50 protein-coding genes are annotated in these 55,703 nt (G+C 69.7%); 27 read left to right on the forward strand and 23 right to left on the reverse strand.

The genetic code is table 11. The features are described 5' to 3' along the window. A partial coding sequence (locus tag ABD236_RS10560) for an ABC transporter substrate-binding protein (RefSeq protein WP_344072814.1) occupies positions 1-651 on the forward strand: 651 nt, incomplete at its 5' end. Positions 652-728: 77 nt separating this feature from the next. On the opposite strand, the gene ABD236_RS10565 is transcribed toward ABD236_RS10560, so the two are convergent. The 12 genes from ABD236_RS10565 to ABD236_RS10615 all read right to left on the reverse strand — a co-directional run bounded on the left by ABD236_RS10565 (position 729) and on the right by ABD236_RS10615 (position 12,096). Then, positions 729-1,865 (reverse strand): LLM class flavin-dependent oxidoreductase, encoded by a 1,137-nt coding sequence (locus tag ABD236_RS10565; protein WP_344072819.1) that lies wholly within the window; start codon positions 1,863-1,865, stop codon positions 729-731. Positions 1,866-1,917: 52 nt separating this feature from the next. Beyond that, positions 1,918-2,475, reverse strand: a complete 558-nt coding sequence (ssuE, locus tag ABD236_RS10570) for an NADPH-dependent FMN reductase (protein WP_344072821.1) — start codon at positions 2,473-2,475, stop codon at positions 1,918-1,920. 168 nt (positions 2,476-2,643) lie between these two features. Further along, complete coding sequence (locus ABD236_RS10575) at positions 2,644-3,792, reverse strand: LLM class flavin-dependent oxidoreductase (RefSeq protein WP_344072824.1); 1,149 nt, start codon at positions 3,790-3,792, stop codon at positions 2,644-2,646. Beyond that, entirely contained in the window at positions 3,785-4,876 is a 1,092-nt protein-coding gene (locus tag ABD236_RS10580; protein WP_344072826.1) for an LLM class flavin-dependent oxidoreductase, read from the reverse strand. Before ABD236_RS10580 ends, ABD236_RS10575 begins: the two co-directional genes overlap by 8 nt. Next, positions 4,873-6,246, reverse strand: a complete 1,374-nt coding sequence (locus ABD236_RS10585; RefSeq protein ID WP_344072828.1) for an NtaA/DmoA family FMN-dependent monooxygenase — start codon at positions 6,244-6,246, stop codon at positions 4,873-4,875. Before ABD236_RS10585 ends, ABD236_RS10580 begins: the two co-directional genes overlap by 4 nt. A gap of 20 nt (positions 6,247-6,266) precedes the next feature. Beyond that, positions 6,267-7,481 (reverse strand): LLM class flavin-dependent oxidoreductase, encoded by a 1,215-nt coding sequence (locus ABD236_RS10590; protein WP_344072830.1) that lies wholly within the window; start codon positions 7,479-7,481, stop codon positions 6,267-6,269. 111 nt (positions 7,482-7,592) lie between these two features. Continuing rightward, a complete protein-coding gene (locus ABD236_RS35005; RefSeq protein ID WP_425543853.1) occupies positions 7,593-7,724 on the reverse strand; it encodes a putative leader peptide in 132 nt (43 codons plus the stop codon). Positions 7,725-7,785: 61 nt separating this feature from the next. Further along, a complete protein-coding gene (locus tag ABD236_RS10595; protein ID WP_344072832.1) occupies positions 7,786-8,769 on the reverse strand; it encodes an ABC transporter substrate-binding protein in 984 nt (327 codons plus the stop codon). A gap of 35 nt (positions 8,770-8,804) precedes the next feature. After that, positions 8,805-9,569 carry an amino acid ABC transporter ATP-binding protein gene (locus ABD236_RS10600; protein ID WP_344072835.1) on the reverse strand — a complete coding sequence of 255 codons (765 nt, stop codon included), beginning with the start codon at positions 9,567-9,569 and terminating at the stop codon, positions 8,805-8,807. Then, positions 9,566-10,600, reverse strand: coding sequence for an amino acid ABC transporter permease (locus ABD236_RS10605; RefSeq protein WP_344072837.1), 1,035 nt, complete (start codon positions 10,598-10,600; stop codon positions 9,566-9,568). The genes ABD236_RS10600 and ABD236_RS10605 overlap by 4 nt, the downstream gene beginning before the upstream one ends. A gap of 21 nt (positions 10,601-10,621) precedes the next feature. Next, the gene (locus ABD236_RS10610) at positions 10,622-11,527 is read right to left on the reverse strand and encodes an ABC transporter substrate-binding protein (RefSeq protein WP_344072839.1); all 906 of its coding nucleotides are present in this window, start codon (positions 11,525-11,527) and stop codon (positions 10,622-10,624) included. A 44-nt stretch (positions 11,528-11,571) separates the two neighbouring features. Then, complete coding sequence (locus tag ABD236_RS10615; protein ID WP_344072841.1) at positions 11,572-12,096, reverse strand: GNAT family N-acetyltransferase; 525 nt, start codon at positions 12,094-12,096, stop codon at positions 11,572-11,574. Between the two features lie 740 nt (positions 12,097-12,836). On the opposite strand from ABD236_RS10615, the gene ABD236_RS10620 reads away from it, so the two are divergent. The 6 genes from ABD236_RS10620 to ABD236_RS10645 all read left to right on the forward strand — a co-directional run bounded on the left by ABD236_RS10620 (position 12,837) and on the right by ABD236_RS10645 (position 17,345). After that, complete coding sequence (locus ABD236_RS10620; protein WP_344072843.1) at positions 12,837-13,916, forward strand: amino acid ABC transporter permease; 1,080 nt, start codon at positions 12,837-12,839, stop codon at positions 13,914-13,916. A gap of 158 nt (positions 13,917-14,074) precedes the next feature. Then, positions 14,075-14,578, forward strand: coding sequence for a GNAT family N-acetyltransferase (locus tag ABD236_RS10625; protein ID WP_344072845.1), 504 nt, complete (start codon positions 14,075-14,077; stop codon positions 14,576-14,578). 84 nt (positions 14,579-14,662) lie between these two features. Further along, the gene (locus tag ABD236_RS10630) at positions 14,663-15,328 is read left to right on the forward strand and encodes a Pr6Pr family membrane protein (protein ID WP_344072847.1); all 666 of its coding nucleotides are present in this window, start codon (positions 14,663-14,665) and stop codon (positions 15,326-15,328) included. A 105-nt stretch (positions 15,329-15,433) separates the two neighbouring features. After that, positions 15,434-15,850, forward strand: coding sequence for a MerR family transcriptional regulator (locus tag ABD236_RS10635; protein WP_344072849.1), 417 nt, complete (start codon positions 15,434-15,436; stop codon positions 15,848-15,850). A 183-nt stretch (positions 15,851-16,033) separates the two neighbouring features. After that, positions 16,034-16,345 carry an EthD family reductase gene (locus ABD236_RS10640; protein ID WP_344072851.1) on the forward strand — a complete coding sequence of 104 codons (312 nt, stop codon included), beginning with the start codon at positions 16,034-16,036 and terminating at the stop codon, positions 16,343-16,345. Between the two features lie 130 nt (positions 16,346-16,475). Continuing rightward, a complete protein-coding gene (locus tag ABD236_RS10645; RefSeq protein ID WP_344072853.1) occupies positions 16,476-17,345 on the forward strand; it encodes a PhzF family phenazine biosynthesis protein in 870 nt (289 codons plus the stop codon). Between the two features lie 55 nt (positions 17,346-17,400). Here ABD236_RS10645 and ABD236_RS10650 read toward each other — a convergent pair whose 3' ends face one another. Then, positions 17,401-17,997, reverse strand: a complete 597-nt coding sequence (locus tag ABD236_RS10650; RefSeq protein WP_344072855.1) for an NADPH-dependent F420 reductase — start codon at positions 17,995-17,997, stop codon at positions 17,401-17,403. 50 nt (positions 17,998-18,047) lie between these two features. After that, a complete protein-coding gene (locus ABD236_RS10655; protein ID WP_344072857.1) occupies positions 18,048-18,866 on the reverse strand; it encodes an inositol monophosphatase family protein in 819 nt (272 codons plus the stop codon). A 148-nt stretch (positions 18,867-19,014) separates the two neighbouring features. Between ABD236_RS10655 and ABD236_RS10660 the strand changes: the two genes are divergently transcribed. Continuing rightward, positions 19,015-19,923: a LysR family transcriptional regulator gene (locus ABD236_RS10660; RefSeq protein WP_344072859.1), complete on the forward strand. Its 909-nt coding sequence runs from the start codon at positions 19,015-19,017 to the stop codon at positions 19,921-19,923. A gap of 31 nt (positions 19,924-19,954) precedes the next feature. On the opposite strand, the gene ABD236_RS10665 is transcribed toward ABD236_RS10660, so the two are convergent. Continuing rightward, positions 19,955-20,980: a helix-turn-helix transcriptional regulator gene (locus ABD236_RS10665; protein WP_344072861.1), complete on the reverse strand. Its 1,026-nt coding sequence runs from the start codon at positions 20,978-20,980 to the stop codon at positions 19,955-19,957. A 99-nt stretch (positions 20,981-21,079) separates the two neighbouring features. Here ABD236_RS10665 and ABD236_RS10670 point away from each other — a divergent pair, with 99 nt between their 5' ends. After that, the gene (locus tag ABD236_RS10670; protein ID WP_344072863.1) at positions 21,080-21,493 is read left to right on the forward strand and encodes a VOC family protein; all 414 of its coding nucleotides are present in this window, start codon (positions 21,080-21,082) and stop codon (positions 21,491-21,493) included. Positions 21,494-21,692: 199 nt separating this feature from the next. On the opposite strand, the gene ABD236_RS10675 is transcribed toward ABD236_RS10670, so the two are convergent. Both ABD236_RS10675 and ABD236_RS10680 read right to left on the reverse strand, forming a co-directional pair. Next, positions 21,693-22,103, reverse strand: a complete 411-nt coding sequence (locus ABD236_RS10675) for a RidA family protein (RefSeq protein WP_344072865.1) — start codon at positions 22,101-22,103, stop codon at positions 21,693-21,695. A 270-nt stretch (positions 22,104-22,373) separates the two neighbouring features. Beyond that, positions 22,374-23,222, reverse strand: a complete 849-nt coding sequence (locus ABD236_RS10680) for an SDR family NAD(P)-dependent oxidoreductase (RefSeq protein ID WP_344072867.1) — start codon at positions 23,220-23,222, stop codon at positions 22,374-22,376. Positions 23,223-23,325: 103 nt separating this feature from the next. Here ABD236_RS10680 and ABD236_RS10685 point away from each other — a divergent pair, with 103 nt between their 5' ends. The 6 genes from ABD236_RS10685 (at position 23,326) to ABD236_RS10710 (ending at position 30,180) form a co-directional block, all read left to right on the forward strand. Continuing rightward, positions 23,326-23,937 (forward strand): CGNR zinc finger domain-containing protein, encoded by a 612-nt coding sequence (locus tag ABD236_RS10685; protein ID WP_344072869.1) that lies wholly within the window; start codon positions 23,326-23,328, stop codon positions 23,935-23,937. Between the two features lie 371 nt (positions 23,938-24,308). Further along, positions 24,309-25,283: an ArsR/SmtB family transcription factor gene (locus ABD236_RS10690; protein ID WP_344072871.1), complete on the forward strand. Its 975-nt coding sequence runs from the start codon at positions 24,309-24,311 to the stop codon at positions 25,281-25,283. A gap of 580 nt (positions 25,284-25,863) precedes the next feature. After that, on the forward strand, positions 25,864-26,358 hold the full coding sequence (locus ABD236_RS10695) for a hypothetical protein (RefSeq protein WP_344072873.1): 495 nt from the start codon (positions 25,864-25,866) through the stop codon (positions 26,356-26,358). A 660-nt stretch (positions 26,359-27,018) separates the two neighbouring features. Next, positions 27,019-28,479, forward strand: a complete 1,461-nt coding sequence (locus ABD236_RS10700) for a phenylacetate--CoA ligase family protein (protein WP_344072875.1) — start codon at positions 27,019-27,021, stop codon at positions 28,477-28,479. Further along, positions 28,476-29,519, forward strand: a complete 1,044-nt coding sequence (locus ABD236_RS10705) for a hypothetical protein (protein ID WP_344072877.1) — start codon at positions 28,476-28,478, stop codon at positions 29,517-29,519. Before ABD236_RS10700 ends, ABD236_RS10705 begins: the two co-directional genes overlap by 4 nt. Before the next feature lie 172 nt (positions 29,520-29,691). Then, a complete protein-coding gene (locus ABD236_RS10710) occupies positions 29,692-30,180 on the forward strand; it encodes a hypothetical protein (protein WP_344072879.1) in 489 nt (162 codons plus the stop codon). A 76-nt stretch (positions 30,181-30,256) separates the two neighbouring features. On the opposite strand, the gene ABD236_RS10715 is transcribed toward ABD236_RS10710, so the two are convergent. From ABD236_RS10715 to ABD236_RS10725, 3 genes are all read right to left on the reverse strand, one after another. Beyond that, positions 30,257-31,435, reverse strand: a complete 1,179-nt coding sequence (locus tag ABD236_RS10715) for a Cmx/CmrA family chloramphenicol efflux MFS transporter (RefSeq protein WP_344072881.1) — start codon at positions 31,433-31,435, stop codon at positions 30,257-30,259. Positions 31,436-31,853: 418 nt separating this feature from the next. Then, positions 31,854-32,945 carry a pentapeptide repeat-containing protein gene (locus ABD236_RS10720; RefSeq protein ID WP_344072883.1) on the reverse strand — a complete coding sequence of 364 codons (1,092 nt, stop codon included), beginning with the start codon at positions 32,943-32,945 and terminating at the stop codon, positions 31,854-31,856. Between the two features lie 328 nt (positions 32,946-33,273). Continuing rightward, complete coding sequence (locus tag ABD236_RS10725) at positions 33,274-33,687, reverse strand: winged helix-turn-helix transcriptional regulator (RefSeq protein WP_344072885.1); 414 nt, start codon at positions 33,685-33,687, stop codon at positions 33,274-33,276. A gap of 103 nt (positions 33,688-33,790) precedes the next feature. On the opposite strand from ABD236_RS10725, the gene ABD236_RS10730 reads away from it, so the two are divergent. Both ABD236_RS10730 and ABD236_RS10735 read left to right on the forward strand, forming a co-directional pair. Then, the gene (locus ABD236_RS10730; protein ID WP_344072887.1) at positions 33,791-34,642 is read left to right on the forward strand and encodes an alpha/beta fold hydrolase; all 852 of its coding nucleotides are present in this window, start codon (positions 33,791-33,793) and stop codon (positions 34,640-34,642) included. 315 nt (positions 34,643-34,957) lie between these two features. Further along, entirely contained in the window at positions 34,958-35,314 is a 357-nt protein-coding gene (locus ABD236_RS10735) for a hypothetical protein (protein ID WP_344072889.1), read from the forward strand. A gap of 130 nt (positions 35,315-35,444) precedes the next feature. Here the strand turns inward: ABD236_RS10735 and ABD236_RS10740 are convergent, their stop codons facing one another. The 3 genes from ABD236_RS10740 to ABD236_RS10750 all read right to left on the reverse strand — a co-directional run bounded on the left by ABD236_RS10740 (position 35,445) and on the right by ABD236_RS10750 (position 42,476). Next, positions 35,445-38,072: an RICIN domain-containing protein gene (locus ABD236_RS10740; protein ID WP_344072891.1), complete on the reverse strand. Its 2,628-nt coding sequence runs from the start codon at positions 38,070-38,072 to the stop codon at positions 35,445-35,447. 41 nt (positions 38,073-38,113) lie between these two features. Beyond that, positions 38,114-40,525 (reverse strand): non-reducing end alpha-L-arabinofuranosidase family hydrolase, encoded by a 2,412-nt coding sequence (locus tag ABD236_RS10745; RefSeq protein ID WP_344072893.1) that lies wholly within the window; start codon positions 40,523-40,525, stop codon positions 38,114-38,116. 352 nt (positions 40,526-40,877) lie between these two features. Then, the gene (locus ABD236_RS10750) at positions 40,878-42,476 is read right to left on the reverse strand and encodes a sigma-70 family RNA polymerase sigma factor (RefSeq protein WP_344072895.1); all 1,599 of its coding nucleotides are present in this window, start codon (positions 42,474-42,476) and stop codon (positions 40,878-40,880) included. A 352-nt stretch (positions 42,477-42,828) separates the two neighbouring features. Here ABD236_RS10750 and ABD236_RS10755 point away from each other — a divergent pair, with 352 nt between their 5' ends. From ABD236_RS10755 to ABD236_RS10800, 10 genes are all read left to right on the forward strand, one after another. Then, entirely contained in the window at positions 42,829-43,812 is a 984-nt protein-coding gene (locus ABD236_RS10755; RefSeq protein WP_344074206.1) for an ABC transporter permease, read from the forward strand. A gap of 52 nt (positions 43,813-43,864) precedes the next feature. Next, positions 43,865-44,770 (forward strand): ABC transporter permease, encoded by a 906-nt coding sequence (locus tag ABD236_RS10760; protein WP_344072897.1) that lies wholly within the window; start codon positions 43,865-43,867, stop codon positions 44,768-44,770. Further along, positions 44,767-46,851, forward strand: coding sequence for a dipeptide ABC transporter ATP-binding protein (locus ABD236_RS10765; RefSeq protein WP_344072899.1), 2,085 nt, complete (start codon positions 44,767-44,769; stop codon positions 46,849-46,851). Before ABD236_RS10760 ends, ABD236_RS10765 begins: the two co-directional genes overlap by 4 nt. A 97-nt stretch (positions 46,852-46,948) precedes the next feature. Beyond that, complete coding sequence (locus ABD236_RS10770) at positions 46,949-48,631, forward strand: ABC transporter family substrate-binding protein (protein WP_344072901.1); 1,683 nt, start codon at positions 46,949-46,951, stop codon at positions 48,629-48,631. Between the two features lie 331 nt (positions 48,632-48,962). Next, entirely contained in the window at positions 48,963-50,249 is a 1,287-nt protein-coding gene (locus tag ABD236_RS10775) for an ROK family protein (protein ID WP_344072903.1), read from the forward strand. Positions 50,250-50,662: 413 nt separating this feature from the next. After that, entirely contained in the window at positions 50,663-51,736 is a 1,074-nt protein-coding gene (locus ABD236_RS10780) for an ABC transporter substrate-binding protein (RefSeq protein ID WP_425543854.1), read from the forward strand. A 5-nt stretch (positions 51,737-51,741) separates the two neighbouring features. Next, positions 51,742-52,590: an ABC transporter permease gene (locus tag ABD236_RS10785; RefSeq protein WP_344072907.1), complete on the forward strand. Its 849-nt coding sequence runs from the start codon at positions 51,742-51,744 to the stop codon at positions 52,588-52,590. After that, on the forward strand, positions 52,566-53,393 hold the full coding sequence (locus ABD236_RS10790; RefSeq protein ID WP_344072909.1) for an ABC transporter ATP-binding protein: 828 nt from the start codon (positions 52,566-52,568) through the stop codon (positions 53,391-53,393). Before ABD236_RS10785 ends, ABD236_RS10790 begins: the two co-directional genes overlap by 25 nt. Further along, positions 53,390-54,733 carry an LLM class flavin-dependent oxidoreductase gene (locus ABD236_RS10795; protein WP_425543855.1) on the forward strand — a complete coding sequence of 448 codons (1,344 nt, stop codon included), beginning with the start codon at positions 53,390-53,392 and terminating at the stop codon, positions 54,731-54,733. The genes ABD236_RS10790 and ABD236_RS10795 overlap by 4 nt, the downstream gene beginning before the upstream one ends. A gap of 11 nt (positions 54,734-54,744) precedes the next feature. Continuing rightward, entirely contained in the window at positions 54,745-55,650 is a 906-nt protein-coding gene (locus ABD236_RS10800; RefSeq protein WP_344072911.1) for a TauD/TfdA dioxygenase family protein, read from the forward strand. Positions 55,651-55,703 lie beyond the last annotated feature (53 nt).

The following is a 55,703-nucleotide window of genomic DNA, read 5'->3' on the forward strand; positions in this document are numbered from 1 at the left end:
AAGGGCAAGAAGATCGCCACCCCCCAGCTCGGCAACACCCAGGACGTGGCCTTCCTCAACTGGATCACCGAAAAGGGCTGGAAGGTCGACGCCCAGAGCGGCAAGGGCGACGTCTCCGTCGTCCGCACCGACAACAAGATCACCCCCGACGCCTACAAGTCCGGCTCCATCGACGGCGCCTGGGTCCCCGAACCCACCGCCTCCAAGCTGGTCTCCCAGGGCGCCAAAGTCCTCCTCGACGAAGCCGACCTGTGGGCCGACAAGGAATTCGTGATCACGAACATCATCGTGTCGCAGAAGTTCCTCAAGGCACACCCCGACGTCGTCGAAGCCGTCCTGCGCGGCTCGGTCAAGACCAACGACTGGATCAAGGCCAACCCCGACAAGGCCAAGGCCTCCGCCAACGCCGCCCTCAAGACGCTCAGCGGCAAGGCCCTGCCCGCCAACGTCCTCGACCCCGCATGGCAGTCGATCAAGACCACCAACGACCCACTCGCCGCCACCCTCGGCCTCGAAGCCGACCACGCCGTCAAGGCCGGACTCCTCAAGAAGCCCGACCTGAAGGGCATCTACGACCTGGCCCCGCTCAACAAGGTCCTCAAGGCCAACGGCAGGCCCCCGGTCGCCGACGCCGGCTTCGGCGTCGGATAGCACCGAACAGCGGCGCAGCGCGCCGACTCGATCGACGTCGCGCCGGAGGAGCTCATGAGCCTCCGGCCGCGGCACGTTCAGCGCGTCCGAGCCGAGGTGGCAGTGCCCTGCTGTCCGTACGGGTACTGCCACAGGCCCTGCCTCTCAAGCCTCGGCAGGACGCCCTCGCCGAACCAGTAGGCCTCCTCCAGATGCGGGTAGCCGGAGAGCACGAACTCCTCGATGCCCAGTCCGGCATACTCCTTGATCCGCTCGGCCACCTCGGTGTGACTGCCGACGAGCGCCGTCCCCGCGCCGCCGCGCACCAGGCCGATGCCCGCCCACAGGTTGGGGTGGATCTCCAGCCGGTCACGGCGGCCGCCGTGCAGCGCGAGCATCCGCTGCTGCCCCTCGGACTCACTGCGGGCCAGCCCTGCCTGGACGACCTCGACCGCCTTCGGGTCGACGCCGTCCAGGAGCCGGTTCGCCTCGGCCCAGGCCTGCTCGGAGGTGTCGCGGCTGATGACGTGCAACCGGATGCCGAAGCGCACCCTGCGGCCCGCCTTCTGCGCCAGCGCCCGTATCCAGGCGATCTTCTCCGCGACGGCGGCGGGCGGTTCCCCCCAGGTGAGATACACGTCCACATGTCGGGCCGCCACTTCCCCCGCGATCGCCGAGGAGCCACCGAAGTACACCTCGGGGACCGGATCGGGCACCTTGGTAAGTCTCGCGTCCTCGACATGGAGGTGCTCGCCGCGCAGGTCGACCGTCTTGCCCTGCCACAGCCCTCGTACGATCTCCAGGAACTCACCCGTGCGGCGATAGCGGGCGTCCTTGTCGAGAAAGTCGCCGTAGGCGCGCGGCTCGTGGCTCTCGCCGCCGGTGACGACGTTCAGCAGCAGCCGTCCGCCGCTCTGCCGCTGGAACGTGGAGGCCATCTGCGCGGCGAGCGTCGGCGAGACGAAGCCGGGCCGGAAGGCGACGAGGAACTTCAGGTGTTCGGTGTGCTGGCTGACCATCGCCGTGGTCAGCCACGCGTCCTCGCACCACGCCCCGGTCGGCGTGAGTACGCCGACGAAGCCCAGGCCCTCGGCGGCGCGGGCGATCTGGCTCAAGTAGGCGACTGTCGGCGGCCGCTCGCGCCCGGCCGCCGAGAAGAGGGCACCGTGGCCTCCGCCGACGATATGGCGGCTGTCCCCGTTGGTCGGCAGGAACCAGTGGAAGGTCAGGGACACGCGCAGACTCCCCTCGGGGTTGTTCGTCGGTGTCCGCCCGCAGTCGGGCGGCTCATCCGGCGGCCGCCAGCAGTGAGATACGGCCGCCCAGCGCGGCCGAGAACTGGTCGGTGACCTGGGCCAGCGCCTCAGCCGAGCCCGGCTCGACGGTGAGCGCGCCGTCCTCGCCCACCCTGATGTCCTTGTCGAGGGTGAACCAGCCCGGTGTGATGTGCGCGGGCCCCATGGAGGCGAGGACCGGGCGCAAGGCGTAGTCGATGGCCAGGACGTGGGCGACGGTGCCTCCGGTGGCCAGTGGGAGGACCGTCTTGCCCTCCAGGGCGCGCTGCGGCAACAGGTCGAGCAGTGACTTCAGCAGTCCCGAGTAGGCGGCCTTGTACACCGGGGTACCGATCACTACCCCGTCCGCCTGCTCGAACAGCGAGATCGCCCGGACGATGCCCGGGTGGCGAAAGTCAGCGCCGAGCAGCGCCTCGGCGGGCAGCGTACGGACATCCAACGGGATCACCTGGTGGCCGTGTGCGACGAGCCGTTCGTCCAGGTGACGCAGCAGTCGGGCGGTGCGGGAGGTGGCGGAGGGGCTTCCGGAGACAGACAGGACAGTGGCCATGGGGGGCCCTTTCGGATTGTCGTTACGTGCGCGGGCCGCGATCGGGTGGGTGGGGCCGGGCCGAGGCCCGGCTGGCGGCAGCCGGTCGGCGGCCCACTGTCGACGCGGTGACGGAGGCGGGTCGCAGCGCAGGGGCGCGGCCCGGCGGCCAGGGGGTACTCCCGTGCGTCAGCTCACGGGCAGGGAGTGCCCGCGGCGGCGCCATTCGCGCGCGAGCAGTTCGTAGGAGCGGACCCGGTCCGTGTGGTCGTGGGTGATCGTGGTGAGGAGCAGTTCGTCGGCGCCGGTAGCCTCCTGCAGTTGTTCCAGCCGGTCGGCCACCTGGCCCGGCGACCCGACGAACTGGGTGTCGAGGCGGTCCTGGACGAGGGCGCGATCCTCGTCGCTCCACACGTGGGCGCGCGCTTCGCGTGGCGTCGGGAAGGGGATGGCGCCCTCGGCGGTCCGGATGCTGCGCACCCACAGGCCGTAGCCGGCGGCGAGCTCACGGGCGGTGGTCTCGTCCTCGGCGACGACGACGTCCGCCGACACGCTGACGTACGGCTTGTCGAGGAAGTCGGAGGGCTGGAAGAAGGACCGGTAGCCCTCCACGGCCTCCAGCACCGTGGCCGGGCTGACGTGGTAGTTGGCCGCGAACCGCAGACCGTTGCGGCCCGCGACCGCCGCGCTCTCCCCGCCGCTGCTGCCCAGGATCCACACCTCCACGTCCGCCCCCTCCCCCGGCACGACGTGTGCCTCGACGCCCTCCGCGGAGCGGTAGGTGCCGGCCAGCAGGGCAAGGATGTCGTCGATCTGCTCGGCGTAGTCCTGCGCCTCGGCGCCCGGCAGCAGGAGCAGCTTGCGCTGTAGCGCGACGCGGGGTGAGCCGAGCAGATGCCGGAAGGAGAAGCGGGGCGGGATCACCAGGCCGTTCGGGGTGCGACCGTCGACGACGGGGGTCACGGGCTCCGATGCGGCGGTCGGCTCTGCCGGCGGGCGGCCACCCGAGCGGCCCAGACCCAGATCGAAGCGGCCCGGGTGCAGCGCGTCGAGCAGCCCGAACTCCTCCACGGTGGACAGCGCCGTGCGGTGGCCGAGCTGGAGGGCCCCGGATCCCAGCCGGATGGTGGAGGTGGCGGACGCGGTCAGCCCCAGGACGACGGCGGGCGACGTGCCGGCCACGCCGGGATTGAGGTGGTGCTCGGCGAACCAGTAGCGGGCGTACCCAAAGCGCTCGGCCTGCCGCGCGAGGTCGATGGAGTTGCGCAGGGCGTCGGCCGGCGTCGAGCCGGACGAGACCGGCACCAGGTCGAGGACGCCGAGAGCGATGTCAGACACGGGCGGGCTCCTGGGTGAGCGGTGACGGCGGAAGAACGGGCCCCCAGACGAACGGGGGGTCCGGGATCTCTTGGCGCAGAACGGGTGCGACCGCGGACTGGAACAGCTCCAGGGAGGCGCGGTGCCGGGCCTCCGGCAGCCCTGCCGCGTCGGCCTGCACATGGAGCACGCTGTGCCCGAACTGCTCGTGGTAGCGGTGGACCTTTTCGATGACCTGCTGGGGGCTGCCGATCAGGGCGGAGCTGCGTGCGACGAAGTCCTCCAGGGTCTCGAAGACCACGGGCAGGCCCGACTGCCGGAAGAAGGCCAGGTTGGCTTCGAAGACCGGCCGGTAGGTGGCCAGCGCCTGCTGGGAGGTGGGGGCCACATGGACACCGGCGGTGCCTGCGCCGACCGTGATCCGTGCCGGATCGTGGCCGTAGTGCTCCCAGCGCTCGCGGTAGTAGCGGATCAGCTCGGCGTATGGCTCGATGGGGTTGGTGACATTCGCCGAGAACAGCGGGTCGCCGTAGCGGGCGGCCAGATCGACCGACTCCTTGCTGGTGGCGCTGCCGTGCCAGACCCGGATCGGCTGCTGGTACGGCCGCGGCCACACCTCCGCGTCCGTCAGCGCGGGCCGGAAGGATGTCGCCGCGGTGACCTTGTCCTGCCGCCAGATCTGCCGGAACACCTCGTAGCTCTCGGCGTTGCGCTCCCACTGGTCCTCGGGCGTGACGTGGAACAGGTCGCGCTGAGCGGTGCCGTTGCCCTTGCCGATGATCAGATCGAGCCGGCCGTCGGAGAGGTGGTCGAGGGTGGCGTAGTCCTCGTAGGCGCGTACGGGGTCGAGGAGGCTCAGGGTGGTGACGGCGGTGAACAGCCGGATACGCCTGGTCAGGGCGGCGATGTGGCTGAGGACCACGGGCGGCGAGGAGGAGATGAACGGCCGCTCGTGCCGCTCCCCCACGCCGAAGCCGTCGAAGCCCAGCTCCTCGGCGAGCAGCGCGCTGTCGAGGACCTCGCGGAAGCGGTCGTGAGTCGGCTTGAGCACCCCGGTCACCGGGTCCGGGCGGTGTGTGATGAGGGTGATGGCGAGGAATTTCATGACGCCACCCGCTCGGTGCGCGCCTGGTCGGGGTGGGCGAGGCCGAGGTGGTCGCGCAGGGTCGTGCCCTCGTACTCGGTACGGAACACTCCCTGCTCCTGGAGCAGCGGGACGACCTTGTCGGCGAAGCCGTCGAGGCCGCTCGGCGTGATGTGCGGGACGAGGATGAAGCCGTCGCTGGCGTCGGCCTGGACGAGGTCGTTGATGGCCTTGGCGACGGTGGCGGGGGCGCCGACGAAGTTCTGCCGGTTGCCGGTGTGGATGACCAGGTCGCGGATGGACCAGCCGTTGGCGGCGGCCAGCTCCCGCCACTCGCGGGCGGTGGCCAGCGGGTCACGGTACATACGGACCTGGGCGCGGCCCTGGGAGATGTGGTTGTCGCTGACGTCCGGCTCGATGTCGGGAAGCGGCCCGTCGGGGTCGTAGGCGGACAGGTCCCGGTTCCAGACGAACTCCAGGTGTTTGAGGGCGGTCGCCCCGCTGACCTGTCGGCGGCGCACCTCGCGGGCGAGCTCCTCGGCCTCGGCGTCGGTGTCGGCCAGGGCGAAGGTCGCGGCCGGCAGGATCAGCAGGTCGCCGGGGCGGCGGCCGTACTTGGCCAGACGGGACTTCACGTCGGTGTAGAAGGCCCGGCCCGCCTCCAGCGTGCCGTACCGGCTGAAGATGGCATCGGCCTCGGCGGCGGCGAACTCGCGGCCCTCCTCCGAGTCCCCGGCCTGGAAGACGACGGGCCTGCCCTGCGGTGAGCGCGGTACGTTGAACTGGCCGTGGATGTCGAAGTGCCGCCCGCCGTGCACGAACGAACCGGCCTTGGCGTCGCGCAGGAACACCCCGCTCGCCTGGTCGGCGACGATCTCGTCGCCCTGCCAGGAGTCGAAGAGCTCGTTCGCCGTGGACAGGAACTCCCTGGCGCGGGAGTAACGCTCCGCCTGCGGCAAGAAGCCGCCGCGCCGGAAGTTCTCACCGGTGAAGGCGTCCCAGGAGGTGACGACGTTCCAGGCGGAGCGGCCGCCGGAGAGGTGGTCGAGGCTGGCGAACTGCCGGGCCACCTCGTAGGGCTCGTTGAAGGTGGAGTTGATGGTGCCGGTCAGACCCAGGTGCTCGGTGACGGCGGCGAGAGCGGCGAGGACGGTGAAGGTGTCGGGACGGCCGACGACATCCAGGTCGTAGAGTTTTCCGCCCTGTTCGCGCAGCCGCAGGCCTTCGGCGAGGAAGAGGAAGTCGAACTTGGCGCGTTCGGCGGTCCGCGCGAAGTGGGCGAAGGAGCTGAACTCGATATGGCTGCCGGCCGCTGGGTCGCTCCATACGGTGGTGTTGTTGACGCCCGGGAAATGCGCGGCCAGATGAATCTGCTTCAGTGGTTTGCTCATGTCTGTGCGGTCCTTCCGGCTCAGGCGGTGGCAGCGGCGTATCGGCTGGCGGGGCGCGGCAGGCCCAGCAGTCCGCGCAGGGTGTCGGCCTCGTAGGCGCTGCGGAAGACGCCACGGCGCTGGAGTTCGGGCACCAGGCCCCGGGTGATGGCCGCGAGGTCGTGCCCGGCGACGGCGGGCCGCAGCCGGAAGCCGCTGAGGCCTGCTCGGGCCCACTCCTGCAGCAGGTCGGCCAGTTGGGCGGGCGTCCCGGCGAAGACGTACGCGTCGCTCGTGTACGGCTCGTCGGCGAGGGCGTCCAGGCGTGCCCGCCGGTCCTCAGCGGCGCTCTGGTCCTCGTCCAGAAAGACGACCACGTCGCCGAAGACATGCAGCGGTTCTTCGCCGCGCCCGGCCGCCTCCTGTTCGGCCCGTATCTCGGCGACGATCGCACGGGCCTCGTCGATGTCGTGCGGGGTGGTGTAGCCGATGTCGGCCTGACGGGCCACCAGCCGGTAGGGCACGCTCTGGTGGGCGAGTGCGGTGACGAGCGGCTGGCCCTGCGGCGGGCGGGGTGTGATCGACGGGCCCTTGACACTGAAGTACTTGCCGTGGAAGTCGATGTAGTGCAGCTTCTCGCGGTCGATGAAGCGGCCCGTGGCCACGTCCCTGATCTCCGCGTCGTCCTCCCAGCTGTCCCACAGCCGGCGGACCACCTCCACGTAGTCGGCGGCCTCGTCGAAGAGTCCGGCCACCTGCTCCTGCCCGCCGGGGGTCCTCAGCTCCGTGAGGCTCAGCGGCGGGAAGGTGCGGCGGCCGAAGTGGGCGGCCTCGTGCGGGCGGGGTGAGATCTGTACGCGCAGACCGGCGCGCCCGCTGCTCACATAGTCGAGCGTGGCGATCGCCTTGGAGATGTGGAAGGGCTCGGTGTGGGTGGCCACCACCGTCGGTACCAGGCCGATGTGCCGGGTGAGGGGTGCGATCCGGGAGGCGATCAGGACGGCGTCCAGACGGCCGCGGACCTGGTCGGTGCGGCCGTCCGGCTCACCGAAGCGGGAGGACTGCAAGCCGAGGCCGTCCTCGAAGGTGACGAAGTCGAGCAGGCCGCGCTCGGCCTCGGCCACCAGGTCGGCCCAGTACGGGGCAGTGAACAGGTCGCGGGGGCGGGCGACTTGCTCACGCCAGGAGGCGGGATGCCAGCCGGTGCCGTCGAGGGCGACGGCAAGGTGCAGAGGGGAAAGGGGGGTTGAGGACACAAGGGTGCCTTTCCAGAAGGGTCCGTACGAGATCACCGGCCCGCGAAGTCGCGAGGCACACGGTGCTGGGGAGCGCGGACAGGGTCCCCGGCCGAGGGCGGGGAGACGGGGTCAGGCGCTACAGAGAGAGCCGGCGACGCGCTGGAGGTCGATGTGCGGCCGGGAGTGGAGGCGCACCGCGTGCGACACGAAGCTCACGTCCGCCACCTCCGTCCTGTCTTCTGGTCGTGCGCTGGAGTACATCGCGCATCTGTCCTTGAGTGCCAACAGCCCGCGTCCACGGTCTATTCCCGCGCCCTGACGGCTACTTGTTGGTCTTGGGCAGCCCAGGAGGGTTGATCTCCGACTTCTTCACGGCCTCGGCGGACAGCCCCCAGCGCTGGAGCACCTTCGCGTACGTACCGTCCTCGATGACATGGTTGAGCGCGTCGGCGAGCGCCTTCACCAGGCCGCTGTCCTTCTTGGTGGTGGCCGCGATGAGGCCCTGCAAGGTGGCGCCGGCGCCGGAGTAGGTGCCGACGACCTCGGTCTTGCCGGTGGTGGCGGCGTGGTAGGCGGCGGTCGGGTTGGGGCCGAGATAGAGGTCGATGCGGCCGGACTGGAGCGCGAGATAGGTGTCGCTGGGGTTCTGGTAGTACTTGATGTCCACCGGCCTGCGGCCGGCCTTCTCGTTCTCCTTGCTCCACTCGATGAGCAGCTTCTCCTGGTTGGTGCCGCTGCCCACGGCGACCGTCCGGCCCGCCACGTCCTCGGGTCCACCGACCTTCAGTCCGCTGCCCGCCTTCGTCTCGAAGCCCAGGTTGTCGGCGCGGTAGGAGGCGAAGTCGTACTTCTCCTTGCGCTCCTCGGTGACGGTGATGTTGCTGATGCCCACGTCGTACTTGGCGCTGTCGAGGCCGACGAAGATGTTCTCCCAGGAGACGGTGTTGATGTGCGCCTTGAGGCCGAGCACGTCGGCGACGAGGTGCGCGATGTCGGGTTCGACGCCGATGACGGTCTTGTCGTCGGTGGCGAAGAAGGTGAGCGGCGCCGTGGAACCGGACGAGCCGACGATCTCCAGGGTGCCTCTCTCGCGGATCTTCTCCGGGACCTCGGCGGCTATGGAGTCGACCTTGCCGGTGGTGATGCGGTGCTGGTCGGGGCTGGTGTTGATCGTCGTCTTGGCGTCCGAGGCGGCCGCGACCTCGGCCTTACCGCCGTCATCGGGGTTGCCGCAGGCGGAGAGGACCAGGGCGGCGGCGAGGCCGAGCGCGGCTGCGGTGGTACGGCGGGTGAGCGAGGTGGACACGGTCGTGCTCCTTGCGAGAGGGAGGGCGGGGCGGATCAGAGGACTTTGGAGAGGAACGCGCGGGTGCGCTCGTGGCGCGGAGTGTCCAGGACGGCCGTGGGCGTGCCCTGTTCCACGACGACGCCGCCGTCCATGAACACCACGGTGTCGGCGACTTCACGGGCGAAGCCGATCTCGTGAGTCACGACGATCATGGTGGTTCCGGTGCGGGCCAAGCCCTTGATGACGTCGAGGACTTCACCGACCAGTTCCGGGTCGAGCGCCGAGGTGGGCTCGTCGAAGAGCAGCACCTTCGGCTCCAGGGCGAGGGCGCGGGCGATGGCCACGCGCTGCTGCTGACCACCGGAGAGCTGGCGCGGGTAGGCGTCGGCCTTGTCGGCGAGCCCGACCCGGTCCAAGAGCCGCCGGGCTGTCTCCACCGCCTCCTTGCGCGGGCGGCGCAGCGCGGAGACCGGGGCCTCGATCAGGTTCTCCAGCACGCTCAGATGCGGGAAGAGGTTGAAGTTCTGGAAGACGAACCCGATGTGGGTGCGCTGTCTGAGGACGTCCTTCTCCTTCAGCTCGTACAGCTTGGCGCCCGCGCGGCGGTAGCCGATGAGCTCCCCGTCGATGCTGATCCAGCCACGGTTGACCTTCTCCAGGTGGTTGATGGCGCGCAGCAGCGTGGACTTCCCGGACCCGGACGGCCCCAGGATCACCGTGACCTCGCCGGCGCGGACCGTCAGGTCGACACCGCGCAGCACCTCCAGCGGGCCGAAACTCTTGTGGACGCCATGGATGTCGACCATCACCTCGCTCATCGGCTGTCTCCCAGGCTCTTCAGAGGGTTCAGGGCCACGACGGAGTGGTGGCGCTGGGCGGCCGCCGCGCGCAGCTGGTGTACGAAGCGCCGGGCGCGCTGGAGCGGGGTGGGCGGCGGGGTGCGATTGGCGCCCCGGGCGTAACGGCGCTCCACGTAGTACTGGGCGATGGACAGCAGGGAGGTCAGCACCACGTACCAGGCGGTGGCGACCAGCAGCAGCGGGATCACCCGGCCGTTGCGGCCGTAGATCACCTGCACCTGGTAGAACAGCTCGCCGATCGACATCACATAGACCACCGAGGTCCCCTTGAGCAGACCGATGATCTCGTTGCCGGCGGTGGGCAGGATGGCGCGCATGGCCTGCGGCAGGACGATCCGGCGGATCTGCCGCAGTCGCGGAATACCGAGCGCCGCCGCGGCCTCCAGCTGTCCGTGGTCGACGGCGATGACGCCGCCGCGCACGATCTCGGCGGCATAGGCGGCCTGGTGCAGCGTCAGCCCGATGACGGCCGCGCCCAGGGTGCCGATGATGCTGTTGCTGTCGACGGACCAGAACACCGGTCCGAAGGGGATGCCCAGCCCCAGCCTCTCGTACAGCGCGCTCAGGTTGAACCAGAACACCAGCTGGACGATCATCGGGATGGACCGGAAGATCCAGATGTATGTCCAGGCCACGGTCTGCAGCAGGGGGCTGCGCGACAGCCGCATGAAGGCCAGGACGGTCCCCAGCAGGAAGCCCAGCACGGTGGCGTAGGCGGTGAGCTGGAGGGTGACCCAGACCGCCTGGACGATCGTCTCGGACAGGACGTAGTCGCTGAACACGCCCCATTCCCAGACCGGGTTGGCGGCCAGGCCGTGGACGAACTGGACGAGCAGCACGCTCACGGCGAGGGCAGCCGCCCACCGGGCGTAGTGCCGGGCGGGCACGACCGTGAGCGTCGCCGGGTCGTGTGGGGTGGGCGGAGAGTGGGGGCCGGCGCCCGGCGGAAGGGCGCCGGGCGGCGCGGCGGAGTCGGTGGTGAGTCCCATCGTGGCGTTCCTGCTCACTGGTTACTGGTGCTCGGGCGGATTGATCTGCGACGCGTCGATCGCGGAGGCGGCGGTGCCCCACTTGGTGAGGATCCGGGCGTACGTACCGTCCTTGATCAGCTCGTTCACGGCGGCCTGGAACGCCTTGGTGAGCGGGGAGCCCTTCTTGAAGGCGAAGCCGACGTCGAGACGGTGGTACTCACCCAGGAAAGTCGTCTGGGAGGCCGGCTGGGCCGCCTGGTAGCGCAGACCGTTGATGGTCGACATGATCACGTCTATCCGGCCTTGCTGGAGCGCGGTGAGGCTGGCGGCGTTCTCCGAGTAGGCCTTGACGTCGTACGGTTTCTTGCCGGCCTTCGCGCACACGCCCTTCTGGGCGATGAGGGTCGCCTCGAACGTGGTGCCGGCCCCGGTGCCGATGCTCAGACCGCACAGCTGGGTGAGGTCGCTGACCTTCGTCGTGAGGCCGGTGCTGCCCTTCTTCACGGCGAAGCCCTGGCCGTCGTTGATGTAGGTGACGAAGTCGATGGCTTTCAGACGTGCGGTGGTGACGCCGAAGTTGCCGGTGCCCACGTCGTACTTGCCGCTGCCCAGCGCCGGCAGGATCGTCTCGAACGCGGCATTCTGACGGTGCAGTTCGACGCCGAGGACCTTGGCCACCGCGTCGGCCAGGTCGATGTCCTGTCCGGCGGGCGCCTTGTCCGAGCCGTTGGGGTAGTACGCCCCCGGCGGGAACCCGATCGAGCTGCCGACGCGCAGGGTGCCCGCCGCGCGTACGTCGGCGGGCAGCAGGGCGGCGACGGCGTCCACCTTGCGCACGGCGGCGACCGGGTCGCCGCTGGGGACGGGGGCCCGGGCTCCGACCGCGGCCGTACCGTCGCTGTCACCGGAGCCGCAGGCGGTCAGCACGAGGAGCGGCAACAGCATGAGGGAGGCGACGCCTCGCGGACGGGTTCTGATGCTGAGACGGTTCACAGTGCGGTGGCCTTTCCGGTGCTGAGGTGTTTCTCGAAGGGCAGCGGGCCGATGGTTTCGGGGTCGGCCTCCGTGTCGAACAGCGGTGTGTAGCCCATGGCCAGGTACAGGCCGCGGGCCTCCGGCTGGCGCGGCCCGGTGGTCAGGAAGAGGCGCCGGTAGTGACGGGCACGCGCTTCGCCCTCCAGTTCGGCGACGACGCGGCGGCCCAGACCGCGACGCCGCCGAGCGGAGTGCGTCCAGATCCGCTTCAGTTCGGCCGTGGTGTCGTCGTACCGACGGAAGGCGCCGCCCGCGACCGGCTCACCGCGCTCCAGGACCAGCAACAGGACGCCGCCGTACGGCGCGGTGAACTGCTCGTTCGGGTAGCGGGCGAGTTCGGCACGGGCGTTCCGGCCGTAGCGCAGCGCGTACTCGTCACCGAGCTCGCGCAACAGCGGTGCCACGCGTGGGTCGCCCACCGTGGCATGAACGACCGTCTGCTCGGCCGAGCTTGAGGGTGAGGGGATGAGGGAGGTCATCCCTCCACCGCCGCACGGTTCCGCGTGCCGCGCACCGCGCGTTCGGCGTCGCACGCGCACCCCTCGCCGGAGGCGGCGCCGCAGCGCGAGGTCGCTTCAACATCCTGGTGGGGAGCTGCGGTGCCGAGGAATCGCACAGGCATGGGGGTGGCCTTTCAGAGAAGACAGCACACAGGCATGGCGGAACAACCCCTGCACGACAGGCAGGTATGAACCGTCAGAGAACGAGCCATTACAGGCGTGACGACGCCAGGCATCGGGAAATACGGTGGGGCGGCAGCACGCGCCAAGGGGAAAAACGGCCCGCGTCGGGGATCACCGAAGGAGGGAAGGGCCGATCAGACAGCCCGCTGCCGAGTCAGACGCAACACGCGGCGGACCACACCCGACCGAAGTCGATGTGGCCACGCGAGACCAAGCGCTGCTGGGCGTTCATGGGATCAATTGAGCAGGCCAACCCGCTGTTCGTCAAGCATCGCCCGGATACCGGACCGTACGGCAGCGATCCCCGGGCGCTGTTGACACATCCGTACCGCAGACACATACGATCGACGCGGATCCGGCTGCGCCCTGCGCGGCAGCCTCTCCGGCCGCGTTGAGGGACGCGGCGACCGTGACGACACCGAGCCCCGGCCCCACCACGGCCGCGCGCCACCCGCGCCGGGCACCTCCGCGCACCTCCGCGCATGCCCCGGGTGGGTCACCCACGCCAGCGACTCCCTCCTCCGCAGAGGCCTCCGATGCTCACGCCTTCCGAAGTCACCGCCCCCGACGCCGATCCCGCCCCCGACGCCTATCCCACCCCCGGCCCTTCCGCGAAGGATGCGGCAGCACCGGGAACAGCCGGCCCCGACCTGCCACGGATCGTGCCACGTCGGCACATCGGCCGCTGGCTGGCCGCTGCCGCCGCGCTGCTCGCGGCCTCGATGGCGCTCAACTCCGTTGTCCGCAACCAGGCTTTCCAGTGGGAGGTGGTGGGGCAGTACTTCACCACTGCCGCCGTACTCGACGGGCTCCTGCTGACCCTGTGGCTCACCGGCGCGGTCATGGTGCTCGGGTTTCTGCTCGGCACTGTGCTGGCGGTCATGCGCCTCTCCCATAACCCGGTGCTGCGCACGCTGAGTTGGGGCTATGTATGGATATTCCGCTCCACGCCGCTCCTGGTGCAGCTGCTGCTCTGGTTCAACATCGGCGCGCTGTATCCCACGCTCGGCCTGGGTATCCCGTACGGTCCTCAGTTCGTCACCGTCAAAACGGTGAACCTGCTCGGCCCCACCCTCACCGCAGTGATCGGCCTGACCCTGCACGAGACCGCGTACGCCGCCGAGGTGATCCGCGGCGGCATCCTGTCGGTCGAAACGGGGCAGACCGAGGCAGCCCAGGCGCTCGGCCTGAGCAGGCACCGCACCCTGCGCCGCATCGTCATCCCGCAGGCCATGCGGTCCATCGTGCCCACCGCGGGAAACATGCTGATCGGTACGCTCAAGGGCACCAGCATCGTCAGCGTGCTGGCCGTGCACGACCTGCTGCACTCGGTCCAGCTGATCTACAACCAGACCTACCAGGTCATCCCCCTGCTGATGGTCGCCACCCTCTGGTACCTCGCGGTCACCACCGTGCTGAACGTGGCGCAGTTCTACCTTGAGCGGTACTACGCGCGGGGCACCGCCCGCGCGCTGCCACGCACGCCACTCCAGCGGATGCGCATCCGCCTGACCGCCTTGCGCGCCTGGCTGCACAAGGCGACCGCCACCGATGCGCGGGCTGCGCTGGGCGGCGAGCGGGACGGACGTGGGGCAAACCGCCCGGGTGCGGGATGAGTCCCGCCTCGCGGTCGTCAGCTCGGCGAGAGCGCCGAAACGCTCGGGGATCGCGTCGGTGCCGACGGGCCGGTCACGTCCAGGCGGGTGCGGCCGAGCCGGCATGCGAGGAAAAATCCACGGGAGCGGACGGCAGGGCGCTGCTACGGTCGGGCGCCATGAGCTGGCTTCCCGATGACTTCGTCCACCCCGTCCTCGTACCGCTGCCAGGCGGTGATCATCACCTGCGGCCGATCCGGGAGGCGGACACCCCGCTCGACTATCCGGCTGTGATGGGTTCGCGCGAGCGCCTGTGGACCATCTACGGTCCCGCCTGGGGCTGGCCCGCGGCCACCATGACGTACGAGGCCGACCAGGCCGACCTGCTGCGGCACGAGAAGGAGATCGCCGCACACCAGTCCTTCAACTACGCGCTGTTCGACGCGGCGGAGACAGCACTGCTCGGCTGCGTCTACATCGACCCACCGGAGAAGGCCGGCGCGGACGGGGAGATCTCGTGGTGGGTGGTGGACGATCTGGTGGGCAGCAAGGTCGAACAGGGCCTCGACGCGCTGGTGCCGCAGTGGATCGCCGCCGACTGGCCGTTCGAGCAGCCGCGCTTCCTCGGCCGTGAGATCTCCTGGTCGGACTGGCTCGCCCTGCCGCAGCATCCCCACGCGTAACTGGGACGAGACCCTGTAGGTCGCCGGACCGGGCCGGGGCGGCGCAGAGGTGCCGCCGATCTTCACACAAGTAACATCCAGGTCATGTCTCTAAGCACCAAGCTGGAAGGTTCGGCCAAAATAGGGCTGGCGCTGCTGGGCGTCGCGGCCCTCGCCACCTCGCTCAACCGGGCAACGCACACCGACGAGGGCGCAGCGAACTGGATCTCGTACTTCACCAATCTCTCCAACCTGCTCGGCGCCGCCGTTCTGCTGGTCGGCGGCCTGGCCCTGTTGCGCGGCACCCGCCCGGTCCCCGACCTGTTGCGCGGCGCCGCCACCCTCTATCTGGTGATCACCGGAGTGGTGTACTGGGCTCTGCTGGCCGGCACCATCGATGCGAACACGATCATCTGGGCCAACAACGTGGTGCACGGCGTCATGCCGGCCGTGTTCCTCACCGACTGGCTCCTGCGGCCTCCACTGCGCCGCATCCCCTGGACCCAGTCTCTGCGGTGGTTGGTCTTCCCGCTGCTCTACCTCGCCTACTCGCTACTGCGCGGGCCGCACGCGGGTTGGTACCCGTACGACTTCCTCGACCCCCGCGAGCCGGGAGGCTACAAGCACGTGGCGACCTGGTCAGTGATCATTACGCTGGCCTTCACGGGGATGGCGTCGCTGCTTGTCCTGTACGCCAACGCGCGCTGCAAGAGGGGAGGAACCGGCGCCAGCGAGCACGAAGACCGCGACCGGGATTTGATGCCGACCTGAGAGTCGCCGCGCAGGCGGCCCGACCGGAGTGGGCCCTATGGACGGGACGGAGACGGTCGTGCGGTGTGAGTTCTGCTCCGCCCGGTCCGCCGCACGGGACCTCTCATGGGCCTGCGCTACTACGAGGAGCAGGGACTCCTGGAGTCCTACCGTCTCGACAGCGGACACCGACGCTACGACGACAGCGCCCCCGCCGTCGTCGGACGCATTCGCGCGCTACTGGACGCCGGCCTGCCGACCCGGGTCATTCGCGACCTGCAACCGTGCATTCGCCAGGACGGTACGGTCGCCGAATGCAAGCTGGAGACCCTCCAAGAACACCTCCAGGGTCTGGACGACCGCATCTCCGCGCTACTGGAAACCCGCACCTCCCTGGCCGGGCCCATCTCCGCCACCCAGGCCCGCGAGCTGACCCACCGGTGCCGACATGACCCTCCTTGTGTTTCGTTATTCGAACCGCTAGCATCCAAAGCGTTTCTGATTTCGAAACGAACTCAACGGGAGAGCCGATGTCGCGGATAGCGCTGCTGGAACTGCCGTACACCGACCAGGCCGGCGAACTACTCGCGCGCATGACGCCGGGGGACGCCCCGCCGATCGGAGTGCTCCCGAGGTTCGCCAGAAACCTCTGGGTGGTCGGCGCCATGCACGCGTGGGGTCGCTATGAATGGGGCAGACAGCCGACATCTCTGGGCGGAGTTCGTCATGCATAAGTTGGTGGTCCTGTATTCCGAGCCCGCCGATCCCGACCACTTCCGCGACTACTACGTGACCAACCACCTTCCGCTGGTCATGAACTGGCCCGGCCTGCTTGCGTGGCGCTACAGCTTCGACGTGGCGGCGACCGAGGGAGAAGCGCCGTATTTCGCGGTCTTCGAGGGCGACTTCGCCGACGCCGCCGCCATGGCCGCCGCGCGGGCATCGCCGTACGGCCAGCGGCTGGCCGCCGATGTCGCCAACTACGCCACCGGCGGTGCGGTCATCCTCCACTATCCGGTGCATGAGGGCACCGGGTAGAAACAGACCGGTACGCTCCGGACGCGTTCGGTCGGCCGTTGTGACCCCGTTGTGACCAGTGCCGGCCAGGTCCGGCCAGCGGCGGACGCCGTACGCGGTTGGCGGTTCGTTGAGCGTCGAAGGAGGGCCGATGTCCTGGCCTGATGTCACGGTGGTTGATGCGTGCGTGCGGCGCGACGGCCGGGGCGGTAGCCCCACGGCCGTCACCGACGACGACCCGGCGGCGACGGATGCGGACCGGCGTGCGGTCGCCGCTGCGGCCGGCACCTCGCACGCGGCGTTCCTCGGCCGGGGGCGGACGCCGGACGGTGGCCGGCCGGTCCGGTTCTTCACCGCCACCGCCGAACTGTCCGGCTGCGGCCACGGCACCGTTGCCGCTCAGGCCGTCCGGTTGACCCGCGCCGCGCTGGGCGAACTGAACGACCGCCAACACACCGGCGGGCGCACATTCGACACCGTCGCGATCCGCCGCCCAGCCGGCATCGAGGTGTGGTTCGACCAAGGCCTCGTCGCGCTGCGTCACCCGGCACCGGATGAGCGCGCCGCGATCGTCACCGCGCTCGGGCTCACCGCGGACGATTTCCATCCGGCCGACGTGCCACGGGTCGCCGCGCCCGGCGCACCACGCATGTTGGTGCCGGTCCACGACCGTGCGACGCTGCTCCGAGTCCGCCCGCACCTCGGCAGGCTGACAGCGGCGTGCCGGCGGTACGGGCTCCTCGGGTGTTTCGTGTACGTACCGCCGGTGGGCGACCGACCGGGCGCGGCGAGGATGTTCGCACCGGCGATCGGTGTCGACGAGGACGTCGCCAACGCGAACAGCACCGGCTGCCTGGCCGCCCACCTGCTGGACACCACAGGGGCGCAGACAGTCGCGATCGAGGTGGAGCAGGGCGACACCCTCGGTCGACCGGCCAGTGTGCTCGCTTCGGCCCGACGCGGGCCGGCGGGCATCACGACCCGGGTCGGCGGGTTGGCGGTGGTCCGCGACGGGCACTGAGGCGAGGCCAGAGCGTATTTCTTTTGGACCGACCGCAGGAGCTCCAAGTGTGCGGTCAGCGGGCGATCGAGATCGCGAAGGGCTTGAATCCGCTCGACCGGATCACATGCGGTACGAACAGTATCGCGGCCTCGGTGGCACGGGCGGTCCGTATGCCGCCGAGATCAGTGATCCACTCGTTGCGCCAGCCCAGGTCGTTGAGCAGCTCACGGACGGTCTGCTTGGCCTGCGGGTCCTCGCCGGAGAGAAAGACGTCGGGCGACTGAGCGAGCGCAGCCGGCGCGGTCATCACCGGGAAGAGCATGGTGTTGAGAGTCTTGACGACGCGCGTGTCAGGGAGCGCTTGCTGGAGTTGCTCGGCAAGGCTGGAGCCGGGATAGATCAGATCGGCGGGCAGTCCGTCCGGTCCGTCGACGGTGGCGTTGGAGACGTCGACGAGGATCTTGCCGCGAAGTTCCTCACGCAAGGCGACGAGGCGGTCCAGTGAGCCCTCGCCGGGGGTGGCGTTGATGACGATCCGGGCTGTCCTGGCAGCGGCGGCGGCAGCGCCCGGCGTACGGTCCGCCACGGTCACCTCATGCCCCGCCCGGGTGAGAGCTGCGGCCAGGTTGCCGCCGACGCGGCCGTTACCGAGAACTGCGATCGTGGTCATGATGGAACTGGTCCTTCCGTGCGTACAGGTTGGGGGGTTGTGGTGTGCGGTCAGCGTGAGAGCGTGGCGACGGCCTCGGCGTGGACGCCGGGCGCGGCAGCCAGGAAACTCTCGCTCTGCGGGTTCCAGGGTCGGCCCTCGGCGTCGGAGAGCTTCCCGCCGGCCTCGACGACGAGCAGTGCCCCGGGCAGCAAGTCCGCGCGGGCGCCCGCGAACTGCCAGAAGGCGTCGGTCCGTCCGGCGGCCACGTCCAGCAGGTGCAGAGTCGCGGGCACGGCGGTACGGACGACTAGCGCATCGAAGAGCATCGCAGTGATCGAGTCGCCCACGCGCCGCACGACTCTCTCGTCCTCGTCCGGCCGGGCCTGGCTGGTGGCCACGATGCTCAGGCCGAGCTCCGCGGTCGGGGAGACGTGCAGCGGTCGGCCGTCGAGGTAGGCGCCCGCGCCGGTGAGCGCGGTGTAGGTCTCGCCGGTCAGGGGCAGGTGGACCGCGGTGAACACCGGCTGGTTCTCACGTACGAGGGTGGCGGTGACCGCCCACTCCGGCAGGGCGTGCAGGTGGTTGACGTTGCCTTCGGCCGGATCGACGACCCACCATTCGCCGGGCGGCAGCGCCCCGCCGTCCAGTTCGTCCTCCACCCAGCCGGCATCCGGGCGCAGCCGCGTGAGACGGGGGCGCAGGATCTCGAGGGCCGTGTCGTCGTTGGCGGCGAGCGCGTGCATGAGCTCCTGGCGGGTCCGGTAGCGGACCACCTCGCCGAAGCGCTCGCGCAGCGCCGAACCGGCCGCGCGCACGGCGTTCGCCGTCTCGCCGAGCAGGGCGGCGTCGTCGCGGGCGACGTCAGTGGTCTGCGGTGTTTCAAGCATGGTGAAGCTCCTGTGTGAGAAGGGGTGTTGAGGCCATCGGGCCAAGCGGTGCGTTCCGTCGTGCGTTCCGTCGTCCGTTCGCATCTCGAAGGTATCCAGCTCGCTAATTAACTTCAAATGCATGTAAAGCACGGATAGGTTTACTCATATGCAATTGGATTTGAACCTGCTCGCCGCCCTCGACGCACTGCTGGAGGAGGGAAGCGTGGCCGGGGCGGCCGCGCGTCTGCACGTCACCTCCCCCGCGATGAGCCGGAGCCTGGGCCGCATTCGGCGGACGACCGGGGACCAGATCCTGGTCCGCACCGGCCGCACGATGACCCCGACGCCGTACGCGATCGCCGTACGCGAACAGGTGCATGAGCTGCTGCACCAGGTCCAGGGGGTGCTGGCCCCGAGCCGTGAACTCGACCTGGAATCACTGGAGCGCACTTTCACACTCCGCTGGCACGACTCGCTGGTCGCCGCGAGCGGCCCCCCACTGCTCGAGGCCGTGCGCGCAGCGGCGCCGGGCGTACGCTTGCGCTTCCTCGCGGAATCGAGCGTCGACACCCCCGAGTTGCGACGCGGCGAGGTCGACCTGGAGGCGAACGCCAACCGTCCCAGCGCGCCCGACATCCGTGCCGAGAACGTGGGCGAGAGCCCTCTCGTCATCGTCGTGAGGCGGGAACACCCCCTCACCCGTGTCCCGGCCGTCACCGTGGAGCAGTACGCCGCAGCCGAACACGTCACCGTCTCGCGGCGTGGAAACCTCACCAACGCCCTTGACGACGCCCTCGCCAGCCTCGGCCTCACTCGCCGTGTGGTGGCGACCGCGCCCACGGAAGCGGCCGCACTGCAGTTCACGCGCGGCACCGACCTCCTGATCAGCGTGCCCGAAGCCACCACCCGCTCAGCGGTCGCCGACCTCGGCCTGGTCGTACTTCCCCTCCCGCTCGAACTGCCCCCGGCACCGATATACCTGTCGTGGCATCAGCGCTACGACACCGACCACGCCCACACCTGGCTGCGCGGACTGGCGCGAACCGCGCTGGCCACGTGCGCGGCGTCGCCGTGACGCCTCGGACAAATCTGTCCGTCCGGTGTGCCTACCGCGTGACGGTTCGGTGGGCGGAGCCCGCGAGGCGGTCGGCGAGTGCGAGGACGCGGTCGCGCAGTTCGTCCGGGCGCACGATGACGAACGGGAGGTCGAGTGCGGCGAGCACCGCAGGCAACCAGTCGAGCCGCTCGGCCCGTAGCTCAACGCTGAACCAGCGCTCGCCAGCCCGGCCCTCGCCAGTGGGGTCCCCACCAGCCTGGCTCTCGCCTGCCGCAGGCTCGTACTCCTCCAGGATCGCCACGCCGGCGGGAAGGTGGGCACGGATCTGCTCGATGCTCCCCTGAATGCGCAGGGTCACCTCGTACCGGTAGGCAGCGGTAGCGAATCCTGACAACACGCGCTGCGCCGGACTCGGCCCCGTGGGCTCGTCGAAGGAGCCGGGCAAAGCCCTCGCGTCGGCGATGCGGTCGAGCCGGAGGGTGCGGTCCTGGCCGATTCGGGGGTCCGCGCCCGTGACGTACCACCGGCCCGCGTGGGCGACGATTCCGTAGGCGTGCAGCGTGCGGTGGCTGGGCCGGCCGTCGCGGTCGGTGTAGCGGAGGGAGACCGGTCGGCGGTGGCGCACCGCGTCGGCGAGGGTGAGCAGGATGTCGGTGTCCGGAGTCGCGGGCTCACCAGGCTGATCCGTGAAGTCGAGAGCGTCCAGAAGCGTGTCGAGCCGACGGGCGAGGTGTTTGGGCAGGACCCGCCGGATCTTCGCCGAAGCCGTCTCGCTTGCCGTGTGCTGTGTGTTCAGACCCGCTCGGCGGCCGGCGACCAGGCCGAGCAGTACGGCCAGAGCCTCGTCGTCGCTGAGCATGAGCGGGGGAAGGCGGTGACCGGGGGCGAGGCGGTACCCGCCGTAGCGGCCACGCACCGACTCCACCGGTACGTCGAGGTCGATGAGCTGTTCCACGTACCGCCGCACCGTGCGCTCTTCGACGGCGAGCCGGTGGGCGAGTTCGGCCGCGGTGCGGGTGCCGCCCGATTGCAGCAGCTCCAGGAGTGTCAGCACGCGGCCGGCAGGGCGAGGCATGTGCACAGCTTAGGCGGATACCGGACCGATTCTGTCCGCTATTCGTCCTAATCTGCGTGGCGTAAGTGACACACCCAGCCACCAGCCAGGGAGCCCCTGATGCGTTTCGTTTCGATCCGGATCATCACCAGCGACGTCAGCCGCCTCGTCGAGTTCTACGAGCGGGCCACCGGGGTGCCGGCGATATGGGCCACCGAGGACTTCGCCGAACTGCGCACCACCGGCGGGGCCGCCCTCGCCATAGCCGGTACCCGCACGGTCCCGCTGTTCGCACCAGGCTCCGCGCGCCCGGCGGACAACCACAGCGCGATCATCGAGTTCCTCGTCGACGACGTGGATCGCGTCCACCGAAACCTCACCGGTTTCGTCACCGACTTCGTCAACGAGCCCACCACCATGCCCTGGGGCAACCGCTCACTGCTGTTCCGCGACCCCGACGGCAACCTCGTCAACTTCTTCACCCCCGTCACCCCGGCGGCTGTCGAGAAGTTCACGCACGGCCTCTCGCGCTGAGGCACGTGACCGCGTTACGGCCGAGCGCGCACCCTCAGCTCACGAACGCAATCACCAACGCCTGCCGATCCTACCGATCGCCGATCGCCAGATCACCGCGGTGTTCGCGCATGATCGCGGCGGCCTGGGCGAGACTATGTGGGATGGATAGTGCCCCGGGCGGGGCGGTTTTGTCCCCGGGGAGGAATGGCGCCTGTGCTCAGGAATCGAGCACGGCGGCGATGGCTTCGATCTCTACGAGCTGGCTGTCATAGCCGAGCACGGTGACACCCATCAATGTGCTCGGCACGTCGTGGTCACCGAACGCATCCCGGACCACCTCCCACGCCGCCACCAGGTCTTCGCGCCGGTGGGAGGCAACGAGAACACGGGTGCTGATGACATCCTGCAGCGACGCGCCCGAGTCCGTGAGAGCGGTCCGCATGTTCTCCACCGCCCTGGCCGCCTGCCCCGCGACGTCCCCGATCGCCGCGGTGGAGCCATCCTCGTTCAAAGGGCATGCTCCGGCCAGGAAGATCAGCCGCGACTCGGCCGGGGCCGTGGCCGCGTACGCGTACTCCGCAACATCGGACAGGGAGTCAGAACGAATCAATGTGACAGCACGCGGCACGGGCTTCCTCTCGCAGCAGTTCCAGTTGCCCTCACGACCCTCTCAGAGGCCGACTCCGCATTCGACACATTTTCCTGCTGGACGATGCTCTACGAGGTGGCAGCACAGGCGCCCCGGCGTACGAGGAGGGGCGGGCGAACAGGGGGACGGCCCGGGTGCACGGCAGCCGGAGCACGCCCCCTTTCCCAGAGAGGAGGGGCCGGCCCATCCCGCACGCCGGGCCGGCCCCTCCCCCACCACCTTGGTCCCGACTGGATTCGTGGCTGACTACTACCTGTCCACGGCGTCGGTCACACCCTGCCAGCTGTCCAGGTCCGCGATCCGCGCCTCCAGAGCCGGGCGCATACCCGTCGCGCTGGAGACGCCAAGGGCCAGGCGCAGCGGGGGGTTGGGGCTGTCGACGGCGGTCCGGATGCCTGCGGCGACCCGCGCTGCGGCGGAGAACGCGGACGCCGGCATCTCCCCGATGCCCTTCTGAACCTCGCGGACGGTCTGGTCGTAGTCACTCAGGCTTGCTGCGACATCGAGGTTGGCCAGGAAGGGGGTCGCGGTCATCCCGGGCTGGGTGATCGTCACCTTGATGCCGAGCGGTGCGGCCTCGGCCGCGAGCGCGTCCGAGAGGCCCTCGACCGCGTATTTGGTGGCGGCCAGCAGCCCCACGCCGGGATGGGCGGACTGCCCGTAGACCGACGAGCCCTGGAGGATGTGCCCGGAACGCTGGGCGCGGAGCACCGGCAGCGTTGCCCGGAGCACGTTGAGCACTCCGAAGACATTGGTGTCGAACACGGCGCGGGCTTGCGCGTCGGAGGCCTCCTCGACGGCTCCGAACAGTCCGTATCCCGCGTTGTTGGCCACGACGTCGATACGGCCGAACCGTGCGAGCGTGCCGTCCACCGCGTCTTGGACGGATCTCTCGTCACGTACGTCCGCCTGGAGGAGAAGCAGCCTGTCGCCGTGCTCTTGCGCCAGTTCGCCCAGGGAGGAGGTGTCGCGGGCGAGTGCCGCGACGTTTTCGCCGTTCTCGAGTGCCTGGAGGGTCAGTTCGCGGCCGATGCCGGACGTCGCGCCGGTGATCAGCCATGTGCGGAGGTGGGTCTGGTGGTTGAGTGCCTCAGTCATGTTGCGACCGTAAGCCGTTAGCTCGCAACTCGTCAATTGAGATCGGTTGGGAAGTTGCCTACTAGTTGGAGTAGCTCCTCCTGCGCTGCTGTACTGTGAGTGGATGAGCACTCCGGCAGCCGGATCCCGCAAACCCAGCCCACGCACCGTCACGCCGACGGCGGAGACGGTTCTCGCGTTCGTGAATACGCGCGCGGACGGATCGGGCCGCCAAGAGCTGTTCGGGGACGGGGACTCGTTCGCGGCCTGGCTGGCGGAGCGCGACGAGTTCGGCGGCGAGACCGTGGTCACCGACGCTGACGCCGCGGTCGCGCGCGAGCTGCGTGATGCCCTGGTGACTCTGCTGCTCGCACACTCGGGCGATGAGGAAAGCCTGGGTGAACCCCTGCTGCGCGCCGAGCGGCACCTGCGACGTGTGGGGGCGCTCTACCCGCTTGCGACAGTGGTCACGGCAGGCGGTGCAGAGCTGGCCTCGCCACAGGCGGGGGTGCCGCGCGTGTTCGGAACCGTACTGGCCGCGGTGACGATGTTTGCGCAGAGCAGCGACTGGGGGCGCATCAAGGCGTGCCGCAACCCCCCATGCCATTTCGGCTTCTTCGACCGCACCCGCAATGGCGGAGGACTGTACTGCAGTACTGGCTGCGGCTCCCAGGTGTCCATGCGGAAACACCGCCAGCGGCAGCAGCGTGGCGGTGGGGCGCCGTCCGAGGCGTGAGCCTCTTTTCCAGCGGGGAAGGCTCTCCCGACGGGCAGACGCAAGGACCATTACCCGTTCCGGGCTGCTTGCTACTTCGCCGGAGCCGTTGGAGAGCGGGGAAGCAGGGGCGCTGCATCATCGTCTGCGGCCAGGCGACTTCCCACTTGTCGGCTGGCTGTCGGCGGGGAGTCTGAACTGGTCACCGACAGGACGGCGGCGGTGGGACGGCCATCCCAGCCTTCGCATGGACCGAGGAGCCGCCCGGCGCCCGGCTTGTCTTCGGACAGCTGACAGAGACCGCCGAGAAAGAGACTGCCTCCTCAAGGATTTCGGTCGACATTGCCATGCGCCGGTGGCCGAAATTGCCAGGCAGCCCGACGATCGGAGACATGCTGCACATCCACTTCACCGAAGCCGACCTCCGTCAGGTCACCGTCGCGCCCGTCCCCAACGCCCTGCTGGAAGCCGCCCTCAGCGTGCGCTACTTACGCACAGGAAGCACCGGTTCGATACGCCCACGTCCCGGACTGGCACACTGGCGCAAGACGATCGCCCGGAGCGCGGCCCCCCGAGCCGGCGTGCTGCTGCACCTGGATCCCCGCCAAGGGGGCCTGCTCGACTTCTTCATCCACCCCCACACCCCCGAGCTGCACGCCGCTGTCGAACTCGCCGCCTCCACCCCCACATCGGAGCTCGCATCCGAGATCGCCTTCCTCGACCGCCGTGCCCGCGAGACGCCCCCGTTACGCGAGCTCGCAGACGGCACCTCCAAGGGCCGGAGGATCCTGGCAGACGACTCGCTGCGCTACTTCGCTTCCACCCTCGCCCCTCTCTGGCCCCGGATGCAGTCCACCGCCGTCGCTGACCGGGCGCTGCGCGCCGAGGCACTGCTGAGAGGCGGCGTCGACGCCTTGCTGGCCACTTTGGTCCCCGGCTGGTTCTGGCAACCACCGATCTGGCACGTCCCCTCCTCGTGTGCTCCCACCGACGTGCTGCTGGACGGAGAGGGCCTGACCCTCGTTCCGTCCTACTTCGCCCTGGAACCGATGTATCTGCGCCGTCCCGGCCAACCGTGGCTACTGACCTACCCCCTGCACTCTGACGAACCCCCCACGCGTGCCGCCGACACCCTCGGCCCCCTGCTGGGACGCACCCGTGCCGCAGTCCTGGCGAGCCTGCGCCACCCTGCCACCACCACCCAGACAGCCGACCGCGTCGGCATCTCACTTCCTTCGGCAAGCGAGCACACGACCGTCCTGCGCAACGCCGGGCTCATCACCACCACCCGTACCGGCACGGCCGTCCTCCATACCCTGACCCCCCTCGGCGCAGCCCTACTCGGCCAGGACAACTCCGCCAGATGACCGCCACTCTGTCCCCCAGCAAGGCGCGGGCGACTGTGGAACCAGCGGCGAAGCCAAAGACGTGATCAGCGCTGTCGCATCCAGGGGCGCCGAGACCGTCACCATCGCCTCCACGTCGGTGCGTCCGCCGGGGATGTCGGACCGGTACTCGTACGGCCACGGCCCCCGCACTTCGGCAGCACCCTCCCGACCTGGCACTAGGACGATTCTAGGACGGTTGACGGGAGCGTGCCCGTAACGTCACCGCAGTCCGAATCGCCGAAGGCAAGGGGGCACGGGATGCGCGCGGAATCGCTGGGCGAGAAGACATCGGCTCTCTAGGTGGTCAGTTCTGTATCAGCCACGAAAAGCGCCGTCCTGAGACTGTCGTCTTCACGACAGCGTGCATCGAAGCCGAAACCGGCTCCCTCGCGCGAGCGACCCGTCGCAGTGGTCTAGCCGTTGCGCGTGCCGCCAGCCGAAACCGGCTGCGCGCGCGTGCCCCCCTCGGGACCCGAAAAGCCAGACACGATCAGCCACGGTCAATCCGATGTCCGCCCCCAAGCGGGGCCCGGGCCACTCATGGCAGGAGACAGCACCCATGCTCAAGCTCCCCAAGCCCCGACGCGCTATCGCCCTCACCGCCGCCACCCTCGCTCTCGCCGGCGGCGCCGCCATCGGCGCCGGCGGTACTGCGCAGGCCGCCACCACCAGTTGCACCACCATCAACATCGGCAACCCCGGCAACATCAACGTCGGTGGTGTGTACGCGGGCCAGGTGGAGCAGCAGTACGACGGCTGCGGCTACGTCCGAGCCCACTTCCAGTACTCCCACAGTTACTGGCTCGGTCACAGCGGCACCGCCTGGTCGGCACACCCCTGTGTGCAGACGCTCAACTACGTGGGCCAGGCGTGCGCCAGCGGTGACACCGTCGACGGCCCCCAGGACGTGTACTCCGGGTGGGTGCCCATCCACTCGGCCAACCCCGACACCTGGCAGGCGATCGTCACCATCCCCTACGGCTGTTCCCAGGCCGGCGGCTCCTGGCACGCCTACGCCAACGGCGCGAACTGGGGCGAATACTCCTCCTGCTGACCCACACCGCCAGGAGACCGAGGGACTCACCGTGACGGTGTGTCCAACCACACCGCCGTGCCCCACCACGGCGTAAGCGCTCCCGCAGCTGCCGTCAGATTCGGCGCCGAATCCAGGCAAGCCCAGAACCGGGCACTGCCCAAGTCCACGCATCCGCGACGGATCCGTATCCACGTGGTCCCTGGGCGCTTGACATCCCCACCAGGGCTTTTGCGCGTGCACGGCGAAAGCTACCCGTGGCCGCGCGCAACCGAAACCATACGTACGCACCACGGCACGAGTCAGGGCCAGGCGACCTCGCCGCGGTGAGCAGCGGCAGCGTGAGAACTCCAGCGGTTCCACTCCGCCTCGTACCGAGTGCGGGCTCGGGTCTCCTGAGGACCCGCCACAGACTGCCGTGGCCGGGCGCACCGCGATCTTCCTGCGGTACGAGAACGCCTCGGCCCCGGCGGAACCAAAAGTTCAACTCAACCGAACGAACTCAAGGAGGAATCCATGGTTGCGCTCTGGGGGCGCTACGCCCGCTACGCGATCAGCACGATGACCGCCGCGGTCTTCACAAGCGGCTGACACCCCTTCGCGGGTGATCGTCACTGATCGAACCTGAGCGGGTGGCCGGTGTCCCACTGGCCACCCGCGCCGCGAGGGGAGGCGAGGCACGTGTTCGGGACCATGGTCCGGCAGATCCAGTACGGCGCGCGGATGCTGCGAGGCGGGCGGCTGAGCGTCAGCGGCCTGGAGGGCACGGTGGCCGATCTGCGGGCCACGATCGAGGAGTTCGGCGAGCCCGGTGAGGAGGCCGCCGTAATGCTGCCGGGCGGCACGGAGCCGGATCCGCAGATCCAGCGGACGATGGCCGACCGCAGGCTGAAACTGACGGTACGGCAAGCGGCTGGACATGTTCCGTACTATCGCCGCCTCTTCGAGGAACTGGGCCTGAGCTCCCATGACATCTCCCTCGACACGCTCGCGCTGATCCCGCCGACGCCGAAATCGGCGCTGCGCGCCGCGTCGTCGGCGTTCGTCTCCGAGCGCTCCGAGCCGGTTCTGCTGGCCCAGACCACGGGGACGACCGGCACACCGACCGGTGTGTGGTTCTCGCGGTACGAGCTCGAACTCGCCGCCGCGCTGTCGGCCATGTCGTTCCTGATGGGATCCGCCCTGCGCAGCCGGCACATCGTGTTGAGCACGATCAGCTCGCGGGCGACCCTGGCCAAGCTCAACGTGCAGCGCGCACTGGCCATGGTCGGCGCCGGATTCATCGCCATGGGGACCGTGGACCCCCGGATCATCATCGACCGGCTCGCCACCCCCATGCGGCTGCGGGGCAAGGAGCCCCAGGTCTCCCACCTCATCGTGACCGCATCCGCCCTCGGCGGCCTCGTGCAGACCGCGGAACGTGACGGCTGGGCTCCTGCCGACTTCGGTCTGCGGCAGATCCTCGTCGGGGGCGAAGTGCTCAGCGACTCGCTGCGCAGCCGCGCCGAGGAGGCGTTCGGGGCACAGGTCACCGACACGTACTCGATGACCGAGACCATGCCGACCGCCGGGCTCGCGTGCGAGGAAGGCCACCTCCATCTGTCGGCCGAACAGGCCCACATCGAGGTGCTCGACCCACTCACCCACGCCCCGGCCGGACCCGGCGAGGCCGGCACCCTGGTCGTGACGCCGTACACGCAGTACCGCGACACCACGCTCCTGCTGCGCTACGACACCGGCGACCTCGTGCGCCGCCTGCCCGGCGCCGAACCCCCCACCTGCTCCCTGCACGGCATGCCCGCCACCTCACGGATCCTCGGTCGGCACAGCAACGGCTCGCCGGAACTGACCACGCGCGCCGTCCTGGACCGCCTCCAGGCTGAACGGCGACTTCCGCTGCCGACCCGGTATGCCTTGGCGGCAACCTCGGAGAAACCTCGGCTGTACGTGGTCGCGGACCGTCCGTCGCCGGCACTGCTGGCCCGGGTCGAGGAACGGTTCGACGATCTCCCGTTGAGTGGCGTCGTCCTGCTGGAGGATCCCGCCGACCTGCCCGAACCCTGCCGCGTCAGAGCCGATCTGACCGAGCACAGCTTCGAGCTGGCCTCCGCGCGTCGCCACCCGGTATGGAGTGCCCCATGAGCAAACTCGCCCAGGCGCTCACCCTGCTGGCCGCTCTGGCGGCGGTCATCGCACTCGCCGCGCAGTACCAGCGACGCGTCCGCATGCCGCGCCCGCCGGTGGGCCGCTTCGTCCGCTCGGACATCGCGGTGATGACCGTCACCCTGGTCTCGATGCCCTTCATCTACCTGCATCTGCCGCGCACCCTGACGACCTGTGCGTTCGGCGCGGTGTTTCTGGGCGCCTGTTCCATGGCCCTCGCCCCACTCGCCGGCGGGCGGCGCAGTGCGGCCGTGACGCTGGCCCTGGGTGCGTTCATCCTCACCGCCCATCTGGCGGGATGGGTGCCCGCGAGGATCGCCGCGGGTGACCTGCTGCTCGCCCTCGCGGTGATCGGGGTCAGCAACCTTTGGGCCCAGACAGGTATGACCGCGGGCCAGGTCGCGGCGCTGGCCGGTCTCCTCGCACCCTACGACCTGCTGGCGACGGGGCTGACCTCGGTCACCGCCCACCTCGTGCACCGTTTCGCGGGCATGCCGCTCGGGCCGATGCTGGCCGTCAACGACGGCACCTCACCCATCGGGGCGGGGCTCGGTGACTGTCTGATGCTGACGCTGTGGCCGCTCGTCGCCGCCAAGGCCTTCGGACGGGCGGCCGGCTGGTACGGCGCGATCATCGGACTGTGCGTGGTGTCCGTGGTCCTCGCGGCAGCCGTCACGGGTCGGGTCCACGGCGGTGTTCCGCTGCTGACCGGACTCGGCCCGTGCATCGTCGGGCAGTACGCCTACTGGCGCGGGCGCCGCGGACCTGAGCGCCGCACGGTCGAATGGCGCGGCACCGCCGTGGAACCGTCCGCCGACCCCTTCCACGACCAGGACGTGGCCGCCGCCCTGGCAATCGCCGACCGACACCCCGACGGAGAGTGGCTGGCCGTCACCGACGGCCGCGTCGTCGGCCACGCCCCCTCCCCCGGCCGCGCACGCCGCGCTGCCCGCGAGGCGGGGCATACCGCAGTGCCGGTCGTGGTCGCGGTGAGGGCACACGGCACAGCGCCGGAATAGGTCTACCCGGCCACGCCGCGTGCGTCACGGACGAGTGACCAGTGACCAGTGACCAATGACCGTCGGCTTGTTGGGCGCTGCTTACCGACGTGCTGGGTGACCGTTGACAGTGGTCGTCGTTCACCTGCATGTGAAGACGACCAAGATGATCCGTGTAGTCACAGCCGTCTGTATGACGGTGGCCGCAACGGCAGCGGCGGCGCCCTCGCACACTGGTTCCGTAGCGCCTGCTGCCGCCCCTGGGGCCGCCGACGAAACCTGCACTGCGGAGGCGGACGCCTACAGTTCCGACCGGTGGACCTCAGTGCGCTGGCAGAGCTGCCTCAGCACCTACGGCGGCACCCACGGCTCCTTCCAGGCGAAGTGCTGGGGCGGGCAGGTCATCGGCTGGAGTCAGATGACCTGCCGTGTCGGCGGAAAGTTCGAGATCCGTGACGGGCGGAAAAAGCTGGTGAAGAGCGTTGGTTTCGGACTGGTCTACAACGGGCTCAGCGACCAGCCCGCCCTCACCACCAACGCGTTCCGCTTCAACTGTGACGGATGGGCTCACGGTCAGTTCACCTTCAAGACCACCGGCGCCAAAGCCAAACTGACCGGAAACCACAGCAACTACGAGGCCGCCAAAATCCCCGACACCACGGTCACCCGCACCATGTGCTGAACGAGCCAACACCTACCAGCTACCCGAGTTGCCGGCCAGGACTTTGACGCCAGGTTCAAGAGGGCGTGCTCCTGGATCATCGCAGCACCTCGGTGCTCTGGTCCGCTGTGATGGCGGTGCGGAGCGGCAACGCGATGAGCAGCGCCACCGTGATGAGGACTCCGCTCGCCCAGAGCGGCCCGAGGGCCCCGGCTCGGGTGCTGAGGGTGGCCACAGCGATGACGGGGCCGGCGGCGGCGCCCACGTTGAGCGCGGCAGTCGCATACGAGCCTGCCATGGTGGGAGCCCCTGCGGCCTCGTGGAGGACCCGGGTAATCAGCGTGCCGCCCAGCGCGAACGACAGTGCACCCTGCGCGAATACGAGGACGAACAAGGCGAGCGGCTCTCTGGCCAGCACCGCCAGGGCCGGCCAGCCGATGAGCAGCAAGGGTCCGCCGACCGCGACGACCAGACCGGGTCCCCGGTCGGACAGCCGTCCGGCGACGGTGACGCCTGCGAAGGAACCAGCACCGAAGAGCATCAGCGCGACAGACACCCATATCTCGGCCAGCCCGGCGGTGCCGGTCACCACGGGCGCGAGGAAGGTGAGGCTGGCGAACGTCGCCGCGTTCACCAGCGCACCGAGCAGCATCAACAGGACCAACCGCGGCCTGGTGAGCTGAGCGAGCTCCACTCGCAAGGCCGGCCTTCCCGCCACCTCGCCCTCGTCGCGTCCCGCTGGGATTGCCTTCATGATGCCGAGAGCCGCGGGCAGACAAAGAGCGGCTACAGCCCAGAATGTGGCCCGCCAGCCGAGCAACGTGCCGAGCACCGATCCCCCAGGGACACCGGCGATGGTCGCCACCGTCGTGCCCGACAGCAGCACCGCCAAGGCGCGTCCTTTCCGGTCGGGCGGGACCAATGCGGTGGCAGCCGTCAGAGCGACCGCCAGGAACCCTGCGTTCGCGAGCGCGGCGACAATCCGGGTAGCGAACAGGACGGGGAAGCTGGCGGTGCAGGCACCCACGGCGTGAGCTGCCGCGAAAACGAGCACAAACCCGAGGAGGCCGGCGCGCCTGGGCCAGGTACGGGCAAGTACGGCCATGAGAGGGGCACCGACCATCATGCCGATCGCGAACGCCGAGGTGAGAACCCCTGCTGTCCCGACGGTGACGTCAAGATCTGAGGCAATATCGGGCAAGAGGCCCGCGAGCATGAACTCCGAGGTCCCCATGGCGAAGACCGCCAGGGCAAGCAGATACAGCGGCAGAGGCATCGAGTGGCTCCGAGGTGAGAGAAACACGAGAAGGTCATCTCGTCACCGCGGCCAGTCCCCAGCGCACACTCGTCGTACCGCACGGAGCGGCTTGACGACAGGGCTACGAGCTCAGTGGTTCAGGGGGCTGACGGCGTGACCGAAAGCCCCCACCGTGTCTGACTCAGGACTCGACATGGTCCGTACGCTACCCCGCCAATGGCCGCCGAAGCACACAGGTTTCACCGGCATGAAATGCCTTACCAGCGGCAGGCCCCGTACCAGCCGATATTCCTACCGCAGGTCACCGTGAGGTCAGCTGGAGATTCGGGGGAACACGACGTTTCGGGGCGCGCCCTCGGCGCTGTGCCGGTCGCGTGCAGGGCTTGCCGTGAGTCGCATCTGTAGCGTCTGGGGGCGTGCGGTCGCCGCCCGCCTGTCACGAGGACGGCAGCCCCTTGGCGTCCCTGAGGATGGCCCCCGCCAGTTTTGCTCCGGTCAGTTTCGCGCCCGTCAGGTCCGCGCCGGTCAGATTCGCACCGGTCAGATTCGCCTGGCGTAGATCGGCTCCTGTGAGATCCGCCCACGCGAGGAGGGCGCCTGTGAGGTCGGCGCCCCTGAGATCAACCGCCGAGAGGCGAGCGGAGATGAGGTCGGTGCCGCGTAGCACGGCGCAGACGAACGACTGCTCTTCCTGTGGCGACAGCCCCGACACCGACACCAACATGTTCCGGTCGCAGAACTCGACCTTGCGCAGGTCGAGCTGCGGCAGGAACGCCTTTGTGAGGTCGGCCTGGGAGAAGCTGGTCCCGGTGAGGTTCCTGGCGCACGGTCCGATTACGCAGAAGATTGTCCCCTGCAGTTTTGCCCGGGTGAACTTCGTGCCTTGGAGGTCGGTCCCGGGGAACTCGGCCTTGGAGAGGTCAGCGGCGTCGAAGTCGGCACCGCGCAGGTTCGCGCCCTTGAACGTGGCCCCGGTCAGGTTCGCGCCGTACACGGCGGCGTCGGTGAGCTTTGCGCCGTCCAACCTGGCCTTCGGCATGTCCGCTCCACCCAGATCCACGCCGCTCAAGTCCGACTCGGTCATGACCACGCCCGGAAGGTGGATGGAGCGGGCTTGGACGACTTGCGTCGGCTTCCAGCGCGGCAGCGAAGTATGGCTCAGGTCGGTCTCCACCCCGCCGTCCCGGTCAGGGCGGCGGCGTACGAGCACGTCCATCGCGGCCTGGACATCCGGGGCGGGCGCAGGCGTGGTGGCCGGCAGGGGCGCGTGACGCCGTACATAGGCAGTGAGTACGGAGACGACTGCGGGCTGGTCCGCGGCAGAGTCCTTCATGATGCGTTCCAGCGCATAGACGCCGCCGAGCCGGACATCCATCGAATCCGATCCGAGATTGCCGATCGCGGTGTTGAAACGCGTCGTGATCTGGCCCTTCTCCGCGATCCGTAGCTCCTTTCCCGTCTGCCCCACCTGCAGCCAGGTGAAGAGCAGGGCGGCCACCGCAGCGATGCCTGGCAGGCTCAGCAGCAACAGGGTCAGCCGCGACGAGGCCGCGTCCCTCGGCTGCGCCCTGCGGCGGACCGCCGCACGCCGCAGGCGACCGAATCGACGAATCCTCGGCATACCGTCATTGGCCCACACACCAAGGCCACGGCTACGGATGCCACACCGCGACTACTTCCTTCGGAGTCGCACCGACCGGGTCAGACACCGACCACCGACGCGCCGCACCGCGTGCCGCAGTGCCGCACGAACACTGCACGAGCCTGAGGGACAGCTTGGAGACCTCCTTCTCGCGGCCAACCACGAGCAGCCGTGACCGGCACATTCGATGCATTCGATACATTCGATCCAGACGTCAATTGGGAGATGACTGGTCGGCGAGCCGGTTGCTGTGGTCGATCTGCGCCATGTGCGTCTCGGCCCAGACCCGCAGGGCGGCAAGCGGGATTTCGAGGGACAGGCCGAGCTCGGTGAGCCGGTAGTGGACGGCGGGCGGCACGGTGGGTTCCACGCGGCGCGCGACCAGACCATCGCGGACCAGGCTCTGCAGGGTGACGGACAGCATCTTCTGTGAGATGCCCGGGATACGGCGCCGAAGTTCCGCGAAACGGAGCTCACCCGGAGCCTCCTGGGCCAGTACCTTGACCGCCATCGACGTCCACTTGGTGCCGATACGGTCGAGCAACTGGCGGGTCGGGCACAGCGGATCCAGCAGGTCCCCGCGCTCACCGGGTCGCTGGTCACGCTCGCCGAGCCTCGACGTGGTCACCTGGGGCTCACCACCTGAAGGGAAAGTGCCGTCTTGGGAAGACCAGGTTAGTTCCCTAGCGTGACCTGGTCACCATCACTCACCAAGCACTTGGAGCCCCTCCATGCCCGAGCTGCGACGCGTCCTCGCCAACGGTGTCGAACTGAACGTCGCCCTCTGCGGATCGGGCCCCGCAGTCCTGCTGCTGCACGGCTTCCCGCACACCTGGGAGCTGTGGACGGACGTCATGGCCGATCTGTCCAGTCGCTACCGCGTCATCGCGCCGGACCTGCGCGGGTTCGGCGCGAGCAGCCGGGCCGCCTCCGGCTACGACGCGGGCACCCTGGCCAAGGACGCCGCGGCACTCCTCACCACGCTGGGCGTGTCCTCGGCCGCTGTGGTGGGCATCGACGCGGGCACCGCACCGGCCTTCCTCCTCGCCCTGCGCCGCCCAGATCTGGTGCGACGCCTGGTCGTCATGGAGTCCCTGCTGGGCAGGCTGCCCGGCGCCGAGGAATTCCTCGCCGACGGGCCGCCGTGGTGGTTCGGCTTCCACACCGCCGCGCCCAGCCTCGCCGAGACCGTGTTGGAGGGCCACGAGGCTGCCTACGTCGACTGGTTCCTGAACACCGGCACACTCGGTGACGGGGTACGCCCCGCCCTCCGGGACGCGTTCGTCCGCGCATACACCGGCCGCCAGGCACTGAGCTGCGCGTTCTCGTACTACCGCGCCCTGCCCGAGAGCGCAGCCCAGGTCGAGCAGGCCCTCGCCACCACCCGCCTGACGGTGCCCACCATGGCGCTCGGCGCCCGACCCGTCGGCGCTGCGCTGGAACGCCAACTCCGCCCGTTCACCGACGACCTCACCGGCCACGTCATCGAAGACTGTGGCCACATCATCCCCCTCCACCGACCACGCGCCCTGCTCGCGCTGCTGCATCCGTTCCTGGCCGGTGAAGACACGAAAGCAGCGTGACCGGGGCGGGGTTGGCATGCGATATCCGCCCTTCAGCCCACGGACAGGGGGTGGGCTCAAGACGACCGCACGAGGAACCGCCGTGGGCCGCCGCGTTCAGCGTGCTGCGCAGGAAGCCGGCCAGGTGCGGCGGGGAGCGGCTCACTCGTGCGAGTGATGTTCCTTAAACATCGAATCATCTCTTCGGGTGGGATTTCATCAATCATCTTTCGAAATGCACCCAGAAACATGGATTCTCCTCTGTGAAGGCGCTGTTCTCGGAGAGCTGGCTCTCCTCAACGACCACGCGGCGCCACCACGGGGGAAGGAGACCTCATGTTCCCGCTCAAACGCCTGGTGCAACTCGGGGTGACAGCCACTGCGGCAACAGCCCTCATCGTCGGGCTCACCGCCAATGCCGAAGCGGCCCACGGCACTTTGACCCTCAAGTACCCCCGTGGCCACACCATCGATGTCACCAACCGGGCCAACTTCATCTGCTTCGCCATCCAGGGCGCGTCAGAGGCCGACAACAGGACCGACGCAAACGCGTTCTTCTACGCGGACGGGTCCTGCTCCGGCACGGTGAGCGTAATTGTCCCACCCAACGTCCACTCGAGCTTCTCGCCTCAGAACGGCCTGGTCTTCCGCCCTGTCACCGACACGGCCGCAGAGGACCGGTCCCACACCTGAGCTCCGCTCCAAGCGTTCGCTTGGCCCCCCTTAGTTCGGCGAGCTGGTCGAGACGCCGGATCACATGGGCGCACACCGGCAAGGCGGGGCCGCAAGCCGTGCTGCCTGCGGCCCCGCTGGAGTGTCGGTGTCAGGACGGGTCGCCGTACTGGAGGCCGCGTCCGTTGGTGCCGACGTACACGCGGCCGAAGGTGTCGGGGTCGCCGGTGATGACGCCGACACCGCCGATGCTGCCCCACTGGTGGGCGTCGTCGTTGACGCGGAGCCAGGTGGCGCCCTTGTCGGTGGAGCGGAAGACCCCGGTGACGTCCTTGACCGTGCCGATCAGGTACAGGGCCTGGTAAGAGGCGCCGGGTGCGGCCTTGCCGAAGCCGAGGGCGGATGCGGACTTCACCGTGGGGAGCGTGGTGAAGGTGCGGCCGCCGTCGGTGGAGTGCAGCAGCCCCTGGCCGCCGTCGGCGATCCACAGGTCCCCCGCGACACCGGGCACGGCCGTCAGCCGGCCGTCGGCGGGCAGCTTGGCAGCGCGGGGGGTGAAGGTCGCTCCCCCGTCGGTGCTGGCGTAGAGCGTGCCGCCGGACAGCGAGTAGAACGTCCCGGCCGAGGAGCGGTCGGCGACGACCACAGCGTCGGTGCCCAGGCCACCGACCTTGGACCAGCTCGCCCCCTTGTCCGTGGAGCGGTACGGAACCTGGCCGGCCTGGGTCCAGACTATGGAGGAGCCGTCCGCCGCGAGCGCGATCCGGCCGTCCCGGGCACCTGCCACCGGCTGCGCCTTGAAGCCGTTCCAGCTGACGCCGCCGTCGGTGGAGTAGGCGCCGTCCTGCGCGCCGCCATGGCCGACGCGGACCATCACCGAGGGAGAGGACTGGGCGAAGTCGATATCGGTGCTGTTGGCCATCATCGGGTTCGCCAGCCGCCCGGCGGGCACCTTGGTCAGGTCGTCGTGGCGGAAGCCGCCCTGGTCACCCATGGCGGTGATGACGGCGGCACCGCCGGGCGGGGCAATCGCGTCCATCAGCGCGGTCTCCTCAAGGCCCCGCGCCCCCACGGTCCAGTGGCTGGTACCGCCGTTGTCCGTGGCGTTGGCGTCCTTGCTGCGCCAGATGCCGTTGCCCGTCCCGTACAGCACATGCCCGGAGTCGAAGGGGTCGATGGCCAAGGCGGTCATCCAGTGCCCGGTGTGGGTGCCGACGTAGGGAGCGGCCGAGGCGTTGCGTACCGATTTGCCGGCCAGTGCCGTCCATGTCGTGCCGCCGTCGGTGGTGCGGTAGATCTCGTCCTCGGGCCACCAGCGGTCGAGGGTGGTGACCATCACCGTGGACGGCTTGCGCGGATCGACGGCCAGGCCGGAGAAGCCGTAGGTACCGCTGGACGGGGAGACGTTCTTCCACGCCCCACCGGCCGGTGTGTACTTCCAGACCGAGCCCGCCGTCACACCGTTGGGGCCGAGGGTGTTGGTATATGTCAGATACAGCGAGCCGTCACCGGTGAACACGCCGTGCTGCGGCAGCTGGCCGGTGGGCTGCCCGGACACGGCGTGCCAGGTGCTGCCGCCGTCGGTGGAGCGATACAGCGAGGTGGACCGGTCGGCGACACCGGCGTAGACCGTGTTGCTGCCGGCCGGACCGTACGTCACGAAGGAGATGCCCGCGCCGGTGCTCGCACCGTCCTTGACGGGGAACGAGGAGACCTGCCGCCATGTCACCCCGCTGTCCGTGCTGCGCCACAGGCCGTTCTTACGGGTGCCCAGCAGCAGGGTGCGGTTGTCCGAGGGGTCGATCACAAGCCGTTCACCCGCGCCGCGGCCGTCCTCGTTGCCGCCCAGCTTGAACGGCAGTTCGGTGCGCTGGAAGGTGCGGCCCCGGTCGGTGGAGCGCAGGAGCGCACCGTTGCCCGCCCAGTTGTTGGTGTAGGTGCCCGCCGCGAGGTAGAGCCGGTTGGGGTCGACGGGGTCGGTGGCCAGCGCGTCGATGCCCAGCAGGTTCCAGTCCTTCTCACCGAGCCAGTCGGTGAGCGGGATCCACTGCTCGGCCCCGGTGTCCCAGCGGTAGGCGCCGCCCATGTCGGTGCGTGCGTACAGCAGGCCCTTCTCCCGTGGGTTGAACACCAGGCCGGTGACATAACCACCGCCGACCACCTGGGCGTTCTTCCACACATACGCTCCCGCCGCAGGCTTCTGGGCGTCGCTCACCTTCACCAGTTTCCAGTACTGGTTGGTGCTGCCCCTGCCGGGATACTGGATGATCGCCGCGCCCTGGGCCGTGGAGCCTCCGGAGACGTCCAGGACCTGGCCGCTCTTGCGGGAGGTGAAGGTGACGGCGCCGGAGCCGCTCACGTCGTCGATCCGCCACTCCTGGGAGGCGGAAGAGCTGTCGGTCTGCTGTTCCGCGGCGGCTGACCGGGCGGTCGAGGCGCCCGCTATACCCAGCACCTTGCCGCTGTTGCGGTTCACGAGCTTGTAGTAACCGTCCCCGGTGGACCTCAGTCTCCACTGCTGGTTGACGGTGCTCTGGTCGCTCCACTGCTGGATACGGGTGCCGTCAGCCGTGGAGAAGGCGTTGACGTCCACCACCTTGCCGCTGCGTACCGAAACCAGCCTGTAGTAGGCGTCGGCGTCGACCGTCGCGGCCTGCGAGTCCTCCTGGGTGAGCAGGAGGTACGGCACGACGGCTGCGGGCACACCGAGCAGCAGAGCGGTGGCGCTCCAGCGACGACGGTGCCGTCCGCGGCGCCCGCCGTTCGTGGGGTTGTTCATAGGGGGGTGTTCTCCTTGCATGTCACCGTGGATCGGGCAGTTCAGCGCTGCAGGGTGAGGAGACCCGGCCGGTACGGCAGCTGGTCGTACGGGCCGGTCGCGGTGGGCGACTTGCCCTGGTAGAGGAGCTGCAGATGGCAGGGGTCGACGGTCATCGTCTGGTCAGGGTTGGTGCGGACCAGGTCGCCATGGCTGATGTCGTTGGTCCAGGTGGCACCGCTGTTGGCCTTGCCCGCGAAGGGGTTGCTCTCGCTGGCGGCCTGCGGAGTCCAGGAACCGTTCAGGCTGGTGGCCGTGAAGGAGCGGAAGTAGCGCTGTTCGTTCGCACCCCGAGCCTCGACGATCATGAGGTACTGGTTCTGGCCCTGGACCTTGTAGACCTGCGGCGCCTCGAAGAGGTTCTTGACCGTGTCGCTCATGACGGTCGTGTACGAGGAGCCGAAGCTGCCCGGGAAGTTCCCGAGCGGCATGCTCGCCCGGTAGATCTTGCCGTTGTCACCGGCGAAGAACAGGTACATGTTCTGGCCGTCGGCGATCAGCGTCTGGTCGATCGGGGCGGCGCCGGGGATGCTGCCGGTGAACAGCGGCTGCGGCGCGGACCAGCCGTTGGGGTTGCTGGGGTCGCTCGACGTACGGTAGATGAACGGCCACGCGCCCCACTGGTAGGCCAGCACCCAGATCTTCTTGGGCGCGAAGTAGAACAGCGTCGGCGCCACCGCGGACTGGCCCATCCCCGTCTGGCGGGCCGAGGCCATGTCCGCCCAGTTGGTGAAGGGAGCGAAGGCCATCGAGCCGTACGAAGAACCCGACACGTTCGAGGCGTAGACCAGGTGCTTGCCGTTGTACATCACGTGGGTGAAGTCCTTCACCGACCTCCACCCGTTCGCCGGCTGCGCCAGCGCTCCGGTCGACGACCACCGGTAGGTCGACGGAAGGGCGCAGGTGCTGCCGCCGGTCGGCGCGGATGACGTCGGAGCCGGTGCCTGGGAGGGGCCGGACCACTTCTGGTTGGCGCCGGTCCAGCAGGAGTACAGCTGGATCCTGGTGCCGTTGGCGGTGGCCGCGCCGACGGCGTCGAGACACAGCCCGGACCGGACGCCGGCGATCGTGCCGGCGGTGTTGACCTTCCACTGCTGGTCGGCGCTGCCGTCGCAGTCCTGGATGACGACCGCGGTGCCGTTGGCGGTGCCCTTCGCCTGGGCGCCCAGGCACTTGTTGCCGTAGACCATCAGCTGTCTGCCCGCGGTGTGGGTCCAGCGCTGGTTGCTCTGCCCGTTGCAGTCCCACAGCTGCGCCTGGGTGCCGTTGGCGGTGGAGAAGCCGTTGATGTCGATACAGCGGCCGGAGGGGACGCCCTTGATCTCCCCGCCGCCGGACCCGCCGGGGGCGGGACCGGTTCCGCCCGTGGGGGTGCCGGACGCGCCGGGCGTGGGGCCCGGGGCGGACTTGAGGGCGTTCATGACGGCGGTGTAGGCGGGCTTGGGTTTGCCGTCGTTGTCGAACAGCAGAGGGCTCTCCCCGCTGCGCCAGGAGTCGCGGTCGCGGACGCCCCACACCGTGATGCCGGTGCACCGGGCCACGGACAGACAGGCGTTCACCGCGCCCGCGTAGTGGACGGGCGAGGCACCGGCGATGTCCAGCTCGGTGAGCTGGACATCGACGCCGAGGGCGGCGAAGTTGGACAGGGTGGTCCGGAAGCTGGACGGCGGGCCGCCGGGGCCGAAGTGGCTCTGGAACCCGACGCAGTCGATGGGCACGCCACGGGACTTGAAGTCCTTCACCATCCGGTAGACGCCCTGGGTCTTGGCGTCCGTCCAGTTCTCGATGTTGTAGTCGTTGTAGCAGAGCTTGGCCGAGGAGTCGGCCGTCCGGGCGGTACGGAACGCCTCCTCGATGAAGCCGTTGCCGAGCACGTCCTGGAACACCGAACCGCGATGCTGACCGGAGCCGTCGGCGAACGCCTCGTTGACCACGTCCCAGGCATAGACCTTGCCCTTGTAGTGGTTCATCTCGGTGGTGATGTGGTTCTTCATCACACCGCGCAGGGTGTTCGCGTCGCGGATGGAGCGGACCCAGGCGGGCAGCTGCGAGTGCCAGACCGTGGTGTGGCCGCGCAGGCGCTGGCCGTGTGCCAGGGCGTGGCTGACGATCCGGTCGGCGGCTTCGAAGGTGAACGTGCCCCGGGACGGCTCGACGGCGTCCCACTTCATCTCGTTCTCCGGCGTCACCATGGTGAACTCCCGGTCCGCTATCGCGGCGTACGCCGGGTCGCTGAGCCGGCCGGCGGCCAGAGCGGTGCCGAAGTACCGGCCAGAGGGTGCCGCCTGCGACCCCAGGGCGGCGGCTCCGGCGGAGTGGGGAAGCAGCGTCATGGCACCGGCCACCAGCGCGGCGGCCGACACTCCTGTCACCACGGTGCGGCGACGCCGGCTGAGCCGGTGCAGGCCCTTCACGATGCTCCTCGGAGGTCGTGGATGTGTCGCGTCATGGGAGCGGATTCCTTCATGAGATACGTCAACGGGAAGGTCGGGGCCCTGCCGCGCCCGCACGCCGGGGGCGAGCGGCGGGAAGAGCACCCCACATAAGGGGAGGCCGACGAGCCCGCGGTCCCGTAACGGAAAAGTGGCGCGACCCGGCGGATTGCCCGGTGATGCATCTCGCAGGCAGAAAGTGTTACGCGGGACCCCGCGACCTGGTCGCCCCGGCAAAAAGGGCATGCCTCGTTCCGGGGTGCCTACAGGTGGCGGTCGCGGACGGGCGGCCGTCGCCCGGCCTGCCCGTCCCGCCTGCGCGAGGAGCGCTTCCTCAGACCCAGGGCCTGCGCACGATGAAGGAAGCCTGTCCGGCGAAGGCGCGGGTGCCGTCGGAGCCGTCGAGCCAGATACCGCCGTCACGCCGGCGCAGGACCGACCCGGGGTAGTTGTGGGCGTGCAGGGTCACCGACCCGGCGACCGCCCCGGGGCGCGCGCAGAAGGTGGCGTCCTCGCGGAACAGGGCGCTGCCGTCGCTGCTGCTCAGCCGCAGCCGCAGGTCACGATGGCGCAGATAGCGGCCGTCGGCGGCGCGGAAGGTGACGCACCGGGAGTCGGCCAGCCCCTTGACGACGGTGAAGGTGACCCGTCGGCGTGTCTGCGCGTCGCTGGACGCGGAGACCGGGCCGAGCGTCGCGAAGTCGCCGGAGTACGTGAGGTACAGATCGGGGGCGTCCACCGACTCCAGCGACTGGGCACCCAGTGCAACCGTGCCGGGGGCGGCGGACGGACGCACCACCGGGGACGGGCCGGCCGACGGGCTGGTACGGGACGGGCTCGGCGTGACGGGGCGCGAAGGGGTTGGCGCCGGAGAGCCGGCCGTGGGCCGGGTGCCGCTGGGCTCCCCGGCTGTGGGAGGGGCGCTGATGGCGGGTGCCCGATCGGCCGGTGCGGGCCAGGTCACGTAGACGGCGGTCCCGGTGACGAGCACCGCGCCGGTGGCGAGGGCCAGCAGCGGATGCGCGGTCACCGCGGAGAGTTTGCCGACCAGCGACCCGTGCAGACCGCCTCCCCCCGCCGCCGTGCCAAAGGCTGCTGGGGTGGTGGCCAGTCCGGCGGCGCTCACGGCCGTACCCGACAGCAGGCCCTTGGCGGCCAGCGCGGCGACGAGCCCGGCCGGGACCGTCAGCGGCGCGAGGCTGAAGAGCAGGAGCTCGGCCGGGACCCGTGTCGCCGTCGTCGCCCCGCAGCGGGCACATCCGCGGGTGTGCCGCGCGATCCGCTTGCGCCACACCGATGTCCGCGCGCCGTCCCACTCGGCGACGCTGCCGTCCAACCCCGGACAGCGTGGGTCGGCCGCCAGCGCGGCGACGATCGTCCGGCTCAGCTCCAGCTGCTCGCGCATACGTTGCACGCGCACGCCGACGTGGGCGACGGTGAGTCCCGTGGCTGCGGCGATGTCGTCGCGGCTGAGCAGTCCGGCGCGTTCCTGCCACCACAGCGACAGCAGCACCCGGTGGTCCGCGTCGAGCCACCGGGTGGCTTCGACGACCTGACGGCGCTCGTCGGACATACGCAGCCGCAGGATCGTCATGTCCTCGGGTTCGGCGCCCGCGTCCGGTATCTCGTGTGCCTCGTCGATGACCGTCGTCCGCCCGGCGAAGGTCCGCTGGCGGTGGCGGTGCGTGCTGATCTGACGGATCGTGATCGACACCAGCCAGGAGCGGAAGCTCTCCGGGGCGCGCAGGGCGGGCAGATCGCGCACCGCGCGGAGCAGGGTTTCCTGGACGACGTCGTCGACGTCGGCATGCCCGCTCAGCGCTCGCCCGACGATGTTGTAGAGCAATGGCAGGTAGGCGGCGATGAGTTCCTCACGCGCCCGATCGTCACCGGCCTGCGCCTCGACAACGAGCCCCGCGTGCTCCGCTTCCATGAATCCGCCCTTCCCCACCTCCCTCGGGGGAGCGATCCGCCGAGTACGGCGGCATACCTTAGCGTCAGCAAAAGGATACGGCCAAAGCGTCCGCGACAGGGGCGAGGACCGCCGCCGCCAGCCGTTCACCTCACCCTGCCGTCCAGCCGCTTTGCAACAGCGGCGTTTCGGCCTCATGGCGGGATCCTTCAAACCCTGGTGCCGCCTCACAGGTACGGACCAGACTCACGTTCGCACGTCAGTGCATACGTTCCGTCTCCCCTGGTCAGAAGGCTCCACCGCGCATGCATACCTCCCTCAGCCCCGGCGCCCTCGCGGCGTTCCCCTCACATGCGGTGAGGAGGTGCCGGACGTGGTGCGCTATGTGATGCGCAAGGCGGCGGGCTGGCTGCTGATGATCGTGGTCGCGACCAACGCGACCTACTTCCTCGCCAGTTGGTTCCTGGACCCGCGCTCCAACTTCAAAGAGCTGCGTCCCGTCCGCAGCGAGGCGCAGATCGACCGGGCTCTCGCACCGTACAACCTGGACCCGAGCGTGCCGGTCGTGCACCGGTGGTGGGACTGGTTCACGGCCGTCTTCCTCCGCTTCGACTGGGGGAAGTCCCCCACAGGTGTCTCCGTGAACGGCGAGATCGGCTACCGGTCGCTGGTGAGCGCCGAGTTGGTCGTCATCGCGACGGTCCTGTCCGTCGTGATCGGCGTCGCGCTCGGGGTGTACACCGCCTCCCGGCAGTACGGCTGGGCCGACCGCGTCACCCAGGCGGTGTCCATCGCGGTGTTCAACATACCCACCTCCGTCGCCGCGCTCGCGGTGGTCTTCGTGGCCATCTGGCTCAACCAGCACGCCGGGATGCACTTCCTCTACGTCGCCGGGGAGAACTCTCCGAACGTACAAGGGCTGCTCCCGACCATCGGTGACCGTCTGCTGCACCTGATCCTGCCCACCCTGACACTGACCCTGATGGGGTACGTCGGCTACCACCTGACCCAGCGATCGCTGCTGCTGGACACGCTCAACGCCGACTTCGTCCGCACCGCCCAGGCCACCGGCCTCACCCGGGCCAAGGCGATCCGCCGGCACGCGCTGCGCGCCGCACTCATCCCTACGGCGGCGTCCGTCGCGTTCAGCGTCCCGGCCGTCTTCACCGGGGCCGTCCTCACCGAGACGATCTTCGGCTGGAACGGCATGGGCCGCTACTTCATCCAGACCATCAACAAGAACGACGTACACGGCGCGGTCGCCACCGCCGCCTTCGCGGCGGCCCTGACCGCGATCGGTGCGATCCTCGCGGACATCGCCACCGTCTTCCTCGACCCGAGAGTGCGGGTGAGCTGACGTGGCCTCGGACGTGACTACTACTGATGTGCAGGCGGACAGGAAGCCGCACGTGACGCCAGAGGTGACCGCACAGGTGCCGGCAGGCCCGCGCCCCCTCGGCCGTGGCCGTCTCTACCTGCGGCGCTTCCTGCGCAACCGCCTCGCCGTCGCCGGCGTGGTGATCTTCGCACTGCTGGTGCTCTTCAGCGCGTTCGGCGGGCTGTTCACCTCGTACGCGTACGCGGACGCCGACTTCGCCGCACTCACCCAGCCACCGAGCGCCACCCACTGGTTCGGCACCAACCAGGGCGGGAACGACATCTACGCCTCCACGGTGCACGGGCTCCAGCGCTCCCTCGTGATCGCGGTGAGTGTGTCCGTCCTGACCGTCGTCATCGCCGCGGTCATCGGCTCCAGCGCCGCCTACTTCGGGGGCCGGGTCGAGAAGGCGACCCTCGCCGTCATCCACTTCCTGCTGATCGTCCCCTCGTTCCTCATCCTCGCCCTGGTCTCCCACCGGCTGGCGGGCGACTGGCGGGTCCTCATCCTCGTCCTGACGGTGTTCGGCTGGATGTCCACCGCGCGAGTGATCTGGTCCGTGTCGACGTCACTGCGCGAACGCGACTATGTGACGGCGGCCGAGTTCATGGGCGTGCGCCCCCTGCGCATCATCGTGCGCCACATCATCCCCAACCTCGGCTCGCTGCTGATCGTCAACCTGACCCTGGGCGTGGTCGCGACCGTACTGAGCGAAACCGCCCTGTCCTTCCTCGGGTTCGGCGTCCAGACCCCGGACGTGTCCCTGGGCACGATGCTCGCGGACGGCGCGGGCACCGTCACCAGCGCCCCCTGGCTCTTCGCCTTCCCCGCGGGCCTGGTCGTCCTGCTCACCGTGTCGATGACGTTCATCGGCGACGGGCTGCGCGACGCGCTCGACCCCACGTCCGTGACCGGTGCGGCAGGAGGCCGACGATGACCCTGACGACGACCCTCACCGAGCCCACGGCGCCCACCGGCGCCACCCCCGTGCTCTCGGTGCGCGACCTGCGGGTCTCCTTCCCCTCCGAGGCCGGGACCGTCGAGGCGGTACGCGGCGTCAGCTTCGACCTCCTGCCGGGCCGCACCCTCGGCATCGTCGGCGAGTCCGGCTCGGGCAAGTCCGCCACCGCGATGGGCATCATGGGACTGCTCCCGCCCTCCGCCGACCTGCGCGGCCAGGTCCTGCTCGGCGGACGCGACCTCGTCGGCCTCGGCGACAAGGCGCTGTCCGAACTGCGCGGCAACGACATCGGCATGGTCTTCCAGGACCCCCTCTCCGCGCTCACGCCGATCTTCTCCGTGGGCAGACTGCTCTCCGACGCCCTGCGCGTCCACCAGGACCTGACCAAACGGGTCGCCTGGGAGCAGGCCGTCCAACTGCTCGACCTCGTCGGCATCCCCGACCCGCGCGAGCGGGCCACGTCCTTCCCGCACGAGTTCTCCGGCGGTATGCGCCAGCGCGTCGTGATCGCCATGGCGATCGCCAACAGGCCGTCCGTCCTCGTCGCCGACGAACCCACCACCGCCCTCGACGTCACGGTGCAGGCCCAGATCCTGGACGTGCTGCGACTGGCCCAGCGGGAGACCGGGGCCGGCCTCGTCCTGATCACCCATGACCTCGGGGTGGTGGCCGGTCACGCCGATGACGTCGCCGTCATGTACGCGGGCCGGTTCGTGGAGCGCGCGGCCGTGGACGAACTCTTCCGACGGCCGACGATGCCGTACACCGCCAGGCTGCTCGCCGCCGTCCCGACCGTGGACAGCGGCGTCCACCGGCCGCTGGTCCCGATCTCCGGGGAACCGCCCGTCCTGGTGGGCCTGGCGGCCGGCTGCCCCTTCGCGGACCGCTGCGCCCTCGCCCTGGACGCCTGCCGCACCGACGAACCGGAGCTCCGATCGGTCACCGGTCACGGCCATGTGGCCTGTCTGCGCGCCGAGGAGATAGCCGCTGGAACGCTGGACCCCGCAGGCGGCGTCGCGCCCGTCGCCGACCCCGACGGCTCCGCCCGTGCGGAGGCCGGTGAGGTGGTGCTCCGGGTCGAGGACCTCGTCAAGACCTTCCCCGTCACCAAGGGCGCCCTGCTCAAGCGGCGGGTCGGGACCCTGCACGCCGTCAACGGGGTGAGCTTCGAACTGCGCGCGGGGGAAACCCTGGGCCTGGTGGGAGAGTCGGGCAGTGGCAAGACCACGACGCTGCTGGAGATCCTGCGGCTGCGACGGCCCCAGGGCGGACGCATCGAGATCGCCGGCACCGACGTCGGCACGGCCGACTCCGCCGCGCGCGTACGGGAGCTGAGGCAGGACGTCCAGATCGTGATGCAGGATCCGCTCGGGGCGCTGGATCCGCGGCTGCCCGTCTTCGACCTGCTCGCCGAGCCCCTGCACGCCATCGGGCGGGACCGCGCGGCGATCCGCTCGCGCATCGCCGAACTACTGGCCCTGGTCGGTCTGGACGGCTCGGCGAGCGACCGCTTCCCGGCCGCGCTGTCCGGCGGACAGCGCCAGCGGGTCGGTATCGCGCGTGCCCTGGCGACCGAGCCGAAGCTGCTCGCCCTGGACGAGCCGCTCTCGGCCCTGGACGTCTCGGTGCAGGCCGGGGTGATCAACCTGCTGGCGCGCCTCAAGCGCGAACTGGGCCTCGCCTACCTCGTGGTGGCCCACGACCTGGCGGTGGTCCGCTACATCTCCGACCGCATCGCGGTGATGTACCTGGGGCACGTCGTCGAGACCGGCCCAGCCGAAACGCTCTTCTCCGATCCCCGGCACCCCTACACCCAGGCGCTGCTCTCGGCGATCCCGGTGCCCGACCCGGAGCGCGAACGCACCCGCGAACGCGTCGTCCTGGAGGGCGAGCAGCCGAGCGCGAGGCGCTTGCCCCCGGGCTGTGTCTTCGTCGACCGGTGCCCGCTGTACCGGCTGGCCGCCGCCGACGTCCAGGAGCGCTGCCGTACGCGGCGCCCCGCCCTGACCGAGGCGGCCGGGCAGCCCGCCCACCAGTACGCCTGCCATGCCGCCTGAGCACCGGCTGCCGAGCCCCGTCCCGGCCGGCCCCGGCACGCGCTCGAACCCCCGCCCTCACGAACACCCACACCGATCCCGAAGGAACCACTCCGCCATGCGTGCAAGACTGGCCCTGCCCGTCGCCCTCCTCGCCGCCATCTCCGTAGCCGCCACCGCGTGCCAGTCCTCCTCCGGGAAGGACGCGGCGCCGGCGGACGGCCAGGGCGAGCGCAAGGCCGCGTCGTCGGTCGTCGACTACAACCCGCAGCCGTACGACAACATCAAGGACGGCGGCACCTACACCACCGTCGGCACCTTCGACGAGCAGGGCAACCCCTTCAACGTCAATGCCACCCTGACCGCGTCCCGGGTCTGGTCCTGGTACAACGCCGACGCGATCACGTACTCGCCCACCGGCGAGGTGCAGTACAACCCGGACTACTACAGCGATGTGAAGGTCTCCGTCGAGGGCGGCAACCAGAAGGTCACGCTGACCATCAACCCGAAGGCCGCCTTCAACGACGGCACCCCGATCGACTGGACCGCGATCCAGGCCACCTGGAAGGCCAACAACGGTTCGGACAAGGCCTTCGCCGCCTCGTCCACCGACGGCTACGACCGGATCACCTCGGTCGAGAAGGGAGCGGACGCCAAGCAGGCCGTCATCACCTTCAAGGGCGTCAACGCCGCCTGGTCCAGCCTGTTCACCACGTTCCTGCACCCCAAGGCCGCCACGGTCGACAACTTCAACAAGGCGTACGTCAAGACGGCCCACCCCGAGTGGGGCGCGGGCCCGTACACGGTCGGCAGCTGGGACGCGCACTCGGGCAACATCACCTTCGTGCGGAACCCGAAGTGGTGGGGGAAGAAGGGCAAGCTCGACAAGCGCGTCTACGTCAATCTGGAGTCGACGGCGGCCGTTAACGCCTTCAAGAACGGGCAGGTCGACTACACCTCCGCCTCCGACGCGGAGAACCTCAAGCAGATCAAGGGGCTCAAGGGCACGGAGATCCGCAGCGGCGGCAGCCCGTTCGAGTACGCGCTCTACTTCAACACCAAGTCGTCCGTCCTCGCCGACATCAACGTCCGCAAGGCCATCCAGCAGGCCGTCGACCGCACCCAGATCGCGAAGATCCAGTTCCAGGGGCTCGACTACAAGGAGCCGCTGCCCGGCTCCGCCGTGCTCTACAGCTTCCAGAAGGGCTACCAGGACAACGTCTCCACCGTGCTGAAGTACGCGCCGCAGGAGGCGGGAAAGACGCTCGACGCGGCGGGCTGGAAGCCTGGGGACGGCGGGGTGCGCGTTAAGAACGGCAAGAAGCTCGAAGTCGGGTACACCCTGCTCGGTGACGACCCGCTGGCCAAGGCCACCGCCGGTGCGTTCGCCGCGATGCTGAAGCAGGTCGGCGTCCAGCTCACCATCAAGAAGGCGGACGACTCGGACTTCTCCAAGATCCTCAGCGAGCGCAGGTTCGACCTCTTCCTGTCGGGAAACCGCTCCATGGACCCCTTCGGGGCGCGTTATCTGTGCGACTTCTACTGCTCCGACCGTGACTCCAACATCACCGGGGCGGGCACCGCGGAACTGGACAAGGAGATCCGCGCCGCCACGCAGATCGCCGACCTCGACCAGCAGGTCGCCGCGGTCAACAAGGTCGAGCAGAAGGCCCTCCAGCAGTACGCCTTCCTGCCGCTGTACAGCGGCCCCTCCACCTACGGCGTGAAGAAGGGCCTCGCCAACATCGGCGCGACCATCTTTTACAGCCCGCTGCCCGAGACGGTCGGCTGGCAGAAGTAGCCCCGTGCCCGCAGCCGCGCCGGGCCCTGCCCGGGGCGGTGCGGCACGCCTGCCTCGGCCCATCCGCGCACCAGCCGCGGGTGGGCCGTGAGCGCGTTCCGGTGCGGTCGGCCGACCGTACCGTGGACGGTGTCTGGGCAGCGGCGGTCCCCTTTGCTAGCTTCGGGTCATGGTCGCCCAGGCTGAGAACTTCGCGTCGCGTCGCTATGTCGACCTGCGGCGCCAGGGCACGGCCACCTGTCGCCCTCGCTGAGGCGGCCGGAGCACGTTCCGTCCCGGTCGCCGAGAAGCAGACGGCGCAGTGTCGGACCCGCTCCCGAGGAAGTTCCCCATGTACCGCACAGTGGCACCCCTGTCCCCGGCCGCCTCCCCACCACCCCCGCCCTCCCCGGCGCCGCGCCGGGTGTCGGACAGCTCGCGGCGCAGGACCAGCGCCAGCGCGGTCCTGCGGTCCGTCCTTGAACACGGGCCGGTCGCACGCAGCGGCATCGCCCGTCTGACGGGCCTCTCCCCGGCCTCGGTGGGCGAGTACTGCGCCCAGTTGGGCGCCCTCGGCCTGACACGGGAGAGCGCCGTGCCCCGCCAGTCCAACGGCGCCGGCCGCCCGCACATACCGGTCGACCTGGACACCTCGCGGTTCGTGGTCGCCGGGGTGCACGTGGCCGTGCCGTACACCACCGTCGCCCTGCTCGACCTGCGCGGGCGCGTGGTCATCGAACGGCGGCTGGGCCATGGCGACGGCACCGGGCCGGACCGGGTCCTGGCGCGGGCCGCCGACGGCCTCGACGCGCTCGTCGCGCAGGCCCGCGGGCGCACTCCGCTGGGCATCGGTGTCGCGGCGGGCGGCTGGGTGGACCGGGACTCGGGGACCATCGTGGAACACGGCCTCCTCGGCTGGCGCGACGTGGCCGTCCGCGAGGTGATCGGCGCGAGCACCGGCCTGCCGGTCCACGTGGATGGGCACGCCAGGGCGCTGGTCAACGCGGAGCGGCTGTTCGGCCGTGCCCGGGGCAGCCGGAGCGTGCTGCACCTGTTCGTCGGCAACGCGGTGGACGCCGCCTTCGCCACCCACGACGAGGTCCACCACGGGCCCCGCTCACAGGCCGGGGCCATCGCCCATCTGCCCCTTGAGGGCGGGACGGAGCCGTGCGACTGCGGCCGGACCGGGTGCCTTCAGGCCGAGCTGAGCGAGCGGACGCTCGCGCGCCGGGCGCGCGAGAGCGGCGTCATCAGCACCGCGAACCCGATGCACGTGGTGGGCGCCGCGGCCCACGGCGACCCGGTCGCCGTACGCCTCCTGGTGGAGCGGGCCCGGATGGTCGGCCGGGCGGCGCGGCTGCTGCTCGACGTCCTCAACCCGGACACGGTCGTCGTCACCGAGGTCGGTGTGATGTACCGGGAGGACTGCCTGCGCACGCTGCGCGAGGCGGTGGGACAGGACCGGGGGGCGTTGGTGGTGCCCACCAGTTTCCCGGAATCGGTACTCGCGGTGGCGGGTGGTTCGGTGGCGCTCGACGTGCTCTACCGGGATCCGCTGGGCGCCTCCGGGACGCGAATTAATTCAGAAACTCCGAATATTGACAGGGGTAGTGGAGGACCGGGAGCATTCTCGGTATGAGCAGCGCGCAGGAATTCCCCCCGATGGCCCCGTCGCGGCAGGTCCGCGACCAGGGTGTCGGTGTCGCGCCCTCCCCGACACCTCCGCCGTCGCCGTTGCGCCGGATCGCGCTGACCAGGTGCCGCGTCATCGACCTGATGCGGGTCGGTCGCACCCTGTGTTGCTGACGCGTCACGCCTCTGTGTCGACGTGTCCGTTTCCCCACGTGTCCCCATGCCGATGTGCTGGTGAATCGGCACATTGCCGCCCGTGTGTTTACGCGCTGACGTTCTGACGCAGCGGCTTTTCCGCGCCCCCTTTCCCCACCGCGCCTTCGGCGTGTTCCGCCTTTCCCCGCGTATGTCGCTTTCCCGGCTTCGCCCTGTCCGGAATTCCGCGCGGTCCGCCTTCCTCTCAGCCCACGGAGTCCTTCCATGCCACCCATGCCCCCACCCGCGGCCGGTTTCGACCGGCGACTGTTCCTGTCCTCCCTGCTCGGCGTCGCAGCCGCCGCGGGCCTCAGCGGCTGCGCGGGGGCCGACACCACCGACACCGGGACCGAGAAGGCCGCGCTCGCCCCGCTGGCGGCCCAGGTGCCCATCGGCACCAGCCTGAAGATCGCCTCGTACCAGGGCGTGCAACAGCTCCAGTTCAAGCTGGCGGGCCTGAGCGACCTGCCCTTCACCGTGTCCGACTGGCTGAACATCGGCGCCGGCCCCGACGTCATCAACGCCTTTCGCGCCAAGTCCCTGGACCTCGCCAACAACGCCGGGATCCCGCCCATCCAGGCACACTTCCAGGGCTACCACGCGAAGATCGTGGCGATCGGCATCACCCGCAAACCCAACTACCTCTTCGCCACCAAACCCGGCAGCGACATCGAGGACGTCCAGGGCTTCAAGGGGAAGAAGCTGGCCTTCTCCCAGGGGCAGGCCCAGGGAGTGGTGCTGCTGCGCGCCCTGAAGAAGGCGGGGCTGACGTACGACGACGTGAAGCTGGTGCCGCTGACCAGCAACCAGTTCCTCACCGCGCTCCAGGCCGGCCAGGTCGACATCGCCCCGCTCGCCAACCAGCAGGCCCCAGCCTACCTCAAGCAGTACGGCCCCAAGGGCGCGCACACCGTCAAGACCGACGTCGTGGACCTCCTCAACCTGCTGTGGGCGCCCGACTCCGTCCTCGCCGACCCCGCGAAGGCCGCCGCGGTCGCCGCGTACATCCCCCGCTGGGCAAAAGGGCAGGTGTGGGCGTACGAGCACCCGGACGTCTGGAACCAGGAGTTCTACGTCAAGACCCAGAACCTCACCACCGCCCAGGCGCAGTCGATCACCGCACTCGCCAACAAGCCGCTGTTCCCGCCGAGTTGGGACGAGGCGGTGAGGTGGGAGCAGGAGACCGCCGACCTGCTGGCGGAGGGCGGCTTCGTGAAGAAGTTCACGGTCGACTCGCTCTTCGACCGGCGCTTCGAGGGCATCGCGGCCAAGGCCGTCCCCGCCGAGTACCAGAGGTGACCGCCATGACCACCACCGCCACGACCCCTGTCTTGCCCGCGCCCGCCCAAGCGCCCCCGGCGATACGCCCGGCCAGGCGCCGCAGCCTCGCCCCGGGCAAACGGCTGCCCGCCTCCCGACTCATCGGCCCGGCGCTCGTCCTCGCCGTGTGGGCGGCCGCGTCCGCCGCCGGGCGACTGGACCCCACCGCGATTCCGGCGCCCTGGACGGTGCTGCGCACCACCGGCGACCTGTGGACCGGCGGGACGCTGCCCACCGATGTGCTCACCTCGCTGGAACGCGCCGGATACGGCTTCGCCCTGGGGCTGAGCGCCGGTGTGGTGCTCGCACTGACGGCCGGGCTCAGCCGGGTCGGTGAGGCGCTGATCGACGGAACGGTCCAGCTCAACCGGGCCATTCCGACCCTGGGCCTGATCCCGCTGTTCATCCTCTGGCTCGGCATCGGCGAGACCTTCAAGGTCGCGATCATCGCGATCGTCGTCTACATCCCGATCTACCTCAACCTGCACGCCGCCCTGTCCGGGATCGACCACCGCTATGTCGAACTCGCCGAGGTGCAGGGCCTGTCCAGGATCCGTTTCATCCGGCAGATCGTCATCCCCGGCGCCCTGCCCGGCTTCTTCGTCGGGCTGCGGCTCGGCGTCACCGGCTCCTGGCTCTCGCTGGTCGTCCTGGAGCAGATCAACGCCACCAGCGGGCTCGGCTACATGATGTTCCAGGCCCAGAACTACGGCCGTACGGACATCATCCTCGTCGGTCTGCTGATCTACGGCGTCTTCGGCCTGCTCTCCGACAGCGCGGTCCGCCTCGTCGAACGGAGGGTGCTGTCGTGGCGACGCACGCTGAGCAGCTGACCACCGGCCTCACGGCCCCGGCCGTCCGGCTCGCCGGACTGACCCGCTCCTTCGATGGCCGTACGGTCCTCGACGGCATCGACCTGGACATCCCGGCCGGGCAGTTCACAGCCCTGCTCGGGCACAGCGGCTCCGGCAAGAGCACCCTGTTGAGGGCGATCGCCGGGCTCGACCACCGGGTCGAGGGCAGTGGCGAACTGAGCGCTCCGGCGCGGGTGTCGGTGGTCTTCCAGGACTCCCGGCTGCTGCCCTGGTGCCGGGTGCTGGACAACGTCCTGCTGGGGACGGACGGCAAGGAAGCCGTCCCGCGCGGCCGCGCGGCCCTCGCCGAGGTCGGTCTCGCGGGGCGCGAGAGGGCCTGGCCCAACGAGCTGTCGGGCGGTGAGGCCCAGCGCGCCGCACTGGCCCGCTCCCTCGTCAGGGAGCCGGAACTGCTGCTGGCCGACGAGCCGTTCGGCGCCCTTGACGCACTCACCCGGATCCGTATGCACGCCCTCCTGCGGGAGCTGTGGGAGCGCCACCGGCCCTCCGTCCTGCTCGTCACGCACGACGTGGACGAGGCGATCGTGCTGGCCGACCGGGTGCTGGTGCTCGACCGGGGCCGGATCGGCCTCGATCTGACCATCGAACGCCCCCATCCGCGCCAGTACCGCGATCCCCTGCTCGGCGAGTACCGCGAGCGGCTGCTCGCCGCCCTCGGCGTAACGGAACACCAGGAGGCCGAGAGCCACCGGGAACGCCCGGAACCCCCCGACGACCCGCGGAACCCGACGCACCCACCGCCACAGGAGACCCACCAGTGACCCGGCGCCAACTCCACCTCAACGCGTTCCTCATGAGCACGGGGCATCACGAGGCGTCCTGGCGCCTGCCCGAGAGCGACCCGTACGCGAGCGTCGACCTCGACCACTACCGCGCCCTCGCCGCGATCGCCGAACGCGGCACCTTCGACTCGCTCTTCCTCGCCGACGGCCCGGTCCTCTTCAGCAACGTCGGCCAGCGGCCGTCCGGGGTCCTCGAGCCCCTCACCCTGCTCACCGCCCTGGCCGTGGCGACCGAGCACATCGGGCTGATAGCCACCGCCTCCACCTCGTACAACTCGCCCTACAACCTGGCCCGCAGACTCGCCTCCCTCGACCATGTCAGCGGCGGCCGAGCGGGCTGGAACATCGTGACCACCGCCGGCGCCGAGGCGGCCCGCAACTTCGGGCTCGACGACGAGCCCGCCCACGCCACCCGCTACGAACGGGCCCATGAGTTCCTGGACGTGGCGCTGAAGCTCTGGGACAGCTGGGAGGACGATCTGATCGTCGCGGACAAGGCGGCGGGGGTCTGGGGCGACGAGCGCAAGCTCCACCCGCCGCGTCACCGCGGGACCTACTTCGGCGTCGAGGGCGCCCTCAACGTACCGCGCAGCCCCCAGGGCTACCCGCTCCTCGTCCAGGCGGGCTCCTCGCAGGACGGCAAGCGGTTCGCGGCCCGCTACGCCGAGGCGGTCTTCACCGCCCAGCAGTCGCTCGGCGACGCCCAGGACTTCTACGCCGACCTCAAGTCCCGGGCACGCGCGGCCGGACGCAACCCCGACCACCTCAAGGTGCTGCCCGGCATCGTCCCCGTCATCGGCGCCACCGAGGCCGAGGCGCGGGCACACGAGCGCCTGCTGGAGGAGCACATCGTCCCCGAACACGGCCTCCACCGCCTCGAACACCTGCTGCACCTGGAGCCGGGGACGCTCGACCTGGACTCCGAGCTGCCCGCCGAACTGGCTCCGGAGAGCGCCATCGAAGGAGCCAAGAGCCGCTACACCCTCGTCGTGGAACTCGCCCGGCGCGAACGGCTCACCGTACGTGAACTCATCGGCCGTCTCGGCGGCGGACGCGGCCATCTCACCTTCGCGGGCACGCCCGAGCAGGTCGCCGACGCCATCGAGGAGTGGTTCCGGCTGGGCGCCGCCGACGGTTTCAACATCATGCCCGCGGTCCTGCCCTCCGGCCTCGGCCTGTTCGTCGACCATGTGGTGCCCCTCCTGCGCGAGCGCGGCCTGTTCCGCACGGAGTACGGCCCCCGGCAGACCCTGCGCGAGCGCTACGGCCTTCCGCGCCCCACCAACCAGCACACCTCCCCCGCCCTGACCCGAGTCTGAAAGGACCCCACATGTCCGACATCGAGTTCCGCAAGGTCACCGCGCACATCGGCGCCCAGGTGTCCGGCGTCGACATCGCCAAGCCCCTGGACGCCGAGACCGTCTCCGCCCTGCGGACCGCTCTCAACGAGCACAAGGCGCTGGTCTTCGACGACGTCGACCTGGACGACGAGGGCCAGCAGGCCTTCGCCCGCCATTTCGGCGACCTGACCACGGCCCACCCCACCGTGCCCGCCGTGGCCGAGGCACCCAACGTGCTCCCCGTCGACAGCGAGCGCGGCCGCGCCAACCACTGGCACACCGACGTCACCTTCGTCCTCAACCCGCCGCAGGCCAGCACCCTGCGCAGCATCACCGTCCCGCCGTACGGGGGCGAGACGCTGATCGCCAACTCGGCGGCCGCGTACCGCAGTCTGCCGGAGCCGCTGCGGCTGCTGGCCGACACCCTGTGGGCCGAGCACACCAACGACTACGACTACGCGGTGCCGGACGAGGAGGTCGACGCGGAGAAGGCGGAGCAGCGCGCCCAGTTCACGTCCATCACCTACCGAACCGCCCACCCCGTCGTCCGGGTCCACCCGCTGACCGGTGAACGCGGGCTGTTCATCGGCGGCTTCGCCCAGCGGATCGTCGGCCTGTCGGTGGCGGAGTCCCGCAAGGTCCTCGAACTGCTCCAGGCCTACGTCATCCGGCCGGAGCACATCCTGCGGTGGCGCTGGTCCCCGAACCAGCTCGTCCTGTTCGACAACCGGATCACCCAGCACTACGCCATCGACAACTACGACGGACTGCCGCGCCGCCTGCACCGCGTGACGGTCGCCGGTGACATACCGGTCGGCACCGAGGGCAAGGAGAGCTACTCGATCACGGGTGACGCCTCGCACTACACATCGGTCCACACACCGTCGGCTGTGTGACGGGGCAGCACGCCAGAGGCCGCACCACGAGGGGCCTCTGGCGGCGCTCGTAC

Source organism: Streptomyces crystallinus (genome assembly GCF_039521265.1).
GTDB lineage: Bacteria > Actinomycetota > Actinomycetes > Streptomycetales > Streptomycetaceae > Streptomyces > Streptomyces crystallinus.

What these genes read in the sequence shown, in the direction of transcription:
- ssuE (WP_344072821.1), bottom strand. Translation starts at nt 2,475, where the DNA reads ATGGCCACTGTCCTGTCTGTCTCCGGAAGCCCCTCCGCCACCTCCCGC.
- ABD236_RS10580 (WP_344072826.1), bottom strand. Translation starts at nt 4,876, where the DNA reads ATGAAATTCCTCGCCATCACCCTCATCACACACCGCCCGGACCCGGTG.
- ABD236_RS10585 (WP_344072828.1), bottom strand. Translation starts at nt 6,246, where the DNA reads ATGAGCAAACCACTGAAGCAGATTCATCTGGCCGCGCATTTCCCGGGC.
- ABD236_RS35005 (WP_425543853.1), bottom strand. Translation starts at nt 7,724, where the DNA reads ATGTACTCCAGCGCACGACCAGAAGACAGGACGGAGGTGGCGGACGTG.
- ABD236_RS10600 (WP_344072835.1), bottom strand. Translation starts at nt 9,569, where the DNA reads ATGAGCGAGGTGATGGTCGACATCCATGGCGTCCACAAGAGTTTCGGC.
- ABD236_RS10605 (WP_344072837.1), bottom strand. Translation starts at nt 10,600, where the DNA reads ATGGGACTCACCACCGACTCCGCCGCGCCGCCCGGCGCCCTTCCGCCG.
- ABD236_RS10610 (WP_344072839.1), bottom strand. Translation starts at nt 11,527, where the DNA reads ATGCTGTTGCCGCTCCTCGTGCTGACCGCCTGCGGCTCCGGTGACAGC.
- ABD236_RS10615 (WP_344072841.1), bottom strand. Translation starts at nt 12,096, where the DNA reads ATGACCTCCCTCATCCCCTCACCCTCAAGCTCGGCCGAGCAGACGGTC.
- ABD236_RS10620 (WP_344072843.1), top strand. Translation starts at nt 12,837, where the DNA reads ATGCTCACGCCTTCCGAAGTCACCGCCCCCGACGCCGATCCCGCCCCC.
- ABD236_RS10625 (WP_344072845.1), top strand. Translation starts at nt 14,075, where the DNA reads ATGAGCTGGCTTCCCGATGACTTCGTCCACCCCGTCCTCGTACCGCTG.
- ABD236_RS10630 (WP_344072847.1), top strand. Translation starts at nt 14,663, where the DNA reads ATGTCTCTAAGCACCAAGCTGGAAGGTTCGGCCAAAATAGGGCTGGCG.
- ABD236_RS10635 (WP_344072849.1), top strand. Translation starts at nt 15,434, where the DNA reads ATGGGCCTGCGCTACTACGAGGAGCAGGGACTCCTGGAGTCCTACCGT.
- ABD236_RS10640 (WP_344072851.1), top strand. Translation starts at nt 16,034, where the DNA reads ATGCATAAGTTGGTGGTCCTGTATTCCGAGCCCGCCGATCCCGACCAC.
- ABD236_RS10645 (WP_344072853.1), top strand. Translation starts at nt 16,476, where the DNA reads ATGTCCTGGCCTGATGTCACGGTGGTTGATGCGTGCGTGCGGCGCGAC.
- ABD236_RS10650 (WP_344072855.1), bottom strand. Translation starts at nt 17,997, where the DNA reads ATGACCACGATCGCAGTTCTCGGTAACGGCCGCGTCGGCGGCAACCTG.
- ABD236_RS10655 (WP_344072857.1), bottom strand. Translation starts at nt 18,866, where the DNA reads ATGCTTGAAACACCGCAGACCACTGACGTCGCCCGCGACGACGCCGCC.
- ABD236_RS10660 (WP_344072859.1), top strand. Translation starts at nt 19,015, where the DNA reads ATGCAATTGGATTTGAACCTGCTCGCCGCCCTCGACGCACTGCTGGAG.
- ABD236_RS10665 (WP_344072861.1), bottom strand. Translation starts at nt 20,980, where the DNA reads ATGCCTCGCCCTGCCGGCCGCGTGCTGACACTCCTGGAGCTGCTGCAA.
- ABD236_RS10670 (WP_344072863.1), top strand. Translation starts at nt 21,080, where the DNA reads ATGCGTTTCGTTTCGATCCGGATCATCACCAGCGACGTCAGCCGCCTC.
- ABD236_RS10680 (WP_344072867.1), bottom strand. Translation starts at nt 23,222, where the DNA reads ATGACTGAGGCACTCAACCACCAGACCCACCTCCGCACATGGCTGATC.
- ABD236_RS10685 (WP_344072869.1), top strand. Translation starts at nt 23,326, where the DNA reads ATGAGCACTCCGGCAGCCGGATCCCGCAAACCCAGCCCACGCACCGTC.
- ABD236_RS10690 (WP_344072871.1), top strand. Translation starts at nt 24,309, where the DNA reads ATGCTGCACATCCACTTCACCGAAGCCGACCTCCGTCAGGTCACCGTC.
- ABD236_RS10695 (WP_344072873.1), top strand. Translation starts at nt 25,864, where the DNA reads ATGCTCAAGCTCCCCAAGCCCCGACGCGCTATCGCCCTCACCGCCGCC.
- ABD236_RS10705 (WP_344072877.1), top strand. Translation starts at nt 28,476, where the DNA reads ATGAGCAAACTCGCCCAGGCGCTCACCCTGCTGGCCGCTCTGGCGGCG.
- ABD236_RS10710 (WP_344072879.1), top strand. Translation starts at nt 29,692, where the DNA reads ATGACGGTGGCCGCAACGGCAGCGGCGGCGCCCTCGCACACTGGTTCC.
- ABD236_RS10715 (WP_344072881.1), bottom strand. Translation starts at nt 31,435, where the DNA reads ATGCCTCTGCCGCTGTATCTGCTTGCCCTGGCGGTCTTCGCCATGGGG.
- ABD236_RS10730 (WP_344072887.1), top strand. Translation starts at nt 33,791, where the DNA reads ATGCCCGAGCTGCGACGCGTCCTCGCCAACGGTGTCGAACTGAACGTC.
- ABD236_RS10735 (WP_344072889.1), top strand. Translation starts at nt 34,958, where the DNA reads ATGTTCCCGCTCAAACGCCTGGTGCAACTCGGGGTGACAGCCACTGCG.
- ABD236_RS10740 (WP_344072891.1), bottom strand. Translation starts at nt 38,072, where the DNA reads ATGAACAACCCCACGAACGGCGGGCGCCGCGGACGGCACCGTCGTCGC.
- ABD236_RS10750 (WP_344072895.1), bottom strand. Translation starts at nt 42,476, where the DNA reads ATGGAAGCGGAGCACGCGGGGCTCGTTGTCGAGGCGCAGGCCGGTGAC.
- ABD236_RS10765 (WP_344072899.1), top strand. Translation starts at nt 44,767, where the DNA reads ATGACCCTGACGACGACCCTCACCGAGCCCACGGCGCCCACCGGCGCC.
- ABD236_RS10770 (WP_344072901.1), top strand. Translation starts at nt 46,949, where the DNA reads ATGCGTGCAAGACTGGCCCTGCCCGTCGCCCTCCTCGCCGCCATCTCC.
- ABD236_RS10775 (WP_344072903.1), top strand. Translation starts at nt 48,963, where the DNA reads ATGTACCGCACAGTGGCACCCCTGTCCCCGGCCGCCTCCCCACCACCC.
- ABD236_RS10780 (WP_425543854.1), top strand. Translation starts at nt 50,663, where the DNA reads ATGCCACCCATGCCCCCACCCGCGGCCGGTTTCGACCGGCGACTGTTC.
- ABD236_RS10785 (WP_344072907.1), top strand. Translation starts at nt 51,742, where the DNA reads ATGACCACCACCGCCACGACCCCTGTCTTGCCCGCGCCCGCCCAAGCG.
- ABD236_RS10800 (WP_344072911.1), top strand. Translation starts at nt 54,745, where the DNA reads ATGTCCGACATCGAGTTCCGCAAGGTCACCGCGCACATCGGCGCCCAG.